Source organism: Paenibacillus sp. P5_B5 (assembly GCF_056400365.1).
On the sequence record NZ_JBFULK010000012.1, the window covers coordinates 1 to 57,671 of the forward strand.

Here is a 57,671-nt window from a genome sequence, read left to right on the forward strand (position 1 = left end):
ATGGCTAACGAATGGGCTATGGCTAACGAATGGGCTAGCAAAGGGGTTAACGTGAATGCTATTGCTCCAGGATACATGGCAACCAATAATACCGAGCAGCTTCGTGCAGATGCAGAGCGCAGCAAAGCTATTCTCGATCGCATACCGGCAGCTCGCTGGGGTACGCCGGAAGACTTGGCAGCAACAGCAGTTTTCCTTGCATCCAAGGCGTCTGATTATGTGAATGGTCATATTCTATGTGTTGACGGCGGTTGGATGGTTCGCTAATACGAATCGTTAATAGTCTAATTCAATGAAAAAAACTTTAAGCCCCCTACAAGGTATTTTCTTGAGGGGGCTTTGTTATATACATTTTGTAGTTAACAAGCTAGCCAGGCATTCAAAAAGGTAAAAATAATTTGGGAATTGATGATTTTCTTTCTTATAGCATTCTTTGACTATTCATTATACTTAAGGATGATCAAACATCTAAGAAGGCGGTGCATGTATGCGAATGAAGAAATTGATTTCTGGAACAGTTGTATTATCGCTTTTAGTTAGTTTGTTAATGCCTATTGGAGTTTTTGAAAATGTTGCCGAAGCTGCGGGAACAACGTACGTTGAAGCAACGTTTGATAATTACCCGACTGTACCTTCTAATGCAGGACCTGAAGCTGTGAAAGGTGGAAATTGGGGAGTAGGCGAAGTACCAATAAATATTAACGATTATTTAGTTGGAGAAGCTGTTGATTCGCGAACGGACCGTAGTTTGAAGCTGGTGTCGAACACTCAAGACAAAAAAATAAACACTTATAAAGCGAGCTTGAATATTCAGGGGAAAGTTGTGCTTGAGGCCAATGTCCGTGTGAATGATACCCTACACGATCGTGAAGTGTTTCAATTAACTGCAAATAATGACTCAAAAAGTAAGTGGGCGACTGCTCTCCTTTTGGGTAAAACAGGAAAAATGAAAATTTTTGGAGTGGATGTAGATCCGAATGTAGGTTCATATGAAGCGAACACATGGTACTTTGTACAAGCAGTGCTTGATGTTAAAAATCATAAAGCGGAAGTATATGTGAATGGTGATTTGCTTCGAGGGAACATTCCGTTATTACAAGACTGGACTTATATTCAACAAATCAAGTTTCAGCAGATAGGTGTAAAAGATTCGGTCGGAGAAATGTGGATCGATGATGTGAAGGTGTATGACTTTCAAGAATTGATTCACGTAGATAGTGTGAGTTTGCCTGAAAAGGAAATAACTATACAAGCAGGACAAACGATACAATTAAATCCAACCGTATTGCCAGCTGAGGCTACCAATCCAGCACTAACTTGGGAGTCAAGCGATTCTTCTGTAGTATTGGTTGATGCAAATGGACTTGTTAAAGCTGTTAGAGATGGAAGCGCTGCCATTAATGTAGTATCACAGGATAATCAGACTGCTAAAGCAAGTGTAACGGTGAATGTTACACCTTATGTTGAGGTTGATCAAATTAAGCTTCCAGCTGCAGAAACCGTGAAACAAGGGCTTTCGGTAAAGCTCGATGCTGTAATTGAGCCTATAAATGCTTCTAACCCTAAATTAATATGGACTTCAAGCGATCCTGATATTGCAACAGTTGATGACCAAGGCGTAGTAACGGGTGTGAATCTCGGTACTGTGTCCATTACAGCTAAATCCGTGGCTAATCAGAATGCAACAGCTACGACTGTGCTAACGGTAGAGAAGCTTGTTTATGAGTTGGAACAAATTATTCTTCCTGCGCAAGTCAGGGTTGAAGAACAAGACACGGTAAAGCTCGTACCGAAGTTCGTTCCAGCGAATACTACAAGTCGTGAAGTAACCTGGACTTCCAGTAATCCTGAAGTTGCATCTGTTGATGCGAATGGATTGGTAACGGGAATTAAAGTTGGAGAATCAGTGATTACTGCTGCTGCAATCGACAATCCGGATATAAAAGCGATTAGTAATGTAAACGTTTTTATGGATAATCCTGCAACATGGGACGAAATGAAGACACTCCAAATGAAATGGAAAATGGTGCTTTTGGATGGAATTCCTTATACAGGAAATGATCAATTTATTATCTCGCTTGCAGCAGATAGAGTGACGAATACGAATATACAAGCAAAGGATTTTTGGGATAAGTTAGTTAGATCCAGTGATCGTCAATCCTTGTGGGACGATAAAAAGATGGATCCAGGAAAAAATTCAGATGCAATCACTACGTGGTCATCACGTCTTAGAACGATGGCTTTGGCCTATTCCATGGAAGGCGGAGAACTTTATCACAACAGTGCATTGCTTGCTGATATGATTGAATCGTTAGATTGGATGCATGAGAACATTTATACCGATTCAAGTGATAAATATGGTAACTGGTGGAATTGGGAGATCGGTTCTCCGTTAAAATTAGCCGATATTTATATTTTGCTTGCAGATTTTCTAAGCCCGGAACAAATCAAGACTTATGCGAAGTCAATTGATTTTTATGTCGGCGATATTACTTCACCAACCTTCCGCCATGTCGGAGCGAATCGCTCGGATATTTTGACACATGAGCTTCTATTGGGGATTGTTGAGAAAAATCCTGAACGATTGACTAATGTGCGAGATCAAATGAGCCCGTTATTTGAGTATGTAACAACAGGTGACGGTTTTTATGCAGATGGATCGTTTGTCCAGCATAGCACCATTGCTTATACAGGCAGTTATGGCGAAGTGCTCATTCGAGGGGTCAGCAATCTGCTTTATATGTTAAATGGCAGCAGCTGGGAAGTAACGGATCCTAATGTTCAGAACATATATAGCTGGGTGTATGATGCGTTTGCTCCCTTCATGTATAAGGGTGAAATGATGGATATGGTACGTGGTCGGGCAATTGCTCGTGATTTCCTTAGCGGACATACAGCAGCTGCGGGAGTGATGTCGGGTATCATTCGTTTAGCTGAGGCGGCACCACCTGAACATGCGCTGGTCATGAAGCAGATGTTGAAGCATTGGATTTTAACTGATAAAGCTTGTGATGTGAATGAGATGTTTACAAGCATTCAACAGCTTCAAGCTATAACATCATGGCTGAATGATACTTCAATTGAAGCTATAGGGGACCTTCCTGATCATTTTGAACTAAACGCAATGAATCGCAGTGTGCATAAAAGAAATGATTATGCTTTTGGAATTAGTAAAAGTTCCAAACGAATTTGGACTTATGAACTAACAAATGGTGAAAATCGTAAAGGTTGGTATACCGGAGACGGAATGACTTACTTATACAATGGGGACGCAACACAGTATTCGGATGATTTTTGGTCTACGGTTGATTACTATAGATTGCCGGGTACAACGGTCGTGAATCGTAACCGTGATTCGAGTCAGTATCAGTATGGAGATGGAGAAGGAGCGCCAAATAACGCTTGGGCTGGTGGTACAACACTTGATAAATACGGTGTTTCCGGTATGAAGCTACAGCAGATTGGAACCAAAATGTCGGCAAATAAGTCATGGTTTATGTTTGATGACGAAATTGTAGCATTAGGTTCAAATCTGACCAGTCAAGATAACCTGAAGGTTGAGACAACAATCGAACAGCGTAAAATTGAAGGCAGCAATGTTCTAACAGTTGACGGATTTGAGCAACCGACTGCGTTAGGATGGACAGATTCGAAGACGAATGTGAAATGGGCGCATCTAGCAGGCTCAACATCTAGTTCAGATATCGGGTACTATTTTCCGGGTGAGCAGAAGGTTAACATGTTGCGTCAACAGCAAAAAGGCACTTGGTTTGACATTAATAAAGATGAGAAAGGTATTAATGGTGGACCAAAAGATGTAAGAACTGAGAACTATTTGACGATGTGGTATGATCACGGGACAAATCCACAGGCACAAACGTATAGTTACGTGCTGCTGCCGAATAAATCGGTTGAAGAAGTCAAGGATTATTCCAAAGATCCAAGCATTGAGATTGTCAAGAATGAAGCTGATGTACAAGCGGTTCGAAATCATAAATTAGGAATTACAGGGTTTAATTTCTGGGAAGAGAAGCCGACGAAGGCTGACTTCGTAACCAGCAATCGTCAATCATCTGTTATGGTGCGAGAGAATCCGGATCATACTTTGGAAATTGCTGTTTCTGATCCAACTATGGAGAACACAGGAGTCATCGAGATTGAACTCGACAAATCTGCAGCTAGTCTTATTAAGGCAGACCCGCAAGTTTTTGTTTCTCAATTAGCGCCGACGATTAAGTTAAAAGTGAATGTGAACGGTTCCTTAGGGCAATCGTTCTACGCCAAATTCGATGTGGATCCAAACAAGCCTAGACCAGGTGCCGAGAATCCACTTCCGGAAATTGTGAATCAACCAGAAGCTTTGCCCAAAGAGCTGCCGATTGGATACATTTTGAGCACATTTAATGAAGAAATTGAGGGGAATAACCCAGAAGGCTGGGTTGTTACAAGCGATGCGAATACAGTAGTTAGTCTAGAAAAGTTAAAAACGCAGAAAGGACTTCATTTGCAGATGGTTGATCGGAATGGTCAAGGTAGTGCCACAGCCTCTCATTCCTTCCCATCACAGGCAGATAAACTGGAATTAGAATGGAAATTCGCAGAACCGGAGGGTGCAAATTCTTCTAAGTTTGAAGTACTTAATGGTTCTTTACCGGTAGTGCAGCTTAGCTCCGATGCTGATGGATTGAAATGGTATGATGCACAAGGAAAGGCGCATTTTATCCAGTCAATTGATCCAGCTACGTGGTATAAAGTTAAGCTGCGTCTGGATCTGAAACGCGGCACATTTGATGTATTTGTGGATAATGAGCTTGTTGCTGAAAATGCTGGATTCCGGAATACATCATCTGCTGTAGATACCATTCGTTTTTCAACAGGATTGAAGCAAGATCAAGCATCTCTATATATAGATGATGTAATTGTCTACGTATACGGAGCGAAGCCTTGGTTGAATGTCAATTTCAACGACTATCCAACGGGAGATAAACCAGAAGGCTGGGTCACCTCAACTCCAACTTCAACAACTGTAGTGTCTATCGCGGAGGATCCTACGGCTGTTAATAAAAGCGTGCTGTTGTACGATAATGATACAAAAAATAGCGCAAGTGCGATGAAAGCTTTTGAAGCGCAGCAGGGAAACTTTACTGTGGAATGGAAATTCAAAGAAGGTACTAGCGGCAAATGGCCGTATTATGAGCTTCTAAATGGAGGACAGAGTGTAATTACCTTACAATCTAACGGACAGTATTTTAAGTATGTTGATCAGAAAAATACAGCGATTGATCTCATTAAATTCAATTATAATGTATGGCATTCTGTTAAGCTGGATATTAACATCGAGTCTAACACTTTTGATATTTATGTCGATGGCGTACTTATTCAGAAAGGATTAGCTTTCACCAAACCAGCAAATACGATAGACACCATTAGATTTAAAACTGGTAGCGGTGCAGACAATACTTTCTTATACATCGACGATGTTAAAGTTTACAGCAAGGTTAGTTTAGTTGACCGAGTAGTGGTTGATCGGCAAGCTGCAGAGCTGTTAGTTGGAGAGAAAGTCATGCTGCAAGCCTCAGCGACACCTAGCGATGCAATAAATGCAAAGCTTGTATGGGAATCGTTAAACCCAAGTGTTGCAACCGTAAGCGAAAATGGTGAGGTTGTGGCGATAGCCAAGGGAACAGCCCAAATTGTAGTTCGTACAGAGGACAACTCCGAACGAGTCTACAGCCTGATTTCAGTTAAAGATAAGAATACTGATGGAGGTAATAACGGAGGAGAAAATAATAACGGTAATAACAATAACAACGGTAATAATGATAATAACAGTAACAATGGCAACAACAATGGCAACAACAATGGCAACAACAATGGCAACAACAATGGCAACAATAACAACAATAACAACAATAACAACAATAACAACAATAACAACAATAATAATAATAACAGCAACAAGAACAACACTACTGAAGGAAATAAGGGGAAAGGTTCTGATGAGAGTAAAACCTTTCAGATTACAGATGTCAAGGGTCATTGGGCGAACAATTCCATCCAGAAGGTAGTGGAAGCGAAGTGGATGATCGGTTATCCAGATCATTCGTTTAAACCAAATCAAGTGATGAATCGCGCAGAGTTTACATCACTAATTGTTCGTGCTTTAGGATTAACGCCTAAAATCGGCAGTCCATTTGTCGATATGCAGGAACATTGGTCCAAAGGAGCTGTTGAAACAGCAGCAGCTTATGGCATCATTAGCGGGATTAGTGCAAATGCATTTGGTCCGGATGAAGCTATCACGCGTGAGCAATTGGCTGTGATTATTGTCAGAGCACTCAAATTGCAGGGCTCAGGAGGGAAGCTGGAATTTAGAGATCAGGGGCACATTGCTGACTGGTCCAAAGAGGCTGTTGGAATCCTGGTAGACAAGGGGATTATCACAGGTTTTGAGGATGGTACCTTCCAACCCCAAAAAGCAGCAACAAGAGCTGAAGTAGCTGTTATCATGAGCAAACTCATGGAAAATATTAAGGGAATGTCAGTAAAATAATGGATCGATCAAGCCTAATCATTCAAAAAACACGTTAACAATCGTGCATTTTGATGATTAGGCTTTTTTACTATTTCCAAATGAAAAGTAAAAATAGTTTTGAAATGAACATTTTTAGTGCTTATGAAAGGGTTCCGTAATTTTTAAAATAGAAGCATACAAGATACTAGAATACTTATTGTTTTAGGAGGAGGACTGGAAATGGAACGCAAGAAATTAGGCATTAATGCAAGAGAACAGTTGGCAGGATATATATTCGTTGCGCCCTTAATGATCGGACTCATTGCCCTTACTTTAATTCCTGTCATATTTTCACTTTTACTAAGTTTTACGGAATGGAACTTCGTTGCAGGGTTCGATGCCATCAAGTTTGTTGGATTTGAAAACTTTACCCGACTATTTCATGATGATGTATTTATCCAAAGTTTACAAAATAACCTTGTCTTTCTAATTACAGTACCGATTACGATGATCTTAGCATTGCTGTTGGCCATTTTGATTGATAAGCATGTGTACATGAAGGATACCTTTAAGGTGATTTACTTCTTGCCGTATATCTCCAGTACTATTGCAGTCGCAATGGTATGGCAAGTGCTATTCCATCCGTCACTCGGGCCAGTTAATCAGATGCTGACATCGTTCGGTATTGAGAATCCGCCCAAATGGCTTGCAGACATCGACTTTGCATTACCTTCACTGATGATGATTCAAGTATGGATTCTGATTGGCTATAACATCATCATCTATATCGCTGCACTCCAGTCGATTCCGAAAGATTTGTATGAAGCAGCGGATATTGACGGTGCCAACGCTTGGGTGAAGTTTCGTAAAATCACCTTACCGAGTGTTTCACCGACAACTTTCTTTTTACTCGTAACGGGAATTATTGGTTCCTTTAAAGTATTTGATTTGGTTCAAGTGCTGACGCAAGGAGGTCCTGCCAATTCGACTAACGTGATTGTTTACAATTTATACGATACAGCGTTTAACCAAATGAAGACAGGCTACGCTTCCTCAATGGCGTTGATTTTATTTATTATTTGTTTGTTGATCACAGCAGGTCAATGGTTTGCACAAAAGAAATGGGTTAATTACTAGCACATGATTAGGAAGGAGGAACGTACAAAATGAAAAGGCTATCCATTTCAAAATTATTATTCACACTTCTGATTGGGGTTATCGGTATTCTGTTTTTACTTCCGTTTATTTGGATGTTATCCACTTCATTTAAGCCTGAAGCCGATGTGTTCAAGTTCCCAATTGAGTGGATTCCAACCAACTGGAATGCGATTGAGAACTATACGGAAGTGTGGAGCAGTAGTTTCGTTCGTTATTACTGGAACTCTATTTACGTTACAATCACAACAACTGTAGTCAACGTATTCATATGTGCACTTGCCGCTTATGGATTTTCTAAGATTCAATTCAGAGGTAGAGACGCGATGTTCTTGCTCGTTCTAGCATTTTACATGGTTCCGCCTCAAGCATCGCTTATACCGCAGTTCCTGATGTTCCGTCAATTACATTTATTTGATTCTCATTTAGGTCTTATCTTACTTAATGGGTTTAGCGTTATCGGAGCGTTTATGCTTAGGCAGTTTTTTATGGGAGTCAGTAATGAGTATATTGAATCTGCCAAAATTGATGGAGCGGGGCATGGACGTATTTTCTTGCAAATTGGACTTCCACTTATTCGTCCAGCAATGGCGACGTACGCCATTCTACGCTTTATCTGGACATGGAACGACTACCAGTATCCACTTATTTTCTTGAAATCTAAAGAGTTGTTCACGGTTCAACTTGGCATTCGAATGTTCGGTGATCAGTATAGCGATACGTATTCGCTCATGATGGCTGGAACTGTTTCCGCAATTTTACCTCTACTCATCATATTCGCGCTTGGCCAGAAACAAGTAATCGAAGGTATTGCGCTTGGCGGTGTAAAGGGATAATTGCAGCAAAATAGATCGGATCGAAGCAGCAGAAAGACAAAAAGTAAAAATAGTCTTCGGGAAGTAAAATTTGTTAACTTCGCTTTGATTTCAATAATGATACGATGACATTGTAAGAAAAAGAAACGGTTTCACCGTCTTTTATGACAAAAGTAGTTTTCGTGAGAAAACTGCGAGAAAGATGCGTTTCTTAAGGTGATACCTAGAATTTATCAGTTAATCAGAAGTATAAAGTTTCACTATACTAGGAGGGTTCTTTATGAAAAAGATTTTCTCAACAGTACTTGCTGCATCTCTGGTGTTATCTTTAACTGCATGTGGCGGAAGCAAAACAGAATCTGCATCAACACCTTCACCTGAAGGGACAGCAACAAAAGCACCTGGAGCACAAGAAGTGAAAATAAAAATTGCCACTTGGCAAACTGACGCGAAAGCACAGTGGAGCAAGATCATCCCGGAATTCGAGAAAGCAAATCCTGGTATTAAAGTCGAACTTGATCTATTAAATGAAAAGGGCGATTCCGTAGCATCGATGCAAAAACTAGATTTAATGGCTGCATCGGATGATCAGCTTGATATTATCGAAATGCCTTATACGAACTACTCACAGCGTGCTGCAATCGGTATGTTAGAACCACTTGAAAGCTTTATTGAGAAAGATGGTTATAAATACGAAGATGAATATTTGGTAGATACGCGTGTTAATGGTAAAATCTATGCACTTCCATCCTCGATGCAGCGTTGGTTCGTTCTATTGAATAAAGATGCATTGGATGAAGCGGGCTTGTCAGTACCTAAAGATTGGACATGGGCTGAGTTCGAAGATTATGCGAAGAAGCTGACTAAAGGCGAAGGTGCTAAAAAACAATACGGAGCGTATTTCCACAACTGGCCGGATCTTTATAATCTGCAGCTAAAGAGCAAGCCTACAGATAATAATTACCTGAAAGCAGATGGAACTTCGAACGCCAAAGACCCTGTATTGAAAGCAAACTTAGAAATGCTGAAAAAAATGATGTATGAAGATAAGACAGCAAGCCCTTATGAAGATATTATTTCTCAAAAATTACATTACCGCACACAATTCTTCAACAAAGCTGCAGCTATGGTGCCGATCGGTGACTGGATGGTAGCTGAGGCAGGCGGTACTGATACTATTCCTGCTACATTTAAAACAGCATTTGCACCGATTCCTAAATTAGAAGGTGCTGATGGTCACTATTCACCGGTTCAACCGACTTACATTGGTGTATCGGCTAATTCAAAAAATAAAGAAGCAGCTTATAAGTTTATTAGATGGTACTCTTCTGAAGGTTTGGAATTTGGCGGTCGCGTATACTCCGGTTGGGCTAAATCAGATGTAGACAAATTGACAGATAAAATAACAAGCACTTCTAAAGATCCATCCAAGATCGATATGGAATCGTTGAAATATACGATGAAAAATACGAAGCCTGGTAACGCTCCAGTTCCTGCAACATTTACAGGTGAAATAGAAAAAGCGATCGTTCCTGAAGTTGAATTGTATCTCTTGAACAAAAAAGACATTGACAAAGCAGTTGAAACTATGGACAAAAATGTTACAGGAATTGTAAATAACAACGCAAAAAAATAATAAAACTTACAAATATTAATTTAAATCAATTGTGTATATTCGAGATCTCAATTAAAATATAGTTAACAGGGGAAAATGGCAATAACATCGTTTTCCCTGTTAACTATTTCCTAAGAGATTGGAAGAATGTGGAGGGTTGAAATCCATGACGATTCGACAATTCTCTTTGCGCAAGAAGTTAGTGCTTTCAGCGCTGCTTTGTTTTATGATACCGCTCATCGTTAACTATTATTTAACGATTTATTTAACAAAAGACATAGTGCTTCAGAAAGCGGTTACAAGTGCAGAGGATTCGTTGAAATCCGTAGAGACCAATGTGTCAGGGATCATCGAGCAAGTACTGGAATTGTCAAATATAGTACTTATGAATAACGAAATCCAAAGACAATTAGTGATGAATAAAGACCAAAGATCCCAAGAACAGAATCCGGATCTTTTACTAGATTATACTCGTATTTTAAATCATCTGGATAACCTGTTCGCACAAAAATTATCGGATTTTTACATTACCATTATGGGCAAGAACGGGTTTGCTTACACGAATTATGCTTATAGTGACTTTAATCCCGTGCATTTATATGAACAGCCATGGTTTTCGAATTTGGATAAGCTACCGCCATTTTCAACCTATTGGGTAGGAGTGCAAGACAACTATTTTGCAGATCCCGTAGCCTACAAGAAATCACCGCATGTGATTACGATTGGACGTACATTCAAAACGTCTACGGGAAGCCCACTTGGATACGTCGTTTTTAGTGTTAATGAAAGTAAAATACGAGAACAGCTTAGCGCATATTCGGGTCAGGAAATGATGCTTTTGGATGAAAAGGGAACGATTATGTCTCATCCTGATCCCCAAAAGATAGGCCAAGAGTTCCCCAGCCAGCAATATGACACAGATTCGCATACCTTAAATATCAACGGTGAAGAGTATTTGTTTGTTCAGGAGTCACTGCGTGGCAATAGTTGGAGAATAGTGAACTTGATTCCTTATTCGTCAGCTTTGGACAAGAACAATCAAATTTTATTTACTAGTTTCGCCTTACAAGTTATGTTTTTCACAATATTTTGCCTTTTATTGATGGTTTTGATCTCAACTGCTACGAAACCTATCGTAAACTTAAGCAAATTTATTGCCCGGATAAATCTCGGTCATCTTGATATTCGTACGGGTATCAAAGGGCACAATGAGGTTGGACAGCTTGGACAAGCTATCGATGATATGCTTGATCGTATTCATACGATGATTGAGCAAATTACGCTTGAGCAGGCCAAGAAACGCAAGGCGGAGCTTGAAATGCTGCAGGCGCAAATAAACCCGCATTTTATGTTTAACCTGCTCAATTCCATTCGGCTGAGTATTCTTATTCGGGGTGATAATGAAAATGCGCAATTAATCGGTTCTTTATCATCTTTGCTCCGCATGACGATCAATCGGGACAATGAGCTGATTCCTCTTAAGGATGAAGTAGACACGATTCATCATTACATTAAGTTAATGAATTTCAGGCATGCCAATCAGGCGCAATTAAATGTGAAATTATCGGGCAGCAGTGGTGAATTTCTGGTTCCACGGTTTATGATCCAGCCATTAATTGAGAATGCGATTATTCATGGTTTTGAGCAATTTGAAGGACAAATTGATATCGAAGCAAGCTTTATTAAGAAGCAGGACTTAACCTACTTGCTGATTGTTGTTCGTGATAATGGAGTCGGTATGTCACAGGATAAACTTAATGAGTTGATCAGCAAGCTTGAAGATGAGCAAGACTCGAGCCATTCTCAGAAAACAGGGTTCTCAGGTATCGGTGTAAAAAATGTTTATCAACGGTTGAAATTGCTATATGGCGAAAATTTCTTGATGGATATCCAAAGCGAACCCGATATCGGTACGACTATTTCTTTGCAATTACCTCAAGATGTCGATGAGGAGTGGATATGATGTTAAAGGCTATAATAGTGGATGATGATTACCCGGTCATTCAATATTTATCTCAAATGGTTAAATGGAAAAAATTAGGCATAGTGCTGATCGGTTCATACTCTAATGGACTTGAAGCTTGGGAAGCTATTCAGACGAGTCTGCCTGATATTATCTTGACCGATATTGGCATGCCTAAAATGAATGGGTTGGAATTGTTAGAGAAATATACTGCCGTCAATCAACGGTTTAAGGCGATTATTTTATCTTGCCACAATGAATTTCATTATGCACAGAAAGCAATGAAGCTAAATGTGAGCGACTACATTTTAAAGGAAAGCTTAGATGTGGGGCAATTGCATCTTATTTTACAAAAGGTATGTGAAGAACTCAGTTCGGAGAAGGACAGGATTGCAGAAATAGAGCATTACAAGATAATGGGTACGATGAACCAATCCGCTGTAAAGAGTAAATTTCTGAAAGATACTTTATTTCAGCAATCTTGGTCCAAAGAAAGTTGGATCGAGAAAGCACGATTAAATGGCATTCAATTACAAGCTAAGCAATATGTAACCCTTATTATTTCTGTTGACCGTTTAACTGAAGTTGTGCGAACCCATAAGTTAAATGATCATACCGTTATTTTTGCTGTAGAGAACGTGCTGCAGGAGATTCTTAGTGATAAGGGTAATTTCGTTGTTTTTAGCTATAACAGCAGGGATGTAGTCGTTCTCTTCTTAACAGATGATCCAAGTGGAGAACTGCAATATGTTGTTCATACGATGCAAACCTGTATTTCGATGATTAAAGATTATTTAAAAATAGGCGTTTCCTGTTTAATTGGACGAACGGTACGTAAACCCGAAGAGATTCAAGCATCGCTAATCCCCATGTTAAAAGAGCCTGAGCATCGATTCTATTTCGGTGAGTTCCAGGTGTACAATTGGGAGAAGATGAGGTTTGATGCTGCAGATATTTATCAAGAATACGCCAAGTTCTTCTCGATTATTAGTGAGAATATTGCAATGAATAATCAGTTGAGTCTAGGTACTGTGATTCAAGAGTGGGGAAGCTGGATTAGAAGTCATCGTTTCCATCCGGATGATGTGAAGGATTGGGTTCTTCAGATTCTTCTAGATATACAAATGAAAATGAAGGTAACGCTGCAATTTCAATATGAAATTTCAAGAGAAAAGCTCCATCTTACAGTAAGTGATATTCTCTCAATTGATCATTTACAGGAATGGCTAACGGTTTACTTATCTCAGCTTGCAAGTAAATTAAGTGCAATTGCAATTTCGTCCAAACGAACAGAAGTGATCAAAGCCCAGCAATATGTCATTCAGCATGTTTCGGAGCGAATTACACTCGAAGAAATGGCTAATTATCTGAATCTGAATTCAAGCTATTTTAGCCGCTTATTTAAACGAGAAACGAATCAGAACTTTATTGAATATGTGAATAGAGTCAAGCTTCAGAAAGCTAAAGAAATGCTTCAGCATTCGAATAAGACAGTAGAAGAAATTTCTGATTTGCTAGGCTACTCCAATAAGAGTTATTTTATTAAATTGTTCAAACGTGATGTCGGAACAACGCCAAGGGAATATGTTTCATGGGATAAAACTGTTAATGCGATGGAGGAATCTATTAGTGGAAGAGCAAACCAAGACGCCGAATTGGAAACAGTTTAGAACGAAGGATGATATCGGACAGGCGATTACAGCTACATTAGAACCTTTGAAAGAGCGATTTTCAGTAGGATATGCTGAACTGCATTTAGGAGCAACTGCTGCTATTCATGATGAAGCAATTGCCTTAATGGAGGCTTTCTCAAGACCCCTTTGGGGACTTGTTCCTCATGCTTACGGTGGCGGAGAGTCGGATTTATGGCCCTTGTTCGTCCAAGGTTTAATTCATGGTACCGATCCTGAGCATGAAGAATATTGGGGCGATTTCGGTACGAAGGATCAGCGAATGGTTGAGCAGGCAGTTCTTGGTCTGGCACTAGCATTAGTCCCAGAGAAGGTTTGGCATCCACTAACTGATCATGAGAAGCATAACCTATATCAGTGGCTGAATCAGATTAACCTTGTTGATCGTTCCAACCCGAATAATTGGCTCATGTTCACTGTCTTAGTTAACATCGGATTTAAAAAGATTGGTATGCCTCATGATCAGGTGATTATGGATAATTATTTGGAACAGATCGATTCCTATTATTTATCAGATGGCTGGTATTCGGACGGTAAAACCGATCAACGTGACTACTATATTGCTTTTGCGATGCACTATTATTCCCTTATTTATGCCAAGCTTATGGATCAAGATGACCGGGCACGCGCTGAATTATATCGTGAACGTGCGAAACAGTTCGCTGCACAGTATATCTATTGGTTCTCAGAAGACGGTAGTAGCATTCCATTTGGTCGAAGCTTATCCTATCGTTTTGCACAGGCATCGTTCTGGAGTGCGTTGTTATTTGCAGACGTAGAAGTGTATTCACTAGGCGTGATGAAAGGCATTATTATGCGTCATTTGCGCTATTGGTTTAATCAACCTATCTTTACGGCTGATGGTTTGCTCAGTATCGGTTATGCTTATCCAAATCTAATTATGGCAGAATCCTATAATGCACCAGGTTCACCATATTGGGCGTATAAGACATTCCTGGTAGCTGCTTTACCAGACAACCATCCATTCTGGCAAGCAGAGGAACTACCATTACCTGAACTGAAGCGCATTATGGCGCAGCCACATCCAAGAATGATTATTTGCAGGCCAGAAGGAAATAAACATGTGGTGGCTCTAACTTCTGGACAGATTGCAAATTTTTATATGGCACATAATGCAGCGAAGTACGCTAAATTTGCTTATTCTACTTTATTCGGCTTTAGCGTATCTAAGGGGACTTATGAGCTTGGCGAAGGTGCTTATGATTCCATGCTGGCGTTAAGCGAATGCGATGGACATTATCGCGAACGGCGGTATTGCGAAGAGTTCAAGATTGAAGAACAATTCATATATTCTCGCTGGAAGCCTTGGCAAGATGTCGAGGTGCAGACTTACCTAGTTCCTGTAGGTATCTGGCATGTCCGAATTCACCGAATGAAGAATCAGCGTGTATTAGATGCTGCAGAAGGTGGATATGCAATACAAAGACCAACTAGTTCTGCTATTCGGGAAGAGGATTCGATTCATGGTTCGTCAGACAGTATCCTTGCTAATTTCCCATGGGGAATGAGTGGGGTCGTTAATCTGAATGGTCATGAGAAAGCAATTATGGTCTATCCAGAAGCAAATACGAACTTACTTAAACCACGTACAATGCTACCTACGTTAACAAGTCGTTTAGCACCAGGTGAGCATGTACTCATATCTGCTATCTTTGGTGCAACAGCATGTCAAGATAATGAGCATTTATGGACCCTGCCTCCAATTGTAGTCATGGATTCGGCAGGACAGGTAGTTATTACAGATGCGGTTTCAAATGAACAACTAAGTATAAATACACTTCCATAATCGATAGGAGAGATTACAATGTGGCGCAAAGCGATTGAAGATGCAGGGCTCAAAATTAAGAATAACCTAAGAGAGCATCCAGGCATGCTACCTCATATTACAGGTGAACAGTGCTATGAATGGGGAGATAATAACGATTGGATAGAGGGCTTCTATATCGGTATGATGTGGCTGTCTTATGAATCTAGTCAAGATACTTTCTATAAAGAAGCTGCTGAATCATTTTTACCAAATTTCAAACAGCGTCTAGAGCAACATATTGAGCTCGATCATCATGATATTGGGTTCTTGTATTCGCTATCGGCTGTAGCACAGTGGCGTGTAACTCAGAATGAAGAAGCTAAGCAAGTCGCATTACAAGCGGCTCGTCGTCTTGCTGAACGCTGGCGCCCACAGATGGGAATCATTCAAGCATGGGGCAAAGAAGACGATCCAGACAATGGTGGACGAATCATTATCGATTGCTTGCTTAATTTACCGCTACTCTTCTTCGCTCATGAACAAACAGGCGAGCAAGATTTCTATGATATTGCTTATCAACATGCACGTAAAAGCTTACGCTTCCTAGTTCGTGGTGATGCTTCATCTTATCATACCTTCTACTTTGATCGAGAGAATGGCAATGCAATTAGAGGGGGTACACATCAGGGCTATCAGGATGGTTCCACATGGACCCGTGGACAGGCTTGGGGGGTATATGGTCTAGCGCTTGCCTATCGTTACACACAAGATCCTGACTTCCTAGAAACATCCAAACGAATGGCTCGCTACTTCATCGAGCATTTACCTGAGGATCATGTAGCTTATTGGGACTTTGATGTGCCAGTTCAAGCGGATACGCCACGTGATAGCTCCGCTTCTGCTATTGTAGCTTGTGGTTTGATCGAACTGATTGAATTACTAGATGCTGAAGACCCTGATCGTGAATATTTCACGGATGCATTGCACATGTCAATGCAATCATTAGTAGATAACTATTCTACGATGAGTCTTCCTGATGCTGAAGGTTTGTTACAACATGGTTCCTATCATGTGAGAGGTAATAGAGGCCCTGATGATTATATGATTTGGGGAGACTATTACTATCTAGAAGCACTAGTTCGCATGCAGCAAGGAATTAAGAGCTACTGGTAACTAGTTAGATTATATTCAAACCCTTTGGAAGATTCATTCCGAAGGGTTTGAACTACATATAAGGAGATAAGTGATGTTAACATTTCATGATCGACAAAAGACTGTATTACAGCTAGCAGCGAATAAGGCTTTAACAACACCTCGTTTATCCAGTGGGCTATGGTTTCATGATGATATGCGTAATAACCTGTATTATGCCATGCATCTGTACGTAGCAGCTTGTACAGAGGAGATCGAACTTCTATGTCCCAAGACTTGGGCAAAGGAAGTAGCAGAAGAAATCCTCCTACAGCTACTCCAATTACAAGAGCGTAATGCGGAAGTAGCACTCTATGGTCATTTTCCACTTGGCCTAGGTACAGATCCGAGTCAGGCGAAGGCACATGAACTACCAGTTGAGCTTGTTGGTAACCTACTTGTCTTATTAGCGACTAAATATGAGAGCATGCTTACAACTGCTCTGAAAGAACAATTACATGTATCTCTATTCCATATTTATAAGAGTGGTCTAGCAAAGGTACCACAAGTATATTATCATCACCATGAAACAAAACGTTTTCACCTTCAAATCAACTTAGGAACTTATTTTGATGACCAAGAACTTATTAAACAAGGGCATCAGCATATTCGAGTGATATTGGAGCGGGTCCAAACACTTGGATTTCAGGAGTATGGTATTCTACCTTGGTTCTGGCACTGGGTACAGTCTGCGTCAGTTGTGTGGGAGACTGTAAAACAGGAGGAAGTGAAGGAAACCGTACAGCAACTATTAAACTGGCTCTGGACCTATCGAGCCGAACACTATCTCCAAGGTGCTTGGATTGGAGCGCGTTCACGTGGATGGGCGCATGATATACCAGCAGATCGTAATGTGCTGTTCGATTACATTCAATTCGGTGATTGTCCGCTACCGGATGCTATTGTTCGCTTAGAAGCAGCAGGTCTAATTGATTATGATGCAGGCGAATTCATCCGATCTATAGCTTTGCAAGAGGAGACGACAGAGCGGGTATACATGATTCCTCGTCCTGCTGTTGATGAAAAGCAAGAGAAGCAGTCATCTCTCTGCGAATATGTATTTAAAACCAAATACTATGCGGTTGGCGGTATTCAAGAATATTTTCGAGAGTTTGACAACGAACAGCTGCGTTACCAGATCACATTCCCAGTTCGTAAGGATGGAACAGCTAATCAAGCGTACTTCTTCCATCCAGGTCAAGGATACCTTGAAGGTGATCTGAGACATGCTAGTGGATGTGGTGAAGTGTTGCTGTACAAGCAGGTAGCGGCAATCCTATTCCCTATTCCAGAGAGTGAGAGGGATGTTATTGTTGGTTCACTACCACACGGTCGTTGGCAAATGGATCAGAACTGCTGGGTAGGGGATTTAAATGATATCTATTTAATCATTCATATTTGGCAGCGTAATGAAGCCGACATAAGTTCAAGCGGAGTGAAGCTCTATAGTTCTGGGAGAAATAACGGTGTTGTGATGGAAGTCGTGACGAAAGAAGAAGCTCAAAGTCGTGGCATTAATACACTTGATATGTTACATCGTCAAATAGCAGATAATCGAGCGCATTTCGCATCTGATGATAAAACTATAAATGTCAATTATTGCTCCTTCCATGGTCACGAGATCTCATTATCCGTTGACCGTTCGAATGGAACTATTAATAGATTGGTGAATGCTAAGAATATCTAGTTAAAAACACATCCGGAATTAATCTCACGGATGTGTTTTTTCTTCTCTAGTAACCTATCGTCTGCATATTACTGCGCAGAACCTCATAGGAATACTTCAAATTAAGATATTCATCTGGTTCAAGATTTAATTCTACTATATCTTCTATTCCATTCTGTGTTATCACTGCTGGCACACCTAGACAGACATCATGCATGCCATATTCACCTTGTAATATGGCGGATACGGCAATGATTTTATGATCATTGTTGAGAATGGACTGTGTAATGTAGGTTAGTGCATTGGCAATGCCAAAATACGTAGTCCCCTTGCGATTATAAATTTCCCAGCCTGCTCTGCGAGTCTTCTCCACAATTTCATCCAGACTGATGTCCCCAAACCGTTCGTGATTTTCATTTAAGATTTGCAGTAGGGGCTTACCTCCAATTGTAACATGCGACCATGCAACGAACTGAGAATCGCCATGTTCACCGAGTGAGTAGCCGCTGATGCTTCTAGGATCGACATGAATAATGTCCGATAGAATAGTCTTGAGCCTAGAGGAATCAAGGGAAGTGCCAGTTCCAATGACACGATGCTTCGGTAATCCAGATTGCTTCCAGACGTGATAAGTAATAATATCTACGGGATTAGTAGCGACTAGAAAAATACCATTAAATCCACTTTCCATAATGCTAGAGACGATGCCATCAATCATTTTGGTAGCACCACTTAAGGTATCAAGACGAGTCTGACCCACTTTGGGTGGTGCTCCTGCTGTAATGATAACGATGTCCATATCCTTGCAGTCTCTGAATGTACCTGCATATACTTTGGTTCTTGTATGTGTAAAGTCGCTGCAATGAGTGAGATCCATCGCTTCACCGACTGCTCGTTCATGATTCTTATTAATTAATAATAGCTCGTTACATAATCCTTGATTCACTATGCAATAAGCGCAAGATGAACCTACTAAACCAGTTCCAACAATAGCAACTTTACCTGATAAATCTCTCATGATGTATAGCGATCCCTTCTCTAAAAAATACCGAATAAATTTAAGAATACAATGACTACAACAAGCGGAATAACATAACGTAAGAGCATAATATAGTAGATTGCGCCTTTACGCCACCAGCCGGATTCTTTACTAAGCTCTTCATTAAGCTTGGCTTTCGGAAAGCGAAAACCGACGAAGATTGATATGAGCAGAACACCAATTGGCATCAAAATATTGCTCACTGTATAATCAGCAAGATCGAAGAACATCTTATCGAATAATTTCATATCTGCTAAGACACCAAAGGATAGTGCAGATGGTATACCTAGTATAAACACTAGTAGACCAAAAACCCAACTGTATTTTTTTCTTTTGGATTGATCTCCTTTAGCAAAAATTGCAACAATCATTTCGAGTAAAGAAAAGCCCGAGGATAAGGTAGCAAATAAGAACAAAGCTAGGAAAATGACAAGGAATACACTGCCCATAGGCATCTGTTCAAAAATTGTAGGCAATACAACAAACAGAAGTCCTGGCCCTTCATCAGGTTCTACACCAAAGGCAAACGCGGCAGGGAAGATCGCTAGCCCAGCCATAACAGTTGTCAGGATATTTAGGGATACAATCGATACAGCTGATTTCACTAAAGGCTCCTTCTTATCTAGATAGGAGCTATACGTTACCATAACGGATACCCCAATACTGAGGCAGAAGAAAGATTGTCCCATTGCATATACGATGACATCGATATTCAATTTACTAATATCAGGTGTCAAAAAATAGCGTACACCTTCCATTGCTCCATCTAATGTAAGCGAGCGGATAACGAGTGCCAAGAACAGGATGAAAAGTCCAGGCATCATGAATTTATTAGCTTTCTCAATTCCTTTGCTTACTCCTTGGGCGACCACCAAGATTATAATAAGAATAAATAGAAGCTGTGCACCAAGCACGCCAAATGGGTTAGTGATTACCTCATTAAATAAATCACTATAAACGATATTCTTATGCAGCAGCCCTCCCATTAAGCCTCGTCCTAAGTAAAGGAGAATCCAACCACCTATCACACTATAAAAGGAGAAAAGGATAAAAGAAGTAGCTGTTCCGAGGTAACCAATCAAATGCCAATAACTCCGGGGAGCAATTGTCCGGTAAGCTGAAACTGCATCTTTACCAGTGCTTCGTCCAATCAGGAATTCAGCCAAGAGCAAGGGTAAACCAATGAATATGGTGAAAAGGAGAAAGATGAGGAAGAATGCTCCGCCACCGCTAGTTGCCATGACATAAGGGAATTTCCATATTGCGCCTAATCCAATTGCTGAGCCTGCTGCAGCTAGTATGAATCCGAATTTTGATGTCCATTGTTGTTCAGGCTTCATGTAACCTCCCAAGATGTAATCAATTTGATGTATTTACATTTTGGTATTATAGCATAATTTGAGGGAAATCGTGATGAGGCTTCCATAATTTAAGAGCTATGTAGCATGATAGGGGACGAGGTTACATAGGCTTGTAGTATGTTGTAAATAGGAGATGGATAAGTTATCTCCTATAAATTCTTCTTGCAGGATTAGCGTGGAGGGATGAGCATGCTGCGAAGACGCAGGTGGAAGAGTCGTCGTACCAAGAGTAACGGAGGTAAAAAACGAAAATGGTTAATTGTATCGCTTATCTTCCTGCTATTCATCGTGCAAGCCTTTATATATATTGATCGTAATTTAAAGAAGCCAATGCTACATTTGGCTAATGTAAAGCTAACGCAAATTGCCACCCAAACGATCAGTGGAGCTATTACACAGCAGCTTTCTTCTAATAATGCAAATGTGGATAAATTAGTTGATTGGAAGACGAACAAAGATGGCAAAGTTACAGCTTTTACCCTTAATTATGCGGAGCATATTAGAATTACCTCCGAGTTGATCCAGACACTTGAGTCTGCGCTAAGTAAGTTAGAAACCTTGACTGAGCATATTCCACTTGGGCAAGCCATGGGCAGCCCTATTATTGCTTCATTCGGACCTAACATTCCGATTCGTCTTGAACCACAAGGAGCAGCCAAGGTGGAGCTCAGTACACGAAATGAAAACGTAGGCATTAATATGCTGTTAGTTGAAGTTTATGCAAAGGTCACTGTGGATGTTGTCATAGTCGTTCCATTTGATTCAGAACATAAGATAGTAGAAACGGAAATTCCTATTTCCTATGCGCTTGTGGTTGGCGATGTACCTGCTTATTATTTTGATAATAAGGGTAATCCCATGAACGGTGGGAATAAAGATGTAACACCGCCTAACATTTCAATACCAGGCCTTAATATCCCAGGCAATAATGCTGGAACAAGTAGCGGAACGAATGTCCAACCTAATTCTCAGCAAGAATCATCTGAATCAACGGATGCACATTAAATAATCGTGCACAAGCCTACTTATAGGTTTGTGCACTTTATTGTTGGTTGGTTCTTCTACGATCCTCACGTTCCCACCTTAGAAGATAAGGATACGGATCGAATGACCAATCTGAGAGTCCTCCGTCCCGATACATGCCATAATGCAAATGAGGGGGGAACTTACCAGATGTTCCTGGTTTGCCATAGCCGGAAGAACCAACAAAGCCAACTACTTGTCCAGGCTTGACCACATCTCCGACCTTGATCTCTTTATTGAAGCGAGACATATGTGCATAGTAGTGATACACATTACTGATGTCTCGTATTCCGATTCGCCAGCCTCCATATGGATTCCAACCTTTAACCTCAACTATGCCATAACAAGTACTACGCACATTTATACCATAATCAGCAAATAAATCAGTTCCTTCGTGTATACGATGCCCTCCCCATCCCCTATTAGCACCCCATGTGTCACGATAAGAGAAGGTTACATTTACCGGTAATGGAAATGCACGTTCATAAACATCTAATGATCCTTGTTCCGCATAAATTTTGGCGAATTCCTCGATTCGCTGAACACTGCGTGTATTCTGGTAATGATCCCACAGGGAAAGATGGATATCTTCCGCACTCTTGCCTCGTTTTAGCATAAGTGTAGTCATTGTTACAAGTCGATCCACAGGATTATGTTCATCTGCATATCCATCCCCTGAACCGTCTTGACCGATTCCTTTGAAAATACGAATGGAATTGATGTTCTTATCCTCAGGATCTGGATTGAGCATACCTCCCCATTTGAGATCTGAGAACTGGATTGAGATGAGTCCTTGAGGTTCAGGTGATTTACGCTTTTTAAATTGATGGATTGTATACTCATATTGGTCAACGGCCGCTAGCATATTCCATGGGATACTTGTAACAGAGCTGATCTTATCAAATAACTCTTTGCGCTCATAATTAAGCTTTTTGCGATCTAAATCTTGATTATTGGCATTCGGACCGCTATGTGTATTTCCGGCACTCACTGAATTGCTACTGCTAATTAGAAGCAAACAAATCGTCCAGAGGGAAATTAGGGTTTTCCAAAATGTGTTTACTCTCATTCGTACCATCCTTCCAAGCCGATTGATTTTAGGATGTATCAGTATGTATGATTTTAGTCATGTCCTATATTTAATAGTTCTGATTACGAACGTATGCTTTGCATTCATCGAAATTTGGTGTAACATGTGATTTATAGAATACGGCAGAGGTGGAGAGAGCATGGCAACTAAACAACATGAAAGAAAGCCTGAGTGGTTAAAAATCAAACTGAATACGGGCGATAATTTCAAAGAGATTAAGAGTATGATGAGATCTAAGACACTTCATACGGTCTGCGAAGAAGCAAGATGCCCGAACATTCACGAATGTTGGGCTAACCGCACAGCTACTTTTATGATCTTGGGCGATATTTGTACGAGGGCATGTCGTTTTTGTGCGGTACAAACGGGACGTCCTACGGAACTTGATCTCCAAGAACCGTTTAGAGTTGCTGAAGCAGCAGAGCAGATGAATCTACAGCATTGTGTTATTACTTCTGTTGCTCGTGATGATCTACAAGATGGCGGAGCGTCAGTGTTCGCGGCATCCATCCGTGCTGTTCGTGAGAAGTTACCACTTTGCTCAGTTGAGGTTCTGATACCTGATTTCATGGGGAATGAAGAAGCGCTTCGAACTGTGCTAGAGGCAAATCCAGCTATTTTAAATCACAACGTAGAAACTGTTGAACGTTTATCGGATACGGTTAGAGCGAAAGCGAAATACGATCGTACCTTACAGCTTCTTGCTCGTTCTAAGCAAATTGCACCTAAAATCCCAACTAAATCCTCTATTATGCTTGGCGTTGGTGAAGAATGGGATGAAATTTTGCAAACAATGGATGATCTAAGGAGAAATGATTGTAATATATTGACGATAGGCCAATATTTACAGCCAAGCTTAAAGCATTTAACAGTCAAAAAATATTATACACCGCAGGAATTTGCTTTATTGAAGGAAGAAGGACTAAAGCGTGGATTCTCTCATGTAGAATCTGGTCCGCTTGTTCGATCCTCCTATCATGCACATGAGCAAGTGAAATCTGCTACAGAAGCGTTATCCGTGTAATAATTATTTTGTAAGATTTAGGTTATGGGAGAGCTGATTCGAAATGATTCTTATTGGTGGCAGAACGTACGAGCTTGTCATGGAAAACAAGAATGCATGGAACCAGGAAGTATTTCGTGAGCGTTATAGCGAAGTGCTGGAGAGATATGACTATATCGTTGGAGACTGGGGTTATAACCAGTTAAGGTTGCGTGGATTTCTCAAAGACTCGCATCCCAAAGCAACGAAGGAAACATCTATTTCTGGGTTGCAGGATTACTTACATGAGTATTGTAATTTTGGCTGTGCTTATTTTATTTTGGAGAAAGTGAATGGTAAGACACAAGGCAAGCAACAACAACTTCCCGAATCCGAAGTAAAGCAGAATTCTGAAATAAAGCAGAATTCCGAAGTACAGAATAAAGAATAAAGATTACGAATAACGGCACTTCGTTGACGCAGATTAGATCTGTGTCATCAAAGTGCCGTTTATTTGTTAATTAATAAGTTCTACTCTATAAGACTTAAATTTCATTGCCAATGAAAGCTTCTCGCACACGTGCCCAGAATGGGAATGGGCGGAACCTAGCGAATTTCACTTTCTTATCTGGTGAAACACGACAACGAATTGATTTGATATCATTAAGCTGCATAGCTTGATGATCAACAGTTAAGATAAAGCCTTGCTGTGATTTAGGTGCAATGTCGCAGAAGTGATGCTTAGGCAAAATAATAGGTGATCCTAAAGTACGGAACACGCGATTATTAATGGAGGCAATTTCTGTGATTTGAATCGCTTCAATTGCAGGATGAACAATAGCTCCACCTAAGCTCTTATTATAGGCAGTTGAGCCAGAGGGGGACGAAATACATATGCCATCACCACGGAATGTCTCAAATGGTTCATCATTGATGCTAAGCTCAGCTACGAGTGTAATCAACATGCTTTTGAAAGTAATTTCATTTAAAGCGTACCGTTTCTCGATGCCCGTAGATGTAGTTATTTCGACTTCAACAACGGGGTATTCAACAATACGAAGTCCTTGCATCTCGGATGAGTTATACATGAATCTTGCGACATCCTCGATATTATCTGGTTTCCAATCAGCAAAAAAGCCTAGACGGCCAGTGTGGATGCCAACAAAAGAAATATGATCTAATCGTTCGATATATTTATGAAAAGCCTGTAACATTGTACCATCCCCACCGATAGAGAGAACGATATCAGGTCTTTCTGCATCATGAATAAGTTGATGATTGGATGCAAGTTGATGAAAATGTTCAGATAGTTCTAATGAACGATTATCATCGCGATGAATTATTGCATATTTCAACAGTATTTCCCCCTGCTTCTAAGCGAAACATAATGACTAGATGGACTTTCTTGTTCCATCATAATCAATTACTGCGCGGAACACAATGCGAAAAACAAGGTATATCACATAAATAATTGCAATTAATGCAAGTGTACCTCCGAATATAATCGCATTTATAGGTAGATAAAGTAGAATATTCTGTAATCCTGTAGGGTTGTTCGTTATTCCGTTCATCATTTCAGTAACAGGAGATACTAGCTGCAAGGCATGAAGCGGTTCCCATAGTATGAATACAAGTATTGCTGCTAGAATCCCATGAATGAGTCTAGCCCACATAAAAGGGCTATAACGTAAATTCGTATGGGATAGGAGAGATACAACCTGTGCATGTACCGATAATCCGCCCCAAGATAATACAAAGGCTGCTGCAGCTAGCATATAGACGATAGAAGTATTTGCTGCTGCTCCTGCAGATTTAGCTCCAAGTGTAACTTCGAACAGTCCATTTATGAATGATTCTGCTAATGCTTGAGGTAATTGGAGTAGATCGAGTAGGTGATTAACGATGGAATAGAACATCTGCATGGTTCCGATTGAGGTTAGCAATTGTAAAATGACGGAGAAGAATACAACGAGCCCGCCAACAACAAATATCAAGTTAAGCGAGCTCCTAATTGCACTACTTAATAACGAGCCAAAGGTTCGACTATCTTTCATTCGCGCCTCATGCATAGCATCAAAGGCTCTCCGCCAAATCGAATTGATAGATGCTCGCTGTGTATGGGTATACGCTGCTTCTGTTGCTTGTTGAATGGATTGAACTTGTGTAACTTGTACCTTCTCAGACTTTCTTCCGTGGAATCTCATTAATAGTCCTATGGCAATCGCTCCACCGTAATGAGCAGCTCCAAGAACAATGGCTAATGTCGCATCGTGAAAGAAGCCAACGGATACAGCTCCAATTAGAAATATTGGATCTGAGCTCGTCGTAAATGCGACCAATCGTTCGCCTTCCTCACGATTAACGAGTCCTTGTTCCCATAATTGTGAGGTTAACTTTGCACCAATGGGGTACCCAGAAGCAAAGCCCATTGCCATGACAAATCCGCCAATTCCAGGAACTCGGAACACAGGGCGCATCATGGGATCGAACAAAGTACCGATAAAATGCACGATGCCAAAGCCTAATAGGATTTCTGATATCACAAAGAAAGGAAACAAGGCTGGGAATAGGACATCCCACCAGATGGTTATTCCTCTGAGTGAAGAGTCTAGGCTTTCCGTAGGGTATAGCAAGCAGATGAGAATAAACGATAGCGATGTAATTCCCGCTAGTAATAGAGGAACAGAACTTTTGGAGCGGCCCTGACTCATTTGTGTCATGCAGCACCTCCCGTCTTTGCATACGTTAGATTATTACACACGTATATGTTTGGAAATGGACAAACATGAGTATAAATGAATCATGTGGTGGATGTTTTTTGGACATGTGTATGATAGTATGGGACTAATTAAGGATATGATTACTGATTAGAATACGATATAAAAGGATGGCTATTTATGTCTCAAAATAATGAAACTCTATTCGAATTGATGGGAGGAGCGGATACGGTTCGACGTCTAGTAGAAGCATTCTATGCAAGAGTTCAGGCAGACCCATTACTGTCGCCATTATTTCCAAAAGATATAAGTCCTGTACTAGAGAAGCAGTATATGTTTCTTAGCCAATTTTTTGGAGGTCCTTCCTTGTATACCGAGGTACACGGACATCCTATGATGCGAGCTAGACATTTACCTTTTGGAATTACGAATACACATGCCGCAGCTTGGCTTAATTGTATGTACAATGCAATGAAAGAAATCAATCTTCCCGATCCACTTGCAGATGCACTTTTAGAACGTCTTAAGGGACCAGCTTATCATTTTGTGAATACAGCAGAGAGTGAAAAATCATAATGATCTAGGTGAGGTGCGATAATGATAGATGTTGAACCTTTATATACCATAAATGTAAGATGTCAGCATTGTAAGTATGCCTATCAGACTTCAAAGGTACGCCCGAGCTTTAAAAGAGGTATTGGAACAGAAAGTGATTTTTGTACGAACTACAAAGAATTTAATCCTGATTATTATGTTGTGAGAGTCTGTCCCAAGTGTGGATTTGCCTTTTCGGAGAATTTCACAGATAAGTGGACACCCGATCAAACGATGGAGTTTAAGCGCAAGGTGGCTGATCAGTGGAAAGGGCGGGACTACAGCGGAGAAAGAAGCTGGGAGGATGCTCTGGAAACGTATAAGTTAGCTTTACTTTGTGCTCAGATCAAAGGTGAGAAGGAACGTATATTAGCAGGATTATTGCATCATATCGCTTGGTTATATCGTTATAAAGGTCAGACTGAATTAGAAATGAAATTTCTAAAGTATGCATTAGATGCTTATATTGTGGTATTTGAAACTGAAGGGATGGATATTAATAATGCGCGCTTAATGTATCTCATGGGTGAGTTAAATCGCAGGCTTCAGAATTATAACGAAGCAGTGAAGTGGTTCTCGCGTATTATTAACGACAAGCGGATCATGGATGCAGGAATGATTCGTCAGAGCAGAGAACAGTGGGCAATTACAAGGCAAGATATGCTTGCTGCCAGACTTGAGCTTCCAAGTGAACTGGCAGAAAGCAATTAAGCTAATGACTATTTGGAATCTTCCTGATCGTTTTGTGTAGTTTCTTTGGATAGTTCCGCAAGTTTCTGAAGCAAAATATGCTGAGGCATATGCATTAAATTTTCAAGTGGAATGCCAAGCTTTTTAGCTAAAATTTGGGCAGTTTCAGCAGATATTTGTAATGGACGCATGTATGAAATCACTCCTATATGATGAGAAATGGGTTTGATTAACCAGGGCTGTTCTCAAACTTATCCATATATTATATTCTTATTAAGTAAGCTTAACAAGAAATTGAGGAGGTAATCGGTAATGAACACACCTTTGCAACAAACTTGGGATTTAGATGTTATTTTTCCTGGGGGGAGCTCATCAGCGGAGTTCAATATATTTGTAGACACAATGGGTGATGATGTAGCTACATTTCGCAAGAAATTAGAAGGAGCAGCTCCACCATCAAATGCGAATGATACAAGTCATCTTCAAGAGTTAACTAATTTGCTTCAGACGATTCAAACAAAGCTCTCTGAAGCTTATTCATTTACAGGATGCTTAGCTGCAGAGAATCAGAATGATAAGAAGGTAGCTAAGCTAGAAGGACAAGTTAGAACGATCGGTGCAGAATATCTTTCTTGTTTGACACATTATGATCAACTACTCAAAAATATCCCTGATGATGTATGGCAAGCCATTGTGGAATCAGACATTTTCAGATCCGTAGCATTCCCTTTAAGTGAACGTCGTGAACATGCCAAAGAGATGCTTTCTCCTGAAATGGAGTCCATGATTAATGAACTGGCTATCGATGGTTATCATGGATGGAGTGACTTATATAATACGACCGTAGGCCAGCTTAGGATTACAACTGAAGTCAATGGTGAAGAGGTTCAGTTATCTGCTGGGCAAGCATTTAATAAGTTGAATGTACCAGATTATACAGAACGTAACAAAATGATGAAGCTATGGGAATCTGCTTGGGCTGATAATGCTGATTTCTGTGCAGAAGCGTTGAATCATTTAGCAGGCTTCCGCCTGAAGGTATATGAACAAAGAGGCTGGGACTCCGTACATAAAGAACCACTTGCAATCAATCGTTTAAATAAAGAAACACTTCAAGTTATGTGGGATGTAATCGACCGGAATAAAGATGTATTCGTGAAGTTTCTTGAGCGTAAAGCAAAGCTTCTAGGACTTGATAAGCTTGCATGGGTAGACGTTACAGCACCGCTTGGTGATGCAACTAGGACCATCTCATACGATGAAGGTGCTGAAATTATCGTAGAACAATTCCGTAAGTTCTCACCCAAAATGGCTGATTTTGCAGTCAAAGCATTTGAGTCAGCTTGGATAGAAGCTGAAGATCGTCCTGGCAAGCGTCCAGGAGGATTTTGCACAGGATTCCCTATTGAGGAGCAAACACGTATCTTCATGACCTACAGTGGTACGACTGATAATGTGGGTACTCTCGCACATGAATTGGGTCATGGCTATCATCAGTATGTAATGGAAGGTATGCCACCGCTTGCGCATAATTATGCGATGAATGTAGCGGAGACAGCTTCAACATTCGCAGAGATGATTGTGAATGATGCACTCGTGAAGAATGCTGCAACAGATGAAGAACGGATCGTGCTTCTAGAAGGTAAAATTGGGAATTCAATTGCTTTCTTTATGAATATTCATGCTCGCTTTATCTTTGAGACTAACTTCTATGCAGAGCGTAAACAAGGGTTGGTATCTGCTGAACGCTTGAATGAACTGATGGTTGACGCGCAGAAGCTCGCGTATAAGGATTCCTTGTCTGAGTATCATCCGCATTTCTGGGCAGCTAAGCTGCACTTCTATGCGACTGATGTACCGTTCTATAACTTCCCTTATACATTCGGTTATTTGTTCTCATCTGGCATCTATGCGAAGGCCTCTCAAGAAGGGAATGCCTTCGAAGACAAGTACGCTGCTTTACTTCGCGATACAGGGTCGATGACAACTGAACAATTAGCGCAGAAGCATTTAGGTGTTGATTTGACTCAGCCTGATTTCTGGCAAGCAGCAGTCGATATGGCGATTGCAGATGTAGAACTCTTCTTAAAACTCACCGAGGATAAGGTTAGTAAATAAACGAATGTAGAAACGAATATAGATCGAACCCGAATATAGACCGAATCGAATATAAAATACAAACAGCTCCCTTAATGAAAGGAGCTGTTTGTGTTTGTACAATAAAGAGAATTGTATTATGGAATATCGTTATAAGGGGAATACGATATTGAACGTCGTACCTTGAGGATTAGACTCGACCTCGATCACTGCATTGTGACGCTTGGCAATGTTATAGCAGACCGTAAGTCCAAGTCCAGTTCCGTTCTCTTTGGTTGTGAAGAAGGGTGTGCCAAGCTGCTTAATTAGATTTGGATCGATTCCGCTTCCCTGATCTTGAATAGACAGAACGACATTATTGCCATTTACGTATGTGCATATGGTGAGGTTCTGGTTCTCACTCATAGCTTCTAGACCATTCCGAATCAGATTATGTAACAATTGACGTATTTCTCTCTCATCAAGATGAATAAGGGGTATGTCTTCGAGATTAAGTAATATACTCTGATTGTTCGTATTCGCACTTGCTTGTACGAGAGGATAGATTGTACGAATAATTGTATTCAAATCATAGAGGGTCAGCTCTGTAAATTTATCTTGGGCAAGTGATAAATATTCAGTTATGATGTTATTTGCCCGAGTAACCTCTTCAATCATGGTGTCAAAGTAGATACGGTCAGCTTGATACTCCTCTTTATTGCGAAGGATCTGTAGAAATCCTCGTATGGTAGTTAGTGGATTCCGAATTTCATGTGAAATCGATGCCGCCATTTCTCCTACGATTTGGAGGGAACTAATCCGCTTTAAATTGTCTTCTAACTCCGTGTTATGGTGTAACTTATGTATCATCTCATTAATATTGTCAGCTAATGTGCTGAAAGAGTTAGTTCTGTTAAGCTCAATTCGATTATTATAATTACCTTCAAGTGTCTTCCTGGTTTGGGTAATCATTATGCTTAATGGATGACATAAGTTGCGATTGATCCACCAGAGAAGGATGAGATAACAACCAAGTAATAACAAGCCAAAACGAATAATAGTATTTAACGAAGCCTGGTGTAAAGTTTCATATAATTCTCGATCAGAAATAATGGTAATAACCTTCCAATCTGAGGAGGGGATGTTAGTTGAAATGAAATAGGTATCATTTCCCCGGAATGAAAAGTTCTGAATCAGATCGTTAGCTTGCTTGATCGTCGTATATATATTATGAAAGTCCGAATCATTCTTATCTATAATATTGGCTACATCATCTACGTAAGGGTAGTTAGGCGTGAAAAGATCGCCTTTTGCACTTGTTAATAGCGTATAGCCCTTCTCATTTATTGCAATGCTGTTAAGTAGGCTCTGAAGAGAATTTAAGTTGATGTCTACCCCTGCTACACCCATTAATGCATGGTTATTATCGTAAATTGGAGTTGAGATCGTGATCATCTTTTCTTTGATCGTCTGATCTGTATAAACATCGGAGATAATTGTTTTTCCAGCATTTCTGGCTCCCCAGTAGAAGGAAAATTCAGGGTTATCACTATTCTCTTCGCTAGAAGGATCCTTCATTGGAAAATTACCAAAATTCATTAATTTTCCATTTTTAACCCCATACCAAGAATTGAATATGCCTTGATTCCTATATTTAGACTCATTAGAGTACCAGTAACCATAGGAGCTAGGATCATGGTAATCAACCATAAATTGAGTAATCTGATCAATAGATTCTTTATAATTATTAGTTTCTTTAGCAAAAATATCATTAATAAATCGTCCATAATTTTCAACAGATTGCTTATGTAGAGCGAAAATTTGATCTATTTTGCTCGCATAGTATTTGACTTGATTCATTCTGCTTGCTTCAGCTTGGCTAATGTAATAAGCACGCATATCCTTGATGGTTAATGAGCAAATAATAGTAATCACAAGGAACGGCCAAAGCATCATTTGTGTAGTAAGCTTCCAATCAAGATTAGACTTCATTTGCTAGACTCCTTGTCCGATCATTTCACAATATAAGACTCATGGGCTAGTAAAAAACCGCGATAAACTACCTTTAAGGGTAAGTATCGCGGTTAGATAATAAGTTTACCGTTGCCTAGGCATCTGTAATTATAGGTAATAAGGTTATAGTTAATAGATTACAGATTATTGTAGTTTAAATACTTGTATCGTCTGCTGCAGCTTAGAAGCACTTCGAGTCATTTCCTCTGATTGCTCTACGATGGCTGTAACCGCAGAAATTTGTTCACTCATGGATGCAGATACTTCTTCAGTACCCGCTGCTGATTCCTCAGTAATCGCTGAAATGCTCTCCATAGTCGCCGAAATATGCTGAGCACTTACGAGCATTTCTTCGCTTTCATTGGCGAATTTCGAAATTTGCTTGGATATGAATTCTACTGAGTTAACAATCTCGGAGAAGATTTGCTCTGTACCCTCGATCAGATCCGTTTGTTTGTTAACGACTTCTTCATTAATTTGAATATTTGTGAGCGCCTGTTTAATTCCCTTTTCAATGGAAGTGACAAGTGAGAATACTTCTTTGGTTAGTGTACTTGATTCTTCTGCTAATTTACGCACTTCTTGAGCAACGACCGCGAATCCTCTACCATGTTCACCAGCTCGAGCAGCTTCAATGGAAGCATTCAATGATAATAAGTTCGTTTGCTCTGCAATTTCTGAAATAACCCTTGTTACCTTGGAAATGCCAACTACCTTATCAGCTAATAGATGAATAGCAGTTGATACTTGAGTAGTTGCATCAACGTTACGCTTCATACCTTCGCCTTGTTGTTCAACCGCACCCTGACCTTTTGATATCAATGAAATCATATTTGTAGAATGGGAATCCATTTCTCTTGTAGAATGTGTATAGCCTGCTACTTTAATTTCAATATCCTTAGTAGATTGGGAAACAGATGCAACTTCTTCCGATATTTGTCCAGCACCAGAAGCTAGTTCGTTGGAGGACTGGCTAACCTGCTCCATTAGATCACGTAAGTGTTCATTCTTAGCGTAAATATCTCTACTGGAATCAGATACGCGTTTAGTAATGTAACCGGTTTCTTTAAGAATATCACGTAACTTATCGATCATTTGATTAAATGCTTTTCCAAGTTCTCCGAACGCATCATCGGAATTAACATCAACCTTTTGTGAAAAATCACCTTTAGCAATGTTTAGTGCAACACGAGACACACTGGTTACATTATCGGATAACATGCTTTCAAACCACTTTACAAAAGGAATACTAGTAATAGCCATAATACCAATGAAGATAAATCCTAATGTCTTACTCGGGAAAATGAGTAAGAAAAGTAAGAAAATTGCATGCGAAGCGACGAGTGAGTATGTAATGTAATGCAGCTTTTGCTTAAAGGAAAGCTTGGAAAAACGATTCATAAGCAGTATCTCCTTTTCCTAATTAAGGATTGAAATTATGAACAAATTATGAATATTAAGTTCTTATCGAATTATAGCACTTGGTAGGTGTAAGGGTCTATAGTTTTCTAAAAAATGAGCTTTATATAGAAAATACAACACAATTCAACATTTCGTAATATATTTTACATAAAATAGAAGTTTAATGTAAATATATGTTGTGAKAGTAAATTTGAAACATTATAATCAAATTACTAACTTAATAGACTGAATATTCAATAAAATAATAATGAAAGAAGGGTTTTGATGGCATTTATTCCATTTTCTTTGGCCAGGCAAGTCGATTTAGCTTTTTGGGAAGTTAAGGATGAGTTATGCCAGCTTCGTTCCGGTACAATGATTATTCAAGTCAGAGAAAATGTAATCGGTAAGTTTGGTGTTAGACATCTGCCAATGGAGAGTAAAGATGGACAATTGCAGCATAGTGACGAACAAGGATTATCAGAAGCGCAATTTATCTCAATGAAAAGTATGGCAATCGACAGTCTTAAGTACAAAAAAAATTGGACACACGGAGAAATTGCATTCGACTTTACGATTAGGAATGATGTTTTATACGCCTCGGTTCAGTTTGAATCGAATTATAACATGGCTAATTTAACGAAAAGTAAAAGTGTGTAAATTTTCTAGCTAGGCATGCCATTATTCATTTATTCTAAAATAAACAATGAAAGGGCTATCCCTAAGTCAACATAGACTTACCGGATGGCCCTTTTACGTATTCGTTCATAGGAACGTTTGATTATATAACAGCAACTATTACGAGCGACCTGCAAGCTGCTGTTCGGCTATTTGAACGAGGCGGCGTGTAATATTACCTCCAATATAGCCTGCATTTACAGTCAATATATTGCCGTTATAACCATCTTTAGAAAGCTGAATGCCAAGCTCTTGTGCAACTTCATATTTCATTTGGTCTAGAGCAGCAGTTGCTTGAGGAACTACTAAATTGCTGCTACGGGATTGTCCTTGTGCGATATGTATCACCTCCAATAAAAGGTAGTATAAACTGAACTCTAAATATTACGCAGATTTTGAATTGGTAAATACAAGGAGATTTATAGTGGCTGGACTACCTGTCATACTTATCTTCTGCTATAATTTTGACGAGGTGTTGAATCAATGACTAAGAGCAAATACTATGTTGTTTGGGTTGGAAATGAACCTGGGATTTATCAGACTTGGGCGGATTGTCAGTTGCAGGTTAAAGGAGTTCCTCAGGCGAAGTATAAATCTTATGAAACGGCGGCAGAGGCGCAGGAAGCATTCAAACGGGGTTGGCAAAAATCCCTTAATTTCACTAATAGCAAATCTAAGACGGTTAAAGCAGCTTCGTCCGCTGAAGCTAGTAGTGAGGAAATTGATTATGATAGCTTATCTGTAGATGTAGGCTGTTCGGGTAATCCAGGGATTGTAGAATATAAGGGTGTTGATACACGTACTGGGGAAGTCCTCTTTTATCACGGTCCAATTGCCAAAGGTACGAATAACATTGGAGAGTTTCTTGCAATCGTACATGGACTCGCTTATTTGAAGCAATTGGGTAGTTCTAAAACGATTTACACAGATTCGATTACAGCATTAAAGTGGATTAGAACGAAGCAATTAGCAACAAATTTAGTTCGCGATGAATCCACTACTGAAATATGGACACTTGTGGATCGTGCTTTGATGTGGCTTAACACGAACACTTATCCGAATAAGATTGTCAAATGGGATACAAAAAAGTGGGGAGAAATTAAAGCGGATTTTGGGCGTAAATAGCTATTTTATGATATAGTTAATTTTAGAATTTTTCTATAAATTATAGAATATTAAGTTATACCCATAGGATGGGAAACATAGGAGGAATCGGATTATGGCTAAGAAGATGCGAAGCGACATGATTACCAAGGGCTTTGACCGCGCTCCTCACCGTAGCTTACTTAGGGCTGCTGGGGTAAAGGAAGAGGATTTTGGCAAACCGTTTATTGCGGTATGTAATTCTTATATTGATATTGTTCCTGGACATGTTCATTTACAAGAGTTCGGTAAAATTGTCAAAGAAGCCATTAGAGAAGCGGGCGGAGTACCATTCGAGTTCAATACAATTGGTGTAGATGATGGTATTGCGATGGGCCATATCGGTATGAGATATTCATTGCCAAGCCGAGAGATTATTGCAGACTCCTTAGAAACCGTTGTCAATGCACACTGGTTCGATGGAATGGTATGTATTCCTAACTGTGATAAAATCACACCAGGTATGATGATGGGTGCACTGCGCGTTAATATTCCAACCTTATTCGTATCAGGTGGACCAATGAAGGCTGGTAAAACTAGCGATGGTCGTTCCATTTCACTTTCATCCGTATTTGAAGGTGTAGGAGCTTACCAAGCGGGTACACTTGATGATAAGGGCTTGTTAGAACTTGAACAATACGGTTGTCCAACTTGTGGATCATGCTCAGGTATGTTTACAGCAAACTCGATGAACTGCCTTGCTGAAGGTCTAGGACTTGCAATGCCTGGTAATGGTACGATTCTAGCAGTAGCTGAAGAACGTAAGGAGTTTGTAAAGCGTTCAGCGAAGCAATTAATGGAGCTTATTAAGCTTGATATTAAGCCTCGTGATATCGTGACAATCGAAGCAATCGATAATGCGTTTGCTCTTGATATGGCAATGGGTGGTTCAACTAATACGGTCCTACATACATTGGCGCTTGCGCATGAAGCAGGCTTTGAATATCCAATATCCCGTATTAATGAGATTGCCGCTAGAGTACCGCATCTTGCCAAAATTGCACCTGCTTCTGATTATCACATTGAAGATGTGCATAATGCTGGTGGTGTGAGTGCAATTATTAACGAGTTGCTTAAGAAGCCGGGTGCAATCAATGGAGATCGCATCACAGTTACAGGTAAAACTCTCCGCGAGAATGTTGCTGGCTGCGAAATCTTGGATAAGGATGTTATCCATCCACTAGATAATCCGCACAGTGAGCGCGGTGGTCTGGCTGTATTATTCGGGAACCTTGCTCCTGAAGGATCGATCATTAAAGTGGGCGCAGTAGATAAATCTGTTGAAGGTCGTCATGTTGGACCTGCAATTTGCTTTGAATCGCAGGAACAAGCACTCGAAGGAATTGCGAATGGTAGAGTGAAGGAAGGTCATGTCGTTGTTATTCGCTACGAAGGACCTAAAGGCGGGCCAGGTATGCCTGAAATGCTAGCTCCAACTTCACAAATTGTTGGTATGGGTCTTGGTGCAAAGGTGGGTCTAATTACAGATGGTCGCTTCTCAGGAGCTTCCAGAGGTATTTCAATCGGCCATATTTCACCAGAAGCAGCAGAAGGCGGACCAATTGCATTCGTTGAAGATGGTGATATAATCGAGCTTGATCTGGATGGTCGCAGAATCGAATTGCAAATTTCGGATGAAGAAATGGAACGTCGTCGCTCGAACTGGAAAGGCTTTGAACCGAAAATTAAGAGCGGTTATCTTGCACGCTACTCTAAGCTAGTAACGAACGCATCAATGGGCGGAGTTCTTAAGGTTTAGATATAGATATAGAAGGGCATTATCATTAGCCAACTAGTGATAATGCCCTTTTCTTTGTTTGATAAATGAATCAATTTCATAATACCTTGATTCAAATGTAATATGTCAAATTCTCAATTTATTTGTACGTTATATCTAGAATGATATCTAATTCAAGCGATTCTCCAGGTGCTATACCTTGTACGCCCGTTAGTTCAGCATCTCTTGGAACATTTGGTGCATTCGTAACCCAAGTGTACGGCTCTGCACAAATGAAATTATCTGCAATACCCTTCGTATAGATGACCCAATGTTTGATTTTATCAGAAGGAGCTGAGTAGTGTAGGATGCAGCGATCATCTTCAAGAGTTGCAACATGAGAAGCTTGGTCTCCAATTAAAAATACGGTATCGAATTTTGAACCTTCAAGTGTGATTCCTTCAGGTAATCCCTGTAGATCACCTAACGGGAGTATTTGTCCAGTTGGCATGAGATCCTCACCCAGTTCCCAAATACCTGATGCAGGGAGCTTAAATGTCCAATCCTGAGGCTTATGATCGAGTAAGAACCATGTATGTAATCCATATCCAAAGGGAGCATTAAGTTCACTGTAATTCGTGGCTTTAAGTTTATGATTGAGCCGTGTACCGGTCAGTTCGTATGTAACAGCGATTTCCATGTCATGAGGATATTGCGCCATTACTTCGGGATGATCGCTCGTGCGAAATGTGGAAGTAATCGAAATAGTATCACCTTCCTCATGAATTTCTTTGACCTTCCAAGGAAGCGCTTGTAATACGCCATGGTTATGGATCTGATTAGGACGATTGATATTGAATTGGTAAGGTCTTCCTTCAAATGTGAATGCCCCACCTTTAATGCGGTTTGGCGGCATAAGAATCGGAGTACCAAAATGCGCAGGATTTGCACGTAAGGCTGCAGGTTCATCGGGAACACGGAGTACTTCGCGTTGTAAGGTTTTATCCCAAATACGGATCAGATTATTATTAATTGACGGACATATCGTGACGGATAGCTTGTCATTCTCAAGGATATGTATAGTTTCACCTTGCCAGTCTTGTTCTGTAATCATTTGTAATTAATCTCTCCTTTATAAACCTTATTAGTTAGGACAAGTTAATTTTAACAGATAGGTTGACTTTGGAAAAGTTGTGGGTATAATATAAGCAAATACGAACTGGCAATGAGAGGAATTAGTAATCCGCATATGTGACTATAGAGAGCCGATGGTAGGTGCAAATCGGTGGAACAGGCGGTTGAATGGATCCTTGAGCTTAAAGCGGAACAGAGAATAGCTAATCCATACACCTTATGAACTGGTGATGTTAATATTCTCCTAGTATGTCACACGGAAGCCCACCGTTATCAGGGTATTAATGAGGCTTTTCGATACGAATTTATATCGGAGAGTAAATTAGGGTGGTATCACGGTCTTTCGTCCCTTGCGGCGAAAGGCCTTTTTGTATTTTGTGGAATATGTAATAGATAATTTGGAGGGGTTATAATGGCAAACGTACTATCAGGAATTCAAGCAACAGGAAATTTAACAATTGGTAACTATATCGGAGCATTACGGAACTTTGCTAAGCTACAACATGAGCATGAATGTTATTTTTCAGTGGTGGATTTGCATTCCGTTACTGTTCCTCAAGAGCCTGCAGCATTTCGTGAGAATGTAGAGGCAGCAGCAGCGGTTTTCATTGCTGCGGGGATTGATCCAAGTAAATCCACTTTATTTCTTCAATCACATGTGTCTGCACATGCTGAGCTCGGTTGGTTAATGACTACATTAACTTATATGGGTGAACTGGAGCGAATGACACAGTTCAAAGATAAAGCGGAAGGGAAAGAGTCAGTTGGTGCCGGCTTGTTTACTTATCCATCACTAATGGCTGCTGATATTTTGCTGTATCAAGCAGCACTTATCCCTGTAGGTGATGATCAGAAGCAACATCTTGAATTAACTCGTGATCTTGCAACAAGGTTCAACAACCGATTTGGCGAAACATTTACAATTCCTGAAGGATATATTCCTGAATTTGGTGCACGGATCATGTCACTTGATGATGCATCTAAGAAAATGAGTAAGAGCAGTCCGAACGTAGGAAGCTTCATCCTGATTCTTGATGAGCCGGATGTGATTCGCAAGAAAGTTGCTCGTGCTGTAACCGATTCTGGTCGTGAGGTTAAATACGATCCAGCGAACAAGCCAGAAATCAGTAATCTGATGAGCATCTTCTCGCAATGTTCGGAGTTAACAATTACTGATATTGAGGCAAGGTACGAAGGACAAGGCTACGGACAATTTAAGAAGGATGTAGCTGAAGCTGTGGTTGAGACGCTCACTCCAATTCAATCTCGTTACCGTGATGTCCGGTCCTCTGGTGAGATTCATGCTATCTTGCGTGATGGAGCTGAGCGTGCTTCCGCGACAGCTAATAAGACGTTACAACTTGTTAAAGAACGCATGGGTTTTATAGTTTAATTAGACTTCGATTCTTGTTTTCTTCTTAGCCTAGCTTTAGTTGCGAAGCTAAAGCCAAAAAAACCAAGTGACAGTAATGTGGTTATTAATACCATCCAAGGTAGGCGTGATGATACAAAATACGCAATAGCAATAAGGAACAAGGTTCCAATAATTGCGAATATTAGTGCGAGTGAACGTTGCATCCGGATAATCATTTCCTTTCGTGTATATTATTTAGTAGGCATCACATAATAAGCTTGCAAGCTTGCAAAATACATTTACACAATCATCATACTGAAAGGAGTGTTAATCCACAATGTCTAGAAGTAATAACCTAGTCGTTCCTCAAGCACAGAAAGCAATTCAACAAATGAAAATGGAAGCTGCACAAGAATTGAATGTACAAATTCCCCAAAATGGATACTATGGAAACATGACATCCCGTGAAACAGGATCTTTGGGAGGCCAAATCACGAAGAAACTTGTGCAAATGGCTGAACAATCTATGTCCGGTCAATCAGGACAAAGCTAATTCACTTGTCATCCATAAGAATTTTTGTAAGCTCAAGAGAACAATAATGTTCTCTTGAGCTTTTATTTGTGCTTAATGGTCAAGCAGTGGTGAAACTACACACCCAAAAAACAAGGTGTACTAGACAGGCACGGATGTGCAGCTGATAGGACACCTTATGGATGTAGTTATTGGAAGTTCATGTGTATCTTTTTCTCCAGCTTTTCCTCGTTAAGCCAGCCTACATAAGAGCCCATCGGTTTATATTGATGGTCCATTAGCAGTACCGCAACAAATGGATATTGCTTGCGATGACGATAACGTACATCCACCCAGCGAACCTCATAACCATAATCATGCTCCCGCACTTCAGCAATAGCGAAAGAAGTGAAATACAGTAGCGCCCCAATATCAGAGTTATGCTTTGATTTCTCAACAGCTGGATGAGTGTCACATATGACATGATCAATCCATGTAAGCTTACCATGCCTTAATTCTCCTAGGCGATAGGATTCATCTGTCTTACGTTTAACCACATTCCAGATACGGAATTGAACGGTTGGAATCAAGTAATATTGATCTCCATTAGCATGTTCCTTATCTTGCAAATAAAGTTTACGCTCTGTGACGTTATGTGTAATCGTTCGCCAGATGTAGTACAGGCCTACAAGGATATATAGGGTTGGAAAAATGACAGTAGGCGCTGCCCATCTAACCGCCCAGATCAGAATCGCAATGACATGGGTTGCAAAAATAAACGGATCAAAAATGTGAATGATATTCCATGAAATCCACTTTTTGGAGAAGGGCCAGAGCAGCTGAGTGCCATACGTATTGAATAAATCGGTAAATACATGCACAAAGACGGCAATCCCTACCCACAAGCCGACATGGATAATTGGTAAATTTTCAAAGAATATGGAGAGCCCAAATGTAATTAATACTATCCAAACAAGCAATAAGGGAATGGAGTGCGATATCCCTCGGTGCATTCGAATATACGTAGCATTGTCCTTGAGTCTAAAAGCACCATCACTATCTGGCATTTGGGAGCCGATAGATGTACCTATAAGAACAGCTACCATAGTTGTCGAGTCATTTGCGATAATTGGGTCTATATGAGCAAGTCCGGCAAGCCCAAGACCAATCACGAAGTGTGTAGCTGTGTCCAAGTAGTTCCCTCCTAAAGTGTTGAAGTAATATGCACGTAGTAACCACTCTACTCTAGTTTACCATGATTTGATAAAAATCAATCAGCCCAATTTTCACATTTTGTGTGATATAAGTAATCGACAAATTGATGACAAGTTCGTAAGTGTTATTGTCAAATGAATTATTCATTTGTTATGATTAAATAATACTTGTTTGAAATTTGCTAATTCTCATGAGTTTTATAGATTATTGAATTAGATATAAAGGGAGTGAAGTTCTGAAGTGGATAAGCCAGTTAGTTTGGATCAATCAACAATAGGGGTCGTGAACAACTTGTCAGAGATGACAGAAGGTATTGTTGAAGGTGATACAGCACAAAGACGTGCTACAATAAAGGATTATTATAAATTAATTAAACCTGGCATTATTATTTCGAACTCTCTGGCTACTTTTGCTGGATTCTGGATTGCATCAGGTAAGCAAATTGATAGCTGGGCATTACTATTTTTCTCGATGGTTGGTACAGCATTAGTAATGGCATCAGGTACTGTGCTTAATAATTATCTAGATCGTGATTTGGATGCCAAAATGATACGTACAAGTAAACGTGCATTGCCAAGTGGACTTATAAAGCCTTCCGTCGTGCTTATCTATGGAATTTGCTTAGGTGTTATCGGACTTACAATGTTGTATTTTGGAACGACTATGCTAGCGGCATTATTCGGTTTATTGGGATTATTCATTTATGTTTGGATATATACTGCTTGGTTCAAACGAACTTCAGAATGGAGTACATTTGTTGGTGCTTTCTCAGGAGCAATGCCTCCTGTAGTTGGATATTATTCAATCGACGACGCGCCAGGAATGGCTGGTGCACTTATCTTATTCGCTTTCTTATTTCTTTGGCAGCCGCCTCATTTTTGGGCACTTGGGATCATGCGTACAGAAGATTATCGTGCAGCTGGATTCCCACTACTACCTGTCGTTAAGGGAACTGAAGTCACAAAATTTGCAATGATGAGATATATCGTTCTGATCGTGCCAGTATCCATTTTATTAACTGTTTATGGTTATACAGGAACATTCTATTTAATCGGTGCAACTGTACTTGGTCTTGTGTGGGCAGTTATTGGATTTATGGGATTCAAACAAGGAACAGACAATGATAAATGGGCTCGCAAGATGTTCCTGTTCTCGATTAACTACTTAACTATCTTATTACTTTTAATGGTGCTTGATACAGTAAAGGGGTTATAGCTCATGGCTAGTTTCTGGCAGAAAAATTGGTTCAAGGCGGGCATAACGATTGTGTTATTGCTCATTATTGCTTCATTCGGATATCGAATTTGGATGAGTTCCGATCAAGGAAGCAGCCGAATCATGTCACTTACGAATGATAAGGGTGAAGATAATCGAGTATTCGCGGCAGATTTTGCGTTAAAAGATTCTAACGGACAAGATGTAAAGCTTGCGGATTATGATAATAAAGTTAAGCTGGTCTACTTTTTCTTCTCTTATTGCCCTGATGTTTGCCCTATTTCCACACAATATTTGACAAGAGTACAAGATGAACTTATCGATCAAAAATTGTTTGGAAGCAAGGTAAATATGCTTTCAATCTCGTTCGATCCGAAGCGTGATACGGCAGAGCGATTAACACAATTCTCTCAAAGCTATGGTGTTGATTCATCTGCTTGGTCATTCTTACGTGGGGATGATGAGGAGCAGATGAAGAAGCTTGCTGAACAATATGGTATTGGCGTTATAAAAGACCAAAAAGGTAACTTTATACATACGAACATCGTATTACTCGTAGATAAGAATAATGTCATTCGTGCTTACTACGATATACTTGAAGAGGAGTTAACACCTCAGATGATCGTTAAAGATATCAAGAAATTGACGAAGGACAAATAATAAAACAGCTCGGGTAGCTTTCATCAGATTGCTACTCGAGCTGTTTTTATTTGTGAATAAGAGACTACGACTTATACCGGGTTCAAGAATTCGCTAAGTCCAGCTTTATCGAGTTGTAGTAAGAGATATTCATCTGGTGTTCCTTCTACGCCGGCGTATCCTTTACGTGTGTAGATCTGTTCAGCATTAGGGAAAATATCACATAGCAGCGCTCTAATTTTACGCCCTGATGAGTCATTGTCAGTGAAAATGAAAACTTCTTGCCCACTTGCGCTCGATCTTAATTTTTCTAATCTATCTGTACTGGGTGTACCATATGTACAATAAATCACGACTTCAGGAGTCAATAAATTTTTTAGCTTGGATCGATCATTTTTACCTTCAACAATAATGATAATAGACATTCCTTCGTTCGTTCCTTTCTAGTGTATGTTTAATTGGTTGTATGTACTGGGAATAATAGTAGCAAATCGGTAAGAGTCAACTCTGCTTAATAACAGTATTAGCTGTAAGTGGGGGTATCTATGATTCGTAATTCATAAACAAAGCTCGGGTGCGAGAAAGTTCCCTTTCTCACACCCGATTATTGTACATGATTGAATATTAATTACATAAACGTACGAGTGATAATAACTAAGAGGATGAACAACACTAGGATCGTTCCAGTAGAAGACCACATGCTGCCACCGTCAAAACCGCCTCCAAGACGGCCATCACCAACTGCCCCCATCGAGATCATCTCCTTTCATGTCGAGAGTCACTTGACAATACCTATACTATGTGGAGTAGGTGAATGTGCTTGTGTCAATACCTAGTAGCAATGGAAATGGGCATTCTGACTAAAGATAGACTATCGACTCATGATTAAGGAACTGAATTTACGTAAAGGCAGCATAATTAATGCAATCATAAGTACTAGAAATGCGAGGTAATAGGAGGATATGATATTTCTTAAATTGCCAGCCATGATCGGACCTAGAAAAGAGCCAATAGAAAAGGCGATGGAAAGCAGTGAAAAGGCTCTGCCATATTTAGAATTAGGGGTTATGGCTGCTAGCAAGGTTGAAAGTGCAGGGAATATGATTCCTTTGGTCATGCCGATCATAAATAGTGCCGCATAGAGTGGGACAGGCCACTCAATGGCAATGCCAAAAAAAATGAATGCAAGCGTTAGTGAGCCAAATACGGTTCGTGATAACGGTGATACGCGATTTAGAAATACGAATGACAAGGTTAGAAGTGCGCCAAGGCTGACAAGAGAAAACAGGATACCCGCTGTGACTACAGCACTGCGTGTTGTGGCAATAAGGGGTAGTTCGAAAAACAATATACCTTGAGAACAAGAAATGGCTAGTGGAATAAGAAAAAATCTCCAAGGTATTTTACTAGCTGGCATATCAAGATTTTCTTCAAGATCTAGTGTAGGATTCGAAATGCTATTGAGCGAGTTCATTGGGAGACTGCTCGTATGCTCACGGATTCCAACAATCGCAAATAGACCTGTAATAATTAATATCCAGCCTAGAATTGCAAAAGAGGTTGTGAAACCCACTTTAGAGACGAGTAAAGCACCCGCAGCAGGAGAGACAACAGAAGCTAGCGTGTGTACGAGTCCATTACCCGCCATAAACTTGCTTTGCTGAATACGATCTTTAGCAATTTTTGCTAACAAAGCTAGGCATGCTGGTGATAGGAATGCAAGGACAAACCCAGAAAGGGAACGAATATAGAGCAGTGTCCAAGGATCTGTAATCTGGGATTGGAAAATCAGTATAATCCCTGCTACAATCAGGGAGAGGATTATGAAGTTCTTGCTCCCCCATTTATCAATTCCGAAGCCTGCGAGAACGTTGCCTGGAAGATGAGTTAAAGAATAGACACCCATGATATACCCGATAAATGATGGTGCGGCGCCTAGCGACAATGCAAATGGAGAAAGCATCGGATATTGCGCATGCAAGTCAAACATCGCTACAAAGATAAATAAATAAAGCCATAATGCAGTCTTCATTCCTGTCACCTCTCCCGAAGTTCATACCATATAATACAGGTGATCTTCATGCTATATAAGTTTTATGTTACTTGTCCTATAGGTATGACCATTTTCTAAGAAGGAGCGATTTATGGATAATATCGTATGGCTAGCTATGGCGTGTCTAATAGTTCTTGTCATTGTTCGATTCAGACACACACTGAATCGAAGCAAGAGAGATTTAGATAAACAAGAGCGAATACAAGCAGAACTCCAGAGACTTCGAGATAAACGGAATGAATAGCTCACAATACGTGTGTTATATAGTAAATAGGGGGTAATAGAATGGATCAATTGATAGCGTTTGTTGAGGAAAAATGGGTTTTATTATTAATTGTTGTGGTTGTATTAATCGTTGTGACGACAGTCGTTAAGACGGTTGTTAAGTGGCTTCTCGCACTTGCTATTATTGCAGGCGTTCTCATCTATGGCTTTAATTACACACCGGAATCTCTTAAGACCATGGGGACAGATATAAGTAACAAAATTGTTAGTGATGTGAAGAGTCAAGCACTAAAATACTTAACAGATGATGCCAAGAAAGCTGAATTCGAAGCACATAAGGATGGTTCATATACAATCACATCACCTAACTTAAAGCTTGAGGGTAAAGCAGGAGATAAAGAAGTGAAGGTAACGATTCTTGGTCAATCTTTCACAATGGATGCTGATGCTGCGGTAAATGCATTTATTGAGCAAGCCAAGAAAAATCCGAAGTAAGGTATTAGGGAGGAACTCACAACGGGAATTGAGTCGATGAGCTGGATTACGCTGCTAATTGCAGCGTTTGTAGTTATTTCAGTAGTTCAAGGCATGAGGCGCGGATCCTTTGGTTCTGCTAAACAACTTATCCATATGCTTGTTCAGGGATTAATAACAATCGCGGCCCTGGTTATTGCTTGGTTAGTTGGCCAAAGGCTTTCCTTATGGCTGCATGGTTGGTTAGTTGAACGTAACATAGAGATCCCTATAGGCGAAATAAGCATGTGGAAGCAGGTCTATTACACTGTTGTCACAGGACTACGGGACTTTCCTTTGTTCCGCTTTGGTTTGATATTTATCGTCGTGTACACATTCATTAGACCGCTACTCCACTTTGTTACTGGGCCGATATTCTTTCTTTTTCAAGATAGACAGAAGGAATATCGATCTAGAGAATCCTCGTTAATTAGCCTAGTGCTCGGTGGCTTAATTGGTTTTTTAATTGGATCAGCCAGAGCATTAATTCTCATTATGGTTTTGTTCATTGTAGTTACCTTATTTCCCCACTCCAAGATAGCCAATCATATAGAAGCGTCATCCTTATACCAACAAGGGGCTAAACAAGTAATTGAACCCTTAGCTGGCAATTTAATTGCGGATCGTTTACCACTTCTTACACAAGCTATGGAGCAAGAATTCCAAGGTATTCTGCAACGTAAATATGATGTTCTGGATGCTAATGTTTCTGATTCTATCGTTCAAGCTGCCAAAGATGTGACAGCCAAGGGTAAGACGGATGAAGAAAAAGCGCGTTTATTGTACAATTGGGTTGGAACTCGTGTTCAGTATGATTGGGACAAAGTAAAGCAATATGAGGAAAAGCGTATTTGGAATGAACAAACGCCTGATGATACGTTCACTTCACGTAAGGGTGTCTGTATTGATTATTCACGTTTATATGCTGTAATGGCTAGAACTGCTGGGCTAGAAACTAAAGTAGTGACAGGTCTAGGCTATGATGGCAAGGGAGGATACGGTGCACACGCGTGGAATGAAGTGTGGATTGTAGAGAAGAATGCATGGATACCACTGGATACGACTTGGGCTTCTTCTGGTGGCAATTGGTTCAATCCCCCGAACTTTGATGATACGCATGTTCGCGATTCATAGGTAAGTAAGAAAGGAATTTATTCAGATGAAACATCAACAATTACACACAGATGGCGATCCACAGAAGCGAGAGCTGACGAAGAAACGCCATTTTTCTTTTCGGATTAATTTATTTTTCTTCATAACATTTGTTCTATTTTCTACCTTGCTTGTTCGACTAGCTATCTTACAGTTCGTTGAAGGTAAGGAGCTTGTTGCTGCGAAGAATAAGCTATTATATCGAAATACACAAATTGCCCCTATACGAGGCAATATTTATGATAAGGATTCATCACCGCTAGCCTATACCGTATCAGTTCAGTCTCTTTTCTTCCGTGTAGAGGTAGGGCAAAGTAAAATGAAGGATGAAGTTATTGCGCTTGCGTACAAGCTTGAACAGATATTTAAGGAAAAAGGTAATCCTGGTTCTAAAATGCCGACAGCTGAAGAAATTATAACGTTAATGGATGTTGGCTATGATCTCAATAAGCAAGAGACTAAAGCGCCAGGTTCTATCTGGATACCTCGTCGTATTAAAGCGGATCTATCTAAACAAGAGATCGCTTATATTATGGAACACCGTGATGAATTTAAGTGGCTTGAGGTATCAGAAGAAAGTATTCGAACCTATACAACAGAAGAAGACGGTACAGCAATTGCAGCACAGTTAATTGGCTACATGCGTCCTTTCAGTGTAGGTAAAGAAGGTAAGTCTGGACTTGATAAATACAAGGATCCTGCACTAGCAGAGGAATACGTACCAGAAGAATTCGTTGGTTATGACGGGCTTGAATTGATGTATCAAGATGAGCTGCGGGGAAAATCAGGGACAAAGAAATATCCGGTAAATGCGGGAGATCGAATTATTGGTAAGCCTGAAATTACAACACCTGAGAAGGGTCATAATTTATATTTAACGATTCAAAAGGAAGTCCAAGCGGCTACAGAAAAAGCGATCATGGATCACTTAACATTTATGCGTTCACCAAAAGCGCCTAAGTACTACAGTAATCCGAACGCTTATACAGGTTACGCTGTGGCAATGGAAGTTAAGACAGGTAAAGTAGTTTCGATGGCTTCTATGCCAGATTATGATACGAACATTTGGATACCTAGTATATCAGGTAGTGATTATAACGATATTTTACCGATTATTAACAACGGGACCATTCGAACAGCTTTTCCTAAATTGCCGCCTGAGCAGCGTACCAAACGGATGAGCTCTATGGTATATATGGGCTCTGTAATTAAACCTTTGACTATACTTATGGGATTAAATGAAGGCTTGATTACACCTACAACCAAATATAACGATACAGGATCCTATTCGTTTGGTATGGCTGGTAAACAATCAACAATTCGTAACTCTGGTGGTAAAGTGAATGGATTAATTGGGCCTGCTGATGCTATTCGTGTATCCTCCAATACCTACATGTCTGCGCTAATTGGTCAGAAGCTGTATGATCGTGACAAAATGAAAGGTATTGATGTGCTAGATGATTATTATAGTAAATTTGGCTTAGGAGTAGTTACTGGCAGTGAATTACCTTATGAAAGTGCTGGGATCAGTGAGTATCAAACATTAGCTAAAACGGAAAGCTCCTTATCAGCGTTAGTTCGTGCTTCTTGGGGCCAGAATCAGAAATATACAACGTTGCAGTTAGCACAATATGTTGCTACTCTTGCTTCCAAGGGTAAACGGATGAAGCCTCAATTCGTTGAGAAAATTACAACTTATGAAGGCGAAACGGTACAAACATTTGAGCCTGTAGTACTTGATAATACTGTGTTCCCTGATGAATACTGGGATGTTCTCGTTAAAGGTATGAGAGATGTTAATAAGCATGGATTTGATGGTGTTAATTATACAGTAGCAACTAAAACAGGAACGTCTACGCAGACACTTAATGGTAAAGATGTGGATAATGCCGTGTTTATTGCATATGCCCCAATTGAGGATCCAACTCTCGCAATTGCGGTTGTTGTACCAGAAGGTGGTTTCGGTTCTTACGGTGCGGCTCCAATCGCTCGTAAAATGTTCGATGCCTATGATCAATATATCGGGTTAGATGGCGTGCCTAAAGGTGCACCAATTACGAATGAAATTGAGGCAACTAACACTTCAACTGTGCCTGATAATACTCAAGCAACTGGAACAGGTAATGGTTCGGCAACAAATACATCACAATCAACAACTACAACGAAGAAGCCTGATTCGACTCGTAATGGATCTAGTCAGTCAACTGGTTCGACGACTTCCACTGAGGATAGTACTTCTAACCAAACGCCTTCAACTGCAATAGGTGATGTGCCGGTCATACGTAATGAGGAAGAAGTAGACTCTGAAGGTACTACCCCATAGTGTGTCAAGGTGTGATATACTATTATATCGGCATCAAGATGACCGGATAAGTAATGACGGAGGTGTTTAGCATCATGTGTGGAATCACTGGTGTATTATATTTTGAAGATCGAGAACCAGCTTTACCTATGTTGAAAAAAATGACGGATGTCATTCATCATCGAGGTCCTGATGATGTGGGATTTTGGACTGATAACCGAATCGGTCTTGCATTCCGTCGTCTATCAATCATTGATATTGCAGAAGGACATCAACCTCTTGCTAATGAAGACGATTCCGTTTGGATTGTTTTTAATGGGGAGATTTATAACTATAAAGAATTAAGAACGATGCTTCTTGAACGTGGGCATAAATTCAAGACGAATAGCGATACGGAAGTTATCGTCCATCTCTATGAAGAATTTGGCGAAGAATGCGTTAAGTATATGCGCGGTATGTTCGGTTTTGTGATCTGGGATCGGAATAAGAATGAACTGTTTGGAGCAAGAGATCATTTTGGGATTAAGCCATTCTATTATCATCATTCAGGTCGTCAGTTCTTGTTCGGATCAGAAATTAAGAGCTTGCTTGCTGCTGAAGGAATGAATCGGATCCTTAATTCAGACAGCTTGCTTAATTACTTAACCTTCCAATACGTTCCTGAACCAAATACGATGTTTGAAGGTATTCAGAAGCTGCCACCTGCGCATTATGTCAAGGTGAGCTTTGATGGTCAAATGTCGATACATCGTTATTGGGATCCAATGTTTGAACCAGAGGATCGCCCATTTGATGAATATGTTGAACAGATTCGTTATACCTTACGTGATTCGGTTCAGCATCACTTGGTCAGTGATGTTGAACGTGGTTGTTTCCTATCGAGCGGTATTGACTCGACCGCAATTGCAACGTTAATTAAAGAAATTGAGCCACTTCGTACATTTTCAGTAGGCTTTGCAGGGTCTAATAATGAAACCATCATTGCAAAGCAAACTGCTGAGGCACTTGGCACGCAGCATTATGAGAAGTTGATTACGGAGAATGATTTCTTCTCAACATTACCGAAGGCGGTATGGCATCAAGATGAACCAGTAGCAGATCCCTCGGCAATTGCTTTGTATCATGTAGCAGGGCTTGCACGTGAGCATGTTACAGTGGCTCTCTCAGGTGAAGGAGCGGACGAGCTGTTCGGTGGTTACCGTATTTACCGGGAACCAGGCGCTCTTCGTCCATTACAGGCGTTGCCGCTTGCACTACAACGCGTTATACACCGAGTGGCTCAAGGACTGCCAGGTGGTTGGCCAGGACGTGGTTATTTACTTCGCGGTACAACACCACTAGAGGAACGTTTCCTTGGTAATGCGAAGATCTACACAGAGGATATGAAATCAGAAATACTGCGACTTGATCGTGAAGTATTGCGTCAATATAAGAATCCGATCGAAATTGCTGGTGAGTATTACAAGAAAACAGTTGGACAAGACCCAGTGACACGGATGCAATATATCGATATGAACTTGTGGATGCCTGGAGACATTCTGATGAAAGCGGACAAAATGACGATGGCTCATTCGCTTGAGCTACGGGTGCCGTTCCTTGATAAAGAATTGTTCGAGGTTGCACGCCGCATACCTGCTAAATATCGAATTGCTGGAGGAACGACTAAGTATGTATTCCGTAAAGCGATGCAGGGCATTATTCCAGATTTCATTCTAGATAGACCTAAGTTAGGCTTCCCTGTCCCTCTTCGCGATTGGATGAAGGGTAAAAGTGGTTTAGCTGTTCTTGAGCAAATTAAAGCAAGTGGGATCGATGAATACATTAATATTTCTGCTGTAGAATCCATGCTAGCGAAGCATCGTGCTGGTCAAGGTGATTATGCTCGTCGCATATGGACAATTTATATTTTTGCATTGTGGCATGTAGCCTATATGAAGGATCATGTGGAGTTAGAAACTTTGACACAATAACTAATGCTTGCATAAGCATGTGAATTGATTGGTTTAGGGAGGAATAGCTCATGACGACTAAATATAAATTGCTTGCACTTGATATGGATGGAACTGTCTTGAATGAAGAGCAAAAGATATCCGAAGAGAATCGCGAAGCGATCGCAGCGGCAATTGACGCTGGAGTTACTGTTATGTTCTCAACAGGACGTGGTGTGCAAAGTGTTTTGCCATATGTAGAGCAGCTTAAGCTTCAAGCTCCACTCGTTTCTGTGAATGGTAGTGAAGTATGGAGTGCCCCACATCAATTGCATCAACGAATCATCTTGCCAACAGATATCATTGGTAGATTGCATGAGATGGCAGTGAAGAGTGGTTCATGGTACTGGGCTTATGCAGTTGAAGGCTTGTTTAATCGAGATCAGTGGGCAGAGAATATCGAACAGAACACATGGCTCAAGTTCGGATTTTATGAGGAGAACAGTGAATTACTTGCTCAAATACGCAAAGAAGTCACCTCTTGGGATCTGTTTGAAATTACGAACTCGAATATCAATAACATTGAGCTTAATCCGAAGGGCATCTCCAAAGCTAGCGGGATGATCGAGGTTTGTAAGCTGCAAGGCATAGAAATGAGTGAAGTTATCGCAATGGGTGATTCTATGAATGACCTGACCATGATTCGTGCTGCTGGACTTGGAGTAGCAATGGGGAACGCACAGGATGAGTTAAAAGCGAATGCAGATCTCGTCACTGTGACGAACAATGAACATGGTGTAGCTAAAATAATCCATGAATACATTTTGAATAAATAATGTTGGATATTGTAGCTTGGATACTGGTAATTCTCTTGTTTATCATCGGGATGATCGGAACTGTATATCCAATTCTTCCAAGTGTGTTTGCTATTTACGCCGCATTCTTCGTCTATGGTTGGCTAATTAGCTTCGATCCCTTCGGCTGGTGGTTCTGGATTATTCAAACTTTAATTGTTCTAATACTCACCGTCTCAGATTATGTTGTGTCAGCGATGGGTGTCAAAAAATTTGGAGGCTCTAAAGCATCCATCTGGGGTTCAACGATTGGTCTTATCGTAGGTCCATTTGTTATACCGGCTTTTGGATTAATTCTAGGTCCTTTTATCGGTGCGATTATTGGGGAACTCATGATTGGTACTAAATTCGAGCAAGCAGTTAAGGCTGGCATTGGATCTGTTTTTGGTTTCTTTGCAAGTGCAGCAGTCAAAATTATATTGCAATTGGTTATGATTATTGTATTTATCGTATGGTTGCTCATTTAAGTCTATGAGGTAGGAAGAAGGAACAACATTGAGTAAAGATTCGCTTATTAAAGGAACGATTATTCTAACAGTTGCCGCGCTGATTGCGCGGTTTCTTGGCGTTTTTCAACGTATACCGCTTGTCTATCTACTTGGTGATGAGGGAATGGGTTCGTATGCGATCGCATTTAACTTATACTCGGTGTTTCTGGTTGTAGCAACGGCGGGTATTCCAAGTGCTCTGAGCAAAATGATTTCTGAACGGACAGCGATTGGTCGTCATGAAGAGGCAGGTCGTATCTACCGTACTGCGATTATGTTTGCGATCATTGCAGGTATCGTAATGGCCGTAATTCTTTTTGTCTTAGCACCCTGGTTTGCTGCAGATTTGTCAGGCGATCCTAAAGCAGTACTAGCGACGAAAGTCATTGCACCTACGTTGCTATTGTTTCCACTAATAGCTGTTATGAGAGGTTATTTTCAAGGCCGACAACATATGATGCCTAATGGGGTTTCACAGGTTGTTGAGCAAGTGTTTCGTTTAGTTACAGCGGTAGGACTTGCTTATGCATTGCTTAGTATCTCGGACGAATGGGCGATTGCTGGTGCATCGTTCGGGGGCGTAATAGGTGGTGTTGCTGCGCTCTGTGTGATGATTTATTATACCTTGAAGCTGCGTAAAGAAGATGCCAAAGAAGATCTTTCTACTCGTAGCCAGTCTAAAGGGAGTGACAATGCGAATCTCACAAGCACGGTTCCTGTCTTAAAAGGTAATAAACAGATTCTATTCAGTATGTTGAAGCTATCGATTCCGATTGTTATATTTTCGATAACGGTGACACTTGTTTACAGTATTGATAGTACATCTCTTATAACGCTCTTGAGCGATCGTTTTACTTATAATGAAGCAGTTGAATTACTTGGTATACTAGGTGGTCGTGCACAATCACTTGCAGGGCTTCCAATCATTCTAGCAATTGCACTTAGTCAATCGATTGTACCTTTAATCTCTTCAACCTATTCGCAAGGTAAAATAGATCTGGTTAAACATCACACCTCTAGGGTGCTACAGTTAGCGATCTTAACTGGTTTGCCTATGGTGCTTCTTGTCGCAATCGGCGCAAGGCCGTTAAATGGATTTATATTTGGCTATGAACAAAGTGCTTATGGTTATGCTAACGGACACTATATTATCAGCCTACTTACTGTAAGCGCGATGTTCCAGATCGTTATGCAAACCTCTGGTGCAGTACTTATGGGATTAGGTCGAATGAGACCGCTAGTCGCCAGTGTAGTGGTCGGGATTGCAACGAAGCTTGTACTCAATCTTACGCTTGCACCGTGGCTTGGTATTTATGGGATTGTAATTGCGACAGGACTTTGTTTTGTTGTGATGTCTATTATTAATCTAATTGTACTTCGTAAAGCTATTCCTTTCGTTACATTCGGACGGAAGTGGATTGGACTTATAGCATCTACTATTATTATTGTCGCTATTGGAGTAGGCCTCGAGTGGCTGACACATACGTATCTGCATCTCTTCTCCATTGATCGCATCAATGAGATGATTAATGCGATCATCGTATGTAGTGTTGTTCTGATCCTATATCCACTTATGCTCATGTTAACAAAGGTTGTAACCAAAGATGATGTAGAGAACTTCCCAGCCCCATTACGTAAATTGATAAGCAAATTCGTCAAAGTAAAGAAACTTAGTAAATAGATACTATCCTGTAAAGGGTACGAGTCAAATACACACAATTGACACAAATGAAAAAGCTACTCCAAACACTTCAATAGGAAGCAAATGAACGAGCTAATCCTGTCATTTTGATTGATAGGGTCAGCTTTTTTTGTTATATGGTGATGTCCTTTGTGATGCTTATCCATTACATGGAATGATGATGTAGAAATTAAACTTAATATTTTGTTTAATTAATATGAGTCTTTTTTGCTGTTTATCCCGTATAATATACTTGTATGTTTAATTCTACTAGAAGCTAAAGGAGTGTTGGGGAAATGTTATTTAAAAAAGGGCTGAGGAGTGTAATTAGTATATTCCTTGCTGCAATGCTGGTTGTTCTAGCAGGCTGTCAATCCATCGCTGGTATTGATATGTCCAAGGCGCTCGTTAAGAACATGACGGCGAAAAGCGCTGAAGGAAGTATGTCCTTGTCGATGGAGATGCTGATGGACGCTGGTTATAAACCATCTACTGAAGATACTGCTATGATTGCGTTGCTGAATTCTATGAAACTTACAATTGATAGTATCAAGACACAAGATAGTACACATCTATCAATGGCTGGTAAACTAGCGATTAAAGCAAAAGAAATTCCATTCAAATTAGCAATGAATGACAAAACAGTAACTGTACATATCGATGGGGCTAAGAAGCCGATTGTTCTGAATCTTGATCCAACTGGTGGTATGCTACCAGCTGATATTATGGACCAAATGAAAGGTCTAGATAAGCAAGTAGAAGCGTTACTTCCATCTTTTGTTCAATATTTCGTTGGACACTCACCTGATGTCAAAGTAGCTACTTCCAAAGTGTCTGAAAAAATTAATGGGCAGTCTGTACAATTGACGAAGCTTCACATTGAACTAAATGGTACAGATTTAATCAAGCTTATTAAAGGATTGCTAGAAAATATCGTTAAAGATGAAGCGGGTTTGAAGCAACTAATTAGTTCGCTGTATGATGTCGTCATCCCAATCGTGAAGGAAAGCATGAAGGCTGATCCTAGCTCGGCTGCATTTGCTTCGATACTCGATGACAAGGAAACGGCGATAACCATGGTTATGCCATTTATCGTAGAAACTCTCAAAGAACTATCTGCTGAAATCAATCTGAATGATCCAGAGCTTAAAGAACTAAATGCTCTGACATTGAAGCTTGATCTGTATCTGGATAACGAGTCATACATCCGGAAGACAAATGCAGATATTGAGCTAGTTCTGCCACCAGCTGCAGTTGTTGATGGATTTAAAGGTTTTAAATTGAAGGTAACAAGTGATCAATGGAATGTTAATAAGCCAGTTAAAGCTGATGTAATTGATACGACTGGTGGAGCAATCGTAATTGATCCTTCACAGGATGATATCTCGGTTGGTAAATTGTTAGCCAATTTTGATAAAAATTCTACAGTTTTCAAACTGATTAAAGATGATTTACAGCTACTGAATAAAGATGTACAATTCTATACTGTTTTGGAAGAAGAAACTGAAGATTTTTTTGGTGATGCATACATTAACAAGGATCAATATACAATGGTACCTACTCGTGCATTATTAGAACAATTGGATGCAGATGTAAAATGGGATGGTGCTAAACAAGAGATTACCATTCTTGATTATTTAACTGAAACAACAATAGTGATGCATTTTGGTTCAAATAAAGCAAGTGTAAATGGAGTAGAGAAAGAAATGCAGTCAGCGGTTGTAACCAAAGATGCTTATTCCTATGTTCCACTTCGTTTTGTTGCAACTGAGTTTGGCTTCGATATTAAGTATGAAGACGGTATTGTAACCGTTACTCGCAAATAAACCTAATGATATTGATTTAATTAAAACAAGGGACTGTCTCAATAGTCGATCAGTGATGATCAACTTGAGGCAGTCCCTTTCTGTGAAGGATTCATTTAGGATGATTCATTCGTCTCATCAGTAGTGCTGTGTGAGGAGTTTATCTGTGATGAAGGTTTACTCCCAGGTAATCTTCCTGCACGCTTTAATGCTTCGCGAAGCACAAACTCAATATGGCTATTGACACTGCGGAATTCGTCTGAGGCCCAGTGCTCTAAAGCTTCGTAGAGCTTGGGGTCGAGCCTTAATGGGAATTGCTTCTTGGTAGACATAGGGTATTAGTATAGCGTTCCCGTATTAATTACAGGTGTCGCAGAGCGGTCAGATACGATGGCAACCATTAAATTATTTATCATAGCTGCTTTGCGCTCGTCATCAAGTGGAATTCCGCTAGCTTCAATGTCAGCGACGACCAATTTGACCATACCGACAGCACCTTCAACAATTTTCTGGCGGGCTGAAATGATGGCATCAGCTTGTTGTCTCTGTAGCATCGCTGCAGCAATTTCTGCAGAATAGGCAAGGTGTGTCAGCCTTGCTTCTACTACTTCAAGACCAGCTAGTGTTAAACGTTGTTGTAATTCGTTAACGAGCTCAGTAGCAACCTCTTCTGAATTACCGCGCAGAGAGTAGCCATTCTCATAGCTGTCATAAGGATATTTAGTTGCAACGTGACGTAAAGCTGTTTCACTTTGAATTTCAACGAAGACTTCGTATTTATCTACATCGAATAAGGCTTTTGCTGAGTCTACAACTTTAAATACAATAACAGCTGCGATTTCAATTGGGTTCCCATTAATATCATTCACTTTAAGCTTCGCGGAGTTGAAGTTACGCATCCGCAATGAAACCTTCTTCCCAACTGTGAATGGAACGGTCATCCAAAAGCCTGCTTCGCGTAGAGTGCCAATATAGCTTCCGAAGAATGTAAGGGCAATTGCTTGATTAGGTTGTACAACCTTAATGGATGTAAGGATAATAAACGCGATTACCGCACCTAAGATACCAGGAATAACAAATAAAGGCTCATTAAACCTGTCAATAAAATAGAAGCTGCCACCAGCTATTCCAAGGAATACTAAAAATAATAGAATTGCTACGACTCCATTGATTCTCCATGCTTTGGTTTCTTTCATGATCTCATTCCTCTTTTCGTTTAATATCTAAATTATATTATTATGATATCACTTTTAGATAAAAATGTAAATTATAATAAGAAAATTATTTTTCTCGATAATGAATGAATCTAGTGAAATTGGCTAGTTTGTCACAAATTCAATTGGAATTGATAGGCTAAAATCGTTATAATTAATTTTAGATTCTTTTGAATGATACGATTCTTACGAAGAAGAAGGGCAGAATATACAATATGCAGAAACGAATTAAATACTTGGCTTTTGCTTCCGCTTTTTTCATGATGCTAGTAGTGCTTGGTGGAGCACTTGTAACAAAGACAGATTCAGGCAAAGCTTGTGGTGATACATGGCCGCTCTGTAATGGTGAATTCATCGCTGAGTTTACAATCCCACAACTAATAGAATCCAGTCATCGATTGACTACTGGGATATTTGGGATTCTCTTGTTAATAACGGTTATTTTAGTATTCATGTATGTGAAACGTAAGGATGCTAAATGGTTTG

At 40.2% G+C, this 57,671-nt stretch carries 49 protein-coding genes and 1 other annotated feature (1 of these 50 running past the window's edge); of the genes, 33 read left to right on the forward strand and 16 right to left on the reverse strand.

The annotated features are described in order from the left end of the window. The 10 genes from AC1DOK_RS15970 to AC1DOK_RS16015 all read left to right on the forward strand — a co-directional run. On the forward strand, positions 1-267 hold a 267-nt coding region (locus AC1DOK_RS15970; protein ID WP_477555298.1), incomplete at its 5' end, for an SDR family oxidoreductase. A 220-nt stretch (positions 268-487) separates the two neighbouring features. Next, entirely contained in the window at positions 488-6,553 is a 6,066-nt protein-coding gene (locus AC1DOK_RS15975) for a polysaccharide lyase family 8 super-sandwich domain-containing protein (RefSeq protein ID WP_477555299.1), read from the forward strand. 201 nt (positions 6,554-6,754) lie between these two features. Then, the gene (locus AC1DOK_RS15980; protein ID WP_477555300.1) at positions 6,755-7,651 is read left to right on the forward strand and encodes a carbohydrate ABC transporter permease; all 897 of its coding nucleotides are present in this window, start codon (positions 6,755-6,757) and stop codon (positions 7,649-7,651) included. A gap of 29 nt (positions 7,652-7,680) precedes the next feature. Next, positions 7,681-8,505 (forward strand): carbohydrate ABC transporter permease, encoded by an 825-nt coding sequence (locus tag AC1DOK_RS15985; protein ID WP_477555301.1) that lies wholly within the window; start codon positions 7,681-7,683, stop codon positions 8,503-8,505. Between the two features lie 259 nt (positions 8,506-8,764). Beyond that, positions 8,765-10,120 (forward strand): ABC transporter substrate-binding protein, encoded by a 1,356-nt coding sequence (locus AC1DOK_RS15990; RefSeq protein WP_477555302.1) that lies wholly within the window; start codon positions 8,765-8,767, stop codon positions 10,118-10,120. Positions 10,121-10,265: 145 nt separating this feature from the next. Continuing rightward, positions 10,266-12,062 carry a cache domain-containing sensor histidine kinase gene (locus AC1DOK_RS15995; protein WP_477555303.1) on the forward strand — a complete coding sequence of 599 codons (1,797 nt, stop codon included), beginning with the start codon at positions 10,266-10,268 and terminating at the stop codon, positions 12,060-12,062. Then, positions 12,062-13,732: a response regulator transcription factor gene (locus AC1DOK_RS16000; protein ID WP_477555304.1), complete on the forward strand. Its 1,671-nt coding sequence runs from the start codon at positions 12,062-12,064 to the stop codon at positions 13,730-13,732. The genes AC1DOK_RS15995 and AC1DOK_RS16000 overlap by 1 nt, the downstream gene beginning before the upstream one ends. Next, complete coding sequence (locus tag AC1DOK_RS16005) at positions 13,692-15,560, forward strand: DUF2264 domain-containing protein (RefSeq protein WP_477555305.1); 1,869 nt, start codon at positions 13,692-13,694, stop codon at positions 15,558-15,560. Before AC1DOK_RS16000 ends, AC1DOK_RS16005 begins: the two co-directional genes overlap by 41 nt. 18 nt (positions 15,561-15,578) lie before the next feature. Further along, on the forward strand, positions 15,579-16,694 hold the full coding sequence (locus AC1DOK_RS16010) for a glycoside hydrolase family 88 protein (protein ID WP_477555306.1): 1,116 nt from the start codon (positions 15,579-15,581) through the stop codon (positions 16,692-16,694). Positions 16,695-16,767: 73 nt separating this feature from the next. After that, positions 16,768-18,399 carry a hypothetical protein gene (locus tag AC1DOK_RS16015; RefSeq protein WP_477555307.1) on the forward strand — a complete coding sequence of 544 codons (1,632 nt, stop codon included), beginning with the start codon at positions 16,768-16,770 and terminating at the stop codon, positions 18,397-18,399. A gap of 46 nt (positions 18,400-18,445) precedes the next feature. Here the strand turns inward: AC1DOK_RS16015 and AC1DOK_RS16020 are convergent, their stop codons facing one another. Further along, on the reverse strand, positions 18,446-19,396 hold the full coding sequence (locus AC1DOK_RS16020) for an L-lactate dehydrogenase (protein WP_477555308.1): 951 nt from the start codon (positions 19,394-19,396) through the stop codon (positions 18,446-18,448). Between the two features lie 20 nt (positions 19,397-19,416). Continuing rightward, entirely contained in the window at positions 19,417-20,757 is a 1,341-nt protein-coding gene (locus tag AC1DOK_RS16025) for a sodium-dependent transporter (RefSeq protein ID WP_477555309.1), read from the reverse strand. Positions 20,758-20,967: 210 nt separating this feature from the next. On the opposite strand from AC1DOK_RS16025, the gene yunB reads away from it, so the two are divergent. Continuing rightward, the gene (yunB, locus tag AC1DOK_RS16030; RefSeq protein ID WP_477555310.1) at positions 20,968-21,783 is read left to right on the forward strand and encodes a sporulation protein YunB; all 816 of its coding nucleotides are present in this window, start codon (positions 20,968-20,970) and stop codon (positions 21,781-21,783) included. Between the two features lie 37 nt (positions 21,784-21,820). Here the strand turns inward: yunB and AC1DOK_RS16035 are convergent, their stop codons facing one another. After that, on the reverse strand, positions 21,821-22,870 hold the full coding sequence (locus AC1DOK_RS16035; protein ID WP_477555311.1) for a M23 family metallopeptidase: 1,050 nt from the start codon (positions 22,868-22,870) through the stop codon (positions 21,821-21,823). 160 nt (positions 22,871-23,030) lie between these two features. On the opposite strand from AC1DOK_RS16035, the gene lipA reads away from it, so the two are divergent. Both lipA and AC1DOK_RS16045 read left to right on the forward strand, forming a co-directional pair. Next, positions 23,031-23,915 (forward strand): lipoyl synthase, encoded by an 885-nt coding sequence (gene lipA, locus AC1DOK_RS16040; protein WP_477555312.1) that lies wholly within the window; start codon positions 23,031-23,033, stop codon positions 23,913-23,915. 43 nt (positions 23,916-23,958) lie between these two features. Continuing rightward, positions 23,959-24,324 (forward strand): YutD family protein, encoded by a 366-nt coding sequence (locus AC1DOK_RS16045; RefSeq protein WP_477555313.1) that lies wholly within the window; start codon positions 23,959-23,961, stop codon positions 24,322-24,324. Between the two features lie 94 nt (positions 24,325-24,418). On the opposite strand, the gene AC1DOK_RS16050 is transcribed toward AC1DOK_RS16045, so the two are convergent. Both AC1DOK_RS16050 and ylbJ read right to left on the reverse strand, forming a co-directional pair. After that, the gene (locus AC1DOK_RS16050; RefSeq protein WP_477555314.1) at positions 24,419-25,228 is read right to left on the reverse strand and encodes an NAD kinase; all 810 of its coding nucleotides are present in this window, start codon (positions 25,226-25,228) and stop codon (positions 24,419-24,421) included. A gap of 36 nt (positions 25,229-25,264) precedes the next feature. Then, positions 25,265-26,584 carry a sporulation integral membrane protein YlbJ gene (gene ylbJ / locus AC1DOK_RS16055; protein ID WP_477555445.1) on the reverse strand — a complete coding sequence of 440 codons (1,320 nt, stop codon included), beginning with the start codon at positions 26,582-26,584 and terminating at the stop codon, positions 25,265-25,267. A gap of 186 nt (positions 26,585-26,770) precedes the next feature. On the opposite strand from ylbJ, the gene AC1DOK_RS16060 reads away from it, so the two are divergent. Together AC1DOK_RS16060 and AC1DOK_RS16065 are read left to right on the forward strand one after the other, a co-directional pair. Next, the gene (locus AC1DOK_RS16060; protein ID WP_477555315.1) at positions 26,771-27,166 is read left to right on the forward strand and encodes a globin domain-containing protein; all 396 of its coding nucleotides are present in this window, start codon (positions 26,771-26,773) and stop codon (positions 27,164-27,166) included. A gap of 21 nt (positions 27,167-27,187) precedes the next feature. After that, the gene (locus tag AC1DOK_RS16065; RefSeq protein WP_477555316.1) at positions 27,188-27,895 is read left to right on the forward strand and encodes a DUF2225 domain-containing protein; all 708 of its coding nucleotides are present in this window, start codon (positions 27,188-27,190) and stop codon (positions 27,893-27,895) included. An 8-nt stretch (positions 27,896-27,903) separates the two neighbouring features. On the opposite strand, the gene AC1DOK_RS16070 is transcribed toward AC1DOK_RS16065, so the two are convergent. Beyond that, a complete protein-coding gene (locus tag AC1DOK_RS16070) occupies positions 27,904-28,065 on the reverse strand; it encodes a YycC family protein (RefSeq protein WP_477555317.1) in 162 nt (53 codons plus the stop codon). A gap of 121 nt (positions 28,066-28,186) precedes the next feature. On the opposite strand from AC1DOK_RS16070, the gene AC1DOK_RS16075 reads away from it, so the two are divergent. Further along, positions 28,187-29,992: a M3 family oligoendopeptidase gene (locus tag AC1DOK_RS16075; protein WP_477555318.1), complete on the forward strand. Its 1,806-nt coding sequence runs from the start codon at positions 28,187-28,189 to the stop codon at positions 29,990-29,992. A gap of 129 nt (positions 29,993-30,121) precedes the next feature. Here AC1DOK_RS16075 and AC1DOK_RS16080 read toward each other — a convergent pair whose 3' ends face one another. Beyond that, positions 30,122-31,942: an ATP-binding protein gene (locus AC1DOK_RS16080; RefSeq protein WP_477555319.1), complete on the reverse strand. Its 1,821-nt coding sequence runs from the start codon at positions 31,940-31,942 to the stop codon at positions 30,122-30,124. Positions 31,943-32,107: 165 nt separating this feature from the next. After that, on the reverse strand, positions 32,108-33,364 hold the full coding sequence (locus tag AC1DOK_RS16085) for a methyl-accepting chemotaxis protein (RefSeq protein WP_477555320.1): 1,257 nt from the start codon (positions 33,362-33,364) through the stop codon (positions 32,108-32,110). Positions 33,365-33,649: 285 nt separating this feature from the next. Here AC1DOK_RS16085 and AC1DOK_RS16090 point away from each other — a divergent pair, with 285 nt between their 5' ends. Then, complete coding sequence (locus AC1DOK_RS16090; protein WP_477555321.1) at positions 33,650-34,024, forward strand: O-methyltransferase; 375 nt, start codon at positions 33,650-33,652, stop codon at positions 34,022-34,024. 138 nt (positions 34,025-34,162) lie between these two features. On the opposite strand, the gene AC1DOK_RS16095 is transcribed toward AC1DOK_RS16090, so the two are convergent. Continuing rightward, complete coding sequence (locus tag AC1DOK_RS16095; RefSeq protein ID WP_477555446.1) at positions 34,163-34,381, reverse strand: small, acid-soluble spore protein, alpha/beta type; 219 nt, start codon at positions 34,379-34,381, stop codon at positions 34,163-34,165. Between the two features lie 144 nt (positions 34,382-34,525). Here AC1DOK_RS16095 and rnhA point away from each other — a divergent pair, with 144 nt between their 5' ends. Both rnhA and ilvD read left to right on the forward strand, forming a co-directional pair. Then, on the forward strand, positions 34,526-35,167 hold the full coding sequence (gene rnhA / locus AC1DOK_RS16100; protein ID WP_477555322.1) for a ribonuclease H: 642 nt from the start codon (positions 34,526-34,528) through the stop codon (positions 35,165-35,167). Between the two features lie 94 nt (positions 35,168-35,261). Next, positions 35,262-36,944: a dihydroxy-acid dehydratase gene (gene ilvD, locus AC1DOK_RS16105; protein ID WP_477555323.1), complete on the forward strand. Its 1,683-nt coding sequence runs from the start codon at positions 35,262-35,264 to the stop codon at positions 36,942-36,944. Between the two features lie 118 nt (positions 36,945-37,062). Here ilvD and AC1DOK_RS16110 read toward each other — a convergent pair whose 3' ends face one another. Beyond that, positions 37,063-38,016, reverse strand: coding sequence for an aldose epimerase family protein (locus AC1DOK_RS16110; RefSeq protein WP_477555324.1), 954 nt, complete (start codon positions 38,014-38,016; stop codon positions 37,063-37,065). Between the two features lie 102 nt (positions 38,017-38,118). Continuing rightward, positions 38,119-38,390, forward strand: a binding site (T-box leader). Between the two features lie 58 nt (positions 38,391-38,448). Between AC1DOK_RS16110 and trpS the strand changes: the two genes are divergently transcribed. Together trpS and AC1DOK_RS16120 are read left to right on the forward strand one after the other, a co-directional pair. Beyond that, positions 38,449-39,429: a tryptophan--tRNA ligase gene (trpS, locus tag AC1DOK_RS16115; RefSeq protein WP_477555325.1), complete on the forward strand. Its 981-nt coding sequence runs from the start codon at positions 38,449-38,451 to the stop codon at positions 39,427-39,429. 298 nt (positions 39,430-39,727) lie between these two features. After that, on the forward strand, positions 39,728-39,943 hold the full coding sequence (locus AC1DOK_RS16120) for a small, acid-soluble spore protein, alpha/beta type (protein ID WP_477555326.1): 216 nt from the start codon (positions 39,728-39,730) through the stop codon (positions 39,941-39,943). A 167-nt stretch (positions 39,944-40,110) separates the two neighbouring features. On the opposite strand, the gene AC1DOK_RS16125 is transcribed toward AC1DOK_RS16120, so the two are convergent. Then, the gene (locus AC1DOK_RS16125; protein ID WP_477555327.1) at positions 40,111-41,094 is read right to left on the reverse strand and encodes a metal-dependent hydrolase; all 984 of its coding nucleotides are present in this window, start codon (positions 41,092-41,094) and stop codon (positions 40,111-40,113) included. 262 nt (positions 41,095-41,356) lie between these two features. Here AC1DOK_RS16125 and cyoE point away from each other — a divergent pair, with 262 nt between their 5' ends. Together cyoE and AC1DOK_RS16135 are read left to right on the forward strand one after the other, a co-directional pair. Then, the gene (cyoE, locus tag AC1DOK_RS16130; protein WP_477555328.1) at positions 41,357-42,331 is read left to right on the forward strand and encodes a heme o synthase; all 975 of its coding nucleotides are present in this window, start codon (positions 41,357-41,359) and stop codon (positions 42,329-42,331) included. A gap of 3 nt (positions 42,332-42,334) precedes the next feature. Continuing rightward, the gene (locus AC1DOK_RS16135; protein ID WP_477555329.1) at positions 42,335-42,991 is read left to right on the forward strand and encodes an SCO family protein; all 657 of its coding nucleotides are present in this window, start codon (positions 42,335-42,337) and stop codon (positions 42,989-42,991) included. A gap of 71 nt (positions 42,992-43,062) precedes the next feature. Here AC1DOK_RS16135 and AC1DOK_RS16140 read toward each other — a convergent pair whose 3' ends face one another. The 3 genes from AC1DOK_RS16140 to AC1DOK_RS16150 form a co-directional block, all read right to left on the reverse strand. Beyond that, the gene (locus AC1DOK_RS16140) at positions 43,063-43,395 is read right to left on the reverse strand and encodes a toprim domain-containing protein (protein WP_477555330.1); all 333 of its coding nucleotides are present in this window, start codon (positions 43,393-43,395) and stop codon (positions 43,063-43,065) included. A 203-nt stretch (positions 43,396-43,598) separates the two neighbouring features. Further along, positions 43,599-43,721, reverse strand: a complete 123-nt coding sequence (locus AC1DOK_RS16145) for a hypothetical protein (protein ID WP_477555331.1) — start codon at positions 43,719-43,721, stop codon at positions 43,599-43,601. Between the two features lie 120 nt (positions 43,722-43,841). Further along, positions 43,842-45,002 (reverse strand): MFS transporter, encoded by a 1,161-nt coding sequence (locus tag AC1DOK_RS16150; protein ID WP_477555332.1) that lies wholly within the window; start codon positions 45,000-45,002, stop codon positions 43,842-43,844. 112 nt (positions 45,003-45,114) lie between these two features. Here AC1DOK_RS16150 and AC1DOK_RS16155 point away from each other — a divergent pair, with 112 nt between their 5' ends. The 9 genes from AC1DOK_RS16155 (at position 45,115) to AC1DOK_RS16195 (ending at position 55,992) form a co-directional block, all read left to right on the forward strand. Then, positions 45,115-45,267 carry a hypothetical protein gene (locus AC1DOK_RS16155; protein ID WP_477555333.1) on the forward strand — a complete coding sequence of 51 codons (153 nt, stop codon included), beginning with the start codon at positions 45,115-45,117 and terminating at the stop codon, positions 45,265-45,267. Between the two features lie 41 nt (positions 45,268-45,308). Continuing rightward, positions 45,309-45,743 (forward strand): hypothetical protein, encoded by a 435-nt coding sequence (locus AC1DOK_RS16160; RefSeq protein ID WP_477555334.1) that lies wholly within the window; start codon positions 45,309-45,311, stop codon positions 45,741-45,743. Positions 45,744-45,779: 36 nt separating this feature from the next. Further along, positions 45,780-46,895: a transglutaminase domain-containing protein gene (locus tag AC1DOK_RS16165; protein ID WP_477555335.1), complete on the forward strand. Its 1,116-nt coding sequence runs from the start codon at positions 45,780-45,782 to the stop codon at positions 46,893-46,895. A gap of 25 nt (positions 46,896-46,920) precedes the next feature. After that, positions 46,921-49,236 carry a peptidoglycan D,D-transpeptidase FtsI family protein gene (locus AC1DOK_RS16170; protein WP_477555336.1) on the forward strand — a complete coding sequence of 772 codons (2,316 nt, stop codon included), beginning with the start codon at positions 46,921-46,923 and terminating at the stop codon, positions 49,234-49,236. Positions 49,237-49,310: 74 nt separating this feature from the next. After that, the gene (gene asnB / locus AC1DOK_RS16175; protein WP_477555337.1) at positions 49,311-51,185 is read left to right on the forward strand and encodes an asparagine synthase (glutamine-hydrolyzing); all 1,875 of its coding nucleotides are present in this window, start codon (positions 49,311-49,313) and stop codon (positions 51,183-51,185) included. A gap of 50 nt (positions 51,186-51,235) precedes the next feature. Beyond that, positions 51,236-51,979, forward strand: a complete 744-nt coding sequence (locus AC1DOK_RS16180; protein WP_477555338.1) for a Cof-type HAD-IIB family hydrolase — start codon at positions 51,236-51,238, stop codon at positions 51,977-51,979. Between the two features lie 2 nt (positions 51,980-51,981). Next, entirely contained in the window at positions 51,982-52,464 is a 483-nt protein-coding gene (locus AC1DOK_RS16185) for a DUF456 domain-containing protein (protein WP_477555447.1), read from the forward strand. A 28-nt stretch (positions 52,465-52,492) separates the two neighbouring features. Beyond that, complete coding sequence (locus tag AC1DOK_RS16190) at positions 52,493-54,166, forward strand: putative polysaccharide biosynthesis protein (RefSeq protein ID WP_477555339.1); 1,674 nt, start codon at positions 52,493-52,495, stop codon at positions 54,164-54,166. A 296-nt stretch (positions 54,167-54,462) separates the two neighbouring features. Continuing rightward, positions 54,463-55,992 carry a copper amine oxidase N-terminal domain-containing protein gene (locus AC1DOK_RS16195; protein ID WP_477555340.1) on the forward strand — a complete coding sequence of 510 codons (1,530 nt, stop codon included), beginning with the start codon at positions 54,463-54,465 and terminating at the stop codon, positions 55,990-55,992. 95 nt (positions 55,993-56,087) lie between these two features. Here AC1DOK_RS16195 and AC1DOK_RS16200 read toward each other — a convergent pair whose 3' ends face one another. Together AC1DOK_RS16200 and AC1DOK_RS16205 are read right to left on the reverse strand one after the other, a co-directional pair. Continuing rightward, positions 56,088-56,303, reverse strand: a complete 216-nt coding sequence (locus AC1DOK_RS16200) for a type II toxin-antitoxin system antitoxin (protein ID WP_477555341.1) — start codon at positions 56,301-56,303, stop codon at positions 56,088-56,090. Between the two features lie 6 nt (positions 56,304-56,309). Further along, the gene (locus AC1DOK_RS16205; RefSeq protein WP_477555342.1) at positions 56,310-57,167 is read right to left on the reverse strand and encodes an SPFH domain-containing protein; all 858 of its coding nucleotides are present in this window, start codon (positions 57,165-57,167) and stop codon (positions 56,310-56,312) included. 233 nt (positions 57,168-57,400) lie between these two features. Here AC1DOK_RS16205 and AC1DOK_RS16210 point away from each other — a divergent pair, with 233 nt between their 5' ends. Beyond that, on the forward strand, positions 57,401-57,671 hold the start of the coding sequence (locus AC1DOK_RS16210) for a COX15/CtaA family protein (protein ID WP_477555343.1). 653 nt of this gene lie beyond the right edge of the window; the window shows 271 of its 924 coding nt (coding positions 1-271); the start codon lies at positions 57,401-57,403; its stop codon lies off the right edge, out of view.

What these genes read in the sequence shown, in the direction of transcription:
- AC1DOK_RS15975 (WP_477555299.1), top strand. Translation starts at nt 488, where the DNA reads ATGCGAATGAAGAAATTGATTTCTGGAACAGTTGTATTATCGCTTTTA.
- AC1DOK_RS15980 (WP_477555300.1), top strand. Translation starts at nt 6,755, where the DNA reads ATGGAACGCAAGAAATTAGGCATTAATGCAAGAGAACAGTTGGCAGGA.
- AC1DOK_RS15985 (WP_477555301.1), top strand. Translation starts at nt 7,681, where the DNA reads ATGAAAAGGCTATCCATTTCAAAATTATTATTCACACTTCTGATTGGG.
- AC1DOK_RS15990 (WP_477555302.1), top strand. Translation starts at nt 8,765, where the DNA reads ATGAAAAAGATTTTCTCAACAGTACTTGCTGCATCTCTGGTGTTATCT.
- AC1DOK_RS15995 (WP_477555303.1), top strand. Translation starts at nt 10,266, where the DNA reads ATGACGATTCGACAATTCTCTTTGCGCAAGAAGTTAGTGCTTTCAGCG.
- AC1DOK_RS16000 (WP_477555304.1), top strand. Translation starts at nt 12,062, where the DNA reads ATGTTAAAGGCTATAATAGTGGATGATGATTACCCGGTCATTCAATAT.
- AC1DOK_RS16010 (WP_477555306.1), top strand. Translation starts at nt 15,579, where the DNA reads ATGTGGCGCAAAGCGATTGAAGATGCAGGGCTCAAAATTAAGAATAAC.
- AC1DOK_RS16015 (WP_477555307.1), top strand. Translation starts at nt 16,768, where the DNA reads ATGTTAACATTTCATGATCGACAAAAGACTGTATTACAGCTAGCAGCG.
- AC1DOK_RS16020 (WP_477555308.1), bottom strand. Translation starts at nt 19,396, where the DNA reads ATGAGAGATTTATCAGGTAAAGTTGCTATTGTTGGAACTGGTTTAGTA.
- AC1DOK_RS16025 (WP_477555309.1), bottom strand. Translation starts at nt 20,757, where the DNA reads ATGAAGCCTGAACAACAATGGACATCAAAATTCGGATTCATACTAGCT.
- yunB (WP_477555310.1), top strand. Translation starts at nt 20,968, where the DNA reads ATGCTGCGAAGACGCAGGTGGAAGAGTCGTCGTACCAAGAGTAACGGA.
- AC1DOK_RS16035 (WP_477555311.1), bottom strand. Translation starts at nt 22,870, where the DNA reads ATGAGAGTAAACACATTTTGGAAAACCCTAATTTCCCTCTGGACGATT.
- lipA (WP_477555312.1), top strand. Translation starts at nt 23,031, where the DNA reads ATGGCAACTAAACAACATGAAAGAAAGCCTGAGTGGTTAAAAATCAAA.
- AC1DOK_RS16045 (WP_477555313.1), top strand. Translation starts at nt 23,959, where the DNA reads ATGATTCTTATTGGTGGCAGAACGTACGAGCTTGTCATGGAAAACAAG.
- ylbJ (WP_477555445.1), bottom strand. Translation starts at nt 26,584, where the DNA reads ATGAGTCAGGGCCGCTCCAAAAGTTCTGTTCCTCTATTACTAGCGGGA.
- AC1DOK_RS16060 (WP_477555315.1), top strand. Translation starts at nt 26,771, where the DNA reads ATGTCTCAAAATAATGAAACTCTATTCGAATTGATGGGAGGAGCGGAT.
- AC1DOK_RS16065 (WP_477555316.1), top strand. Translation starts at nt 27,188, where the DNA reads ATGATAGATGTTGAACCTTTATATACCATAAATGTAAGATGTCAGCAT.
- AC1DOK_RS16070 (WP_477555317.1), bottom strand. Translation starts at nt 28,065, where the DNA reads ATGCGTCCATTACAAATATCTGCTGAAACTGCCCAAATTTTAGCTAAA.
- AC1DOK_RS16075 (WP_477555318.1), top strand. Translation starts at nt 28,187, where the DNA reads ATGAACACACCTTTGCAACAAACTTGGGATTTAGATGTTATTTTTCCT.
- AC1DOK_RS16080 (WP_477555319.1), bottom strand. Translation starts at nt 31,942, where the DNA reads ATGAAGTCTAATCTTGATTGGAAGCTTACTACACAAATGATGCTTTGG.
- AC1DOK_RS16085 (WP_477555320.1), bottom strand. Translation starts at nt 33,364, where the DNA reads ATGAATCGTTTTTCCAAGCTTTCCTTTAAGCAAAAGCTGCATTACATT.
- AC1DOK_RS16090 (WP_477555321.1), top strand. Translation starts at nt 33,650, where the DNA reads ATGGCATTTATTCCATTTTCTTTGGCCAGGCAAGTCGATTTAGCTTTT.
- rnhA (WP_477555322.1), top strand. Translation starts at nt 34,526, where the DNA reads ATGACTAAGAGCAAATACTATGTTGTTTGGGTTGGAAATGAACCTGGG.
- ilvD (WP_477555323.1), top strand. Translation starts at nt 35,262, where the DNA reads ATGGCTAAGAAGATGCGAAGCGACATGATTACCAAGGGCTTTGACCGC.
- AC1DOK_RS16110 (WP_477555324.1), bottom strand. Translation starts at nt 38,016, where the DNA reads ATGATTACAGAACAAGACTGGCAAGGTGAAACTATACATATCCTTGAG.
- trpS (WP_477555325.1), top strand. Translation starts at nt 38,449, where the DNA reads ATGGCAAACGTACTATCAGGAATTCAAGCAACAGGAAATTTAACAATT.
- AC1DOK_RS16120 (WP_477555326.1), top strand. Translation starts at nt 39,728, where the DNA reads ATGTCTAGAAGTAATAACCTAGTCGTTCCTCAAGCACAGAAAGCAATT.
- AC1DOK_RS16135 (WP_477555329.1), top strand. Translation starts at nt 42,335, where the DNA reads ATGGCTAGTTTCTGGCAGAAAAATTGGTTCAAGGCGGGCATAACGATT.
- AC1DOK_RS16140 (WP_477555330.1), bottom strand. Translation starts at nt 43,395, where the DNA reads ATGTCTATTATCATTATTGTTGAAGGTAAAAATGATCGATCCAAGCTA.
- AC1DOK_RS16145 (WP_477555331.1), bottom strand. Translation starts at nt 43,721, where the DNA reads ATGGGGGCAGTTGGTGATGGCCGTCTTGGAGGCGGTTTTGACGGTGGC.
- AC1DOK_RS16150 (WP_477555332.1), bottom strand. Translation starts at nt 45,002, where the DNA reads ATGAAGACTGCATTATGGCTTTATTTATTTATCTTTGTAGCGATGTTT.
- AC1DOK_RS16155 (WP_477555333.1), top strand. Translation starts at nt 45,115, where the DNA reads ATGGATAATATCGTATGGCTAGCTATGGCGTGTCTAATAGTTCTTGTC.
- AC1DOK_RS16160 (WP_477555334.1), top strand. Translation starts at nt 45,309, where the DNA reads ATGGATCAATTGATAGCGTTTGTTGAGGAAAAATGGGTTTTATTATTA.
- AC1DOK_RS16165 (WP_477555335.1), top strand. Translation starts at nt 45,780, where the DNA reads ATGAGCTGGATTACGCTGCTAATTGCAGCGTTTGTAGTTATTTCAGTA.
- AC1DOK_RS16170 (WP_477555336.1), top strand. Translation starts at nt 46,921, where the DNA reads ATGAAACATCAACAATTACACACAGATGGCGATCCACAGAAGCGAGAG.
- asnB (WP_477555337.1), top strand. Translation starts at nt 49,311, where the DNA reads ATGTGTGGAATCACTGGTGTATTATATTTTGAAGATCGAGAACCAGCT.
- AC1DOK_RS16180 (WP_477555338.1), top strand. Translation starts at nt 51,236, where the DNA reads ATGACGACTAAATATAAATTGCTTGCACTTGATATGGATGGAACTGTC.
- AC1DOK_RS16195 (WP_477555340.1), top strand. Translation starts at nt 54,463, where the DNA reads ATGTTATTTAAAAAAGGGCTGAGGAGTGTAATTAGTATATTCCTTGCT.
- AC1DOK_RS16200 (WP_477555341.1), bottom strand. Translation starts at nt 56,303, where the DNA reads ATGTCTACCAAGAAGCAATTCCCATTAAGGCTCGACCCCAAGCTCTAC.
- AC1DOK_RS16205 (WP_477555342.1), bottom strand. Translation starts at nt 57,167, where the DNA reads ATGAAAGAAACCAAAGCATGGAGAATCAATGGAGTCGTAGCAATTCTA.